Genomic DNA, 54,299 nt, shown 5'->3' with positions numbered 1-54,299 from the left:
AGGCTTCGGCTACGGCGAAGGATTTGCTTTGATTGTGGTTCTGTTTATTTTACTGATTATTGTAGGAGCAGCATGGATCTATTAATATAAAAGGATTGAATGCCGTGAGCGTCCGTTTTTTCGGGCGCTCATTGTACTGTAAAGCGCGGGCGGGTGGTCGCTTCAGCAAAAAGGGAAGTCGTTTTTCCTCTGATCAACACTTATGATACACTTTAACGGAACGGTAAAGGAGGATGTCAGATGTATCCCGAAGCATATATCGATTACTTGACCGAATTTCATGGGGCAAGGGATTATTTTGAGTGTCATGAAATTCTGGAGGAGCATTGGAAAAAGGATCCTCCGGGAGAACGGAAGCTGTACTGGGTCGGTTTGATTCAGCTGGCCGTGGCTCTCTATCATCAGCGGAGAAACAACTTCACCGGAGCAAAAAAATTAATGGCAAACAGCATCCGTATTCTGGAGGCTGAGAAAGACGCCATCGAATCACTTGGTTTGGATCACAGACGATTGGTCAGTCTGTTAAAACATACTTATCGAAAAATAGAGTCGCATTCTCCTTACGAAAGCATCATGCTTCCCATCGCAGATGAAGCGTTGATCCAAGCCTGCCGAAAACAGTGCAGACAAAAATCGTATCAATGGGGGCAGAACAACCCCGCTTCAGACGCCTTCCTCATCCATAAACACCGGCTGAGAGACCGGACTGAAGTGCTGGCTGAAAGAGAAAAGGAAATGGCGCGGCGAAAAAAAAGCAGAGGCTAATCACAGCCTCTGCTCATTTGTTATATGTGATGTCTTCATTTTCTTGATCCTGACAGCGCTCAAAGAATCCTTTAGTTAATTCATTCGGAACCAGCGGTTTAGGTTCAAACATTTGGGAAATGGCTGACACCATTTTTTTGCCGATTCCTTGATGACGGTGAGACGGGTTTACACTGATATGCTTGATTTCAACTTCTTCTTCCCTTTTTTCGACTCCTACACAGCCGACGATATCCTCGCCTTCTTTCCATAGGAACAGCTGTCTTTCAGTGTCCGTTTCATAGTCTTTAATTGTCTGCTGAAGCTGCTTGACGTCCTTCTCATTCGGCATGAACGAAAGGAGACCCATCGCAATCTTTTCGAATGACTTTTTATAACGAATTAACATAAATACCCCTCAATATATCAAAATGTGGATCTTAACGAAGGCTAGTCGCTTCACATCACATTATAAACATTTTTATACCCTTTTTAAACTCTTTTTCGGTAATTATTGAAGCGACCGGGTCAGGTTCGCCATTTCAATCGCTGCTAGAGCAGCTTCGGCGCCTTTATTTCCGGCTTTTGTTCCGGCGCGTTCAATCGCCTGCTCGATCGTTTCTGTCGTCACGACTCCAAAAATGACCGGAACACCGGTTGACATGCTGCTCCCTGCGATTCCCTTCGCCGCTTCATTGCATACATAGTCATAATGACTTGTCGCTCCTCTGATGACCGTACCCAATGTGATCACGGCATCATACTTTTTAGTCTCTGCCATTTTTTTCGCAATCAATGGAAGTTCAAATGCACCGGGAACCCAGGCGACATCAATGTCATCAGATTTGACCCCATGTCTTATGAGCGTATCTTCTGCACCGCTTAACAGTTTGCTTGTAATAAAATCGTTGAATCTTGAAACGACAATGCCGATTTTCAAATCTGTTCCAATTACATGGCCTTCTATTTTATTCATATGAATCCCGTCCTTTTTTGTGATTGTTTTCATATTAAAAATGAAGCATATGCCCCAATTTTGCTTTTTTTGTTTTTAAATAGTTTTCGTTGTCTTTGTTGAACTCCATCTGCAGCGGAATTCTATCGGCGATTGTCAGCCCGTAGCCCTCAAGCCCCGCGATTTTTCTTGGGTTGTTTGTCAAAAGCTTCATGTTTTTGACGCCGAGATCCCTTAAGATTTGTGCACCGATTCCGTAGTTGCGCAAGTCGGGAAGAAAACCGAGCTTTTCGTTGGCCTGCACCGTGTCATATCCTTCTTCCTGAAGTTTATAGGCCTTCAGTTTATTGATCAGGCCGATGCCTCTTCCTTCCTGTCTCAAATAGAGCAGCACACCTCTGCCCGCTTTTTCAATTTGCGCAAGGGCGGCGGCAAGCTGCGGACCGCAATCACAGCGGTGAGACCCGAAAACATCCCCTGTCAGGCACTCTGAATGAACCCTGACAAGAACAGGCTCATCTCCAAAAGGAATATCCCCTTTGACCAGTGCGATATGTTCTTTATCATCAATGTCATTTGTGTAGCCGAAAACTTTGAAAGCGCCGAAATCTGACGGAAGTGTAATGTTCACTTCGCGATTGACCAGCGTTCCCTTGCTATAGCGGTATTCGATCAAATCTTTAATCGTAATCATTTTCAGGCCGTGCTGATCAGCAATCCGCTTCAGTTCCGGAACCCTTGCCATCGTGCCGTCTTCATTCATGATTTCACAGATAACGCCGGCGGGTGCAGAGCCGCATGCCGCAGCAAGATCAACAGCCGCCTCCGTATGCCCAGCCCTTTTTAATACTCCGCCTTTTTTCGCGATCAGCGGGAAAATGTGCCCCGGTCTTTTAAAGTCGAGCGGGACGGCGTTTTCATCGATAAGCGATTTGACGGTCAATGACCGCTCCTGAGCGCTGATTCCTGTTTTTGTATCGCGATGGTCCACACTGACCGTAAAGGCGGTATGATGAGAATCCGTATTTTCCTCCACCATCGGATGAAGATCAAGCCTTGATGCGATCTCTTCACCGAGCGGCGCACAGATCAAGCCTCTTCCGTGGGACGCCATGAAGTTGATCACCTCAGGTGTGGCATATTCCGCCAGCGCGACGAAGTCTCCTTCATTTTCCCTGTCTTCATCATCCACTACGATGATGACTTTCCCCTGCTTCAGGTCGTGCAGCGCTTCATCAATTGTATGAAACATAAGACCTGCGCCTCCTTTCGTCTAAAACCCGTTTTCTTTTAAAAACGCTTCGGTGATTGTTTTTGCCTGCTTTTCTTCTTTTGATTGATGAAGAAAACGATAAATGTATTTGCCGATCATGTCGCACTCAATGTTGACGATGTCACCGGTCTTTTTGACCGGAAAAATCGTCTCATCCAGTGTGTGCGGAATAAGCGAGACCGTGACTTGATCATCTGTCAGTCCGAAAATCGTCAGGCTTACGCCGTCTGCGGCGATCGAGCCTTTCAGCACAAGCATTTGCGCCAGTGCAGGATCAAGCTTTAAATCATAGTATATGGCGTTTTCCGCTTTTTCTATCCGTACGATGGATGCAGTGCCGTCAACATGTCCTGACACCATGTGTCCGCCAAATCGGCCGTTTGCAGCCATCGCCCTTTCAAGGTTGACGAGGCTGCCTTTTTTTAAAGTGCCAAGCGATGTTGCTTTCATCGTTTCAAGCATGACATCCGCCGTAAACTGACCTTGTTTAAAATCATTGACGGTCAGACAGACTCCGTTGACTGCAATGCTGTCACCGAGCTTGACATCTTCCGTCACTTTGCTTGTTTGAATGACTAAAGACATGGCGTTTCCCGTCTTTTTCATGTCCAGAATCGTTCCGACTTCTTCAATAATGCCTGTGAACATGGGCCACCACCCTATTCTTTTATAGGTTTTGCCGCTAGTTTGAGATCGCGGCCGATTCTTGTAATGGTTGTGAATTGTAATAAGGGGACATCTTTCATCGATTGAAAGCCTTCACCGGAGATGATGCTGGGAGAATGCAGCCCTCCGATTAATTTTGGGGCAAGATAGAAGATCATTTGCTGATAAAGTCCTTCATTGACAAAACTCGCATGTACAGTGGACCCTCCTTCGACATAAACCGAGGTGATGCCGTTCTCAGCCAGGTGCTGCAGCACATCGCGCACCAAAATCGTCTCGGCATCGAGCACAGTTACCTGAACACCTTCGTTTTCCAGGTAGCGAACGGTTTCGGGATCCGCCTTGGAAGTCGTGTAAATCCAAGTGGGCGCTTCTTGATCATGAATCACTTTTGAATGAAGCGGAATCGTAAGCTTTGTATCCAGAACGACACGCACCGGCTGATTCACCTTTCCAGGCAGGCGGCATGTCAAACTTGGGTCATCTGCTTTTATTGTGCCAACACCGACTAAAATACTCTGGTGGTTTTTTCGATATTTGTGAGCATCCAGCCTTGCTTCATGAGAGGTAATCCATTTGCTGTCACCGGTATGGGTCGCCGTTTTGCCGTCAAGACTTGCAGCGGCTTTTAATGTGACATACGGCAGTCCCGTCCGCATAAAATGCATGAATTTTTCATTCAGCTCTTCCGCCTGCTCTTTCAAAACGCCTGTCGTCACCTCAATCCCCGCCCGTTTGATTATGCTGATGCCTCGTCCCGAGACAAGAGGATTCGGGTCTTCAGCTGCCACAACCACCCTTTTCAAACCGGAGCGGATGATCAGTTCTGCACAAGGCGGCGTTTTGCCGTAATGGCTGCAAGGTTCAAGCGTAACATAAATCACCGCACCTTCAGCATGGCGGCCGGCCATTTGAATGGCGTGCACTTCGGCATGCGCTTCACCGTATTTTAAATGGGCGCCCATTCCGACAACCTGTCCGTCTTTGACGACAACGGCTCCGACAAGCGGATTCGCGCCCGTCTGTCCCTCGCCCTGCTTTGCAAGCTCTAATGCGAGATTCATATAATGCTCGTCCGTCATATTCGTCCCTCCTTTCTTCTGCAGAATAAACGCAATAACCCCCGGAATGTTGTTCCGGGGGTTGGTTTTTTATGCATGAGAAATAAAACTATGCTAAAACGTTTTTTTCGACATAGTTTCTTCATCCTTCTCCCATCCAGACTTTCACTGTCGGCTTCAGCTTTTCACTGAATCCACCGCTTGCCAGAAGGCTCGCGGGTCACGGGCTCTAAAGCTCTTGCATGCTTTACTACCGCCGGTCGGGATTTTCACCCAGCCCCGAAGGATACAATCGATATTTTCTTGTCCTTATGCGTATTATAGCGGCCGGATATTGAAATTGCAATGAAAACCGCTTTGCATAGAAAAAACCCTCTGAAAACAGAGGGCCGCTAGTTTGTCACCTTGACGACTTTAATCAATCCGTCAATCCTGTTTGAATTGCTGAAATAAGCTTTTACTTTGTCTCCTTCTTTAATGTCGGACAGATCCTGGTCGAGTTTTTTCGCATCAAAAATGATTTTTGTTCCGTTGTCTGCCATTCCATGGTACTCTGTGCCGTCAATTTTGGTGATTTTATATTGATGAATCGTATAGTCCTTCTCCCCGGATGAAACCGTTTGGCTGAGCGCCGTCGAAGCATCCTGCATGTTTCCATTTTTTAAAAAGTAGTAGCCTCCTGCCAGCACGGCAGCCAAAACGAGTAAAACCGTGAGCTTGACTCTTATTTTCCCCATGATCAAAACCTCCAGAACACATTCTGAACTATTATATGTTTTTTCACTCTATTTGATGAAAGCAAACATCTTCGTTTCAGACGGAAAAATATGTGGTTTTTAAGTATAACGCATAATGAAGACAAATCGTTTCATATTCAAGCGAAATACTCCTTATAACCTACGAATGTACATTCTGTTTTAGGGGCGGATGAGAAAATAAGACTAAAAACAAGACCAAAGGACTATGATGCCGACTACATCACTTTACTCGAGTCGTTGCAAATTGCGGACAGAATGGCCTTCAGACGCTTCGGGAAGCTAAGAATGAGCTGCGGGGCTGAAACAAAACATCCGGATACGATAACACGGGCTGATGTTTCAACTTCCAGTATGGATCGCAAGGAAGCTTTCACTTTGTCATAAAACCGGCAGAACCTTCAATCCGATGTCCTCCTCTTTAATAGATCGATGGGCCATTTGATGCAGGTTTGACAACATATCTCAAAAGATGCGGCAATTTTCTTATATTCGCTAGAAAGCCTCTTTCAATCCCATCTCAAGGAATATACGCATGCTTGTGATTTGTGTAATAAACACATCTGATGCTCAATACTTTTTTGACAAAAATGATCCATGAAGAATATAACGTCATGATAGTAAGTGCTATCAGGAGGGTAATTATATCAAACGTCTTTAGCGTCATAATATGAAAATATGATCCGTACAAGATGATGACCATATAAATTAATAGAGCAATGAATGAGCACTTCATCCCTTTTTGCTTAATGAAGCTCGTTCTTTCGTCATTCTCTTTGAAGTGAGGAAAGATATAACCTCCGGCAAAGCAGATAAACGCGGCAGTTCCATACATCAAACATTCTATAAATGACAAGGTATTTGCTGCAATCCCGACAAACGTTCTGATCGCAAAAATCGTTAAAAACAAAACACCGATAAAATAAAAAGTTCTTCTTGAATTCATCATCATCCCCCTATTCTTCCAACTGAAAAATCTCTTCAACAATGGTATGAAACGTCTTGGCCATCTGCAATGCCAAGGGTAATGAAGGATTGTATTTGCCTTTTTCGATAGAAATAATCGTTTGTCTGCTTACATTCAGTATTTCTGCCAGTTTGTCTTGTGAATAGCCGTGCTTTTTTCTAAATTCCATCACCCTGTTTTTCAAAAGCATTCCTCCTTAGTCATTTATATTCTAAGGTAAAGGAAACTTTACGTAAAGCCTCCTTTACATATTTTGAAAAATAAATTGCGGTTTTCTGTTCATTGACGAAAAAATAAAAAAGATCCCTGCCTAAGGATCCTTTTTATGTGCCCCATCGTCCTAGTGGAATTCTACATCTATTCTCTTTTTCTGCCCCTGTCTCTCCTTCGGCATTCTCACTTCAAGCACACCGTTTTTATAGGATGCCTTGATTCCCTCGTGAGAGACTGCACCCGGAAGCATGACGGACCTGTGAAACCGGCCGACAAACCGCTCCTTCCTGTGCATGTTTTCCTCTTTCACTTCATTTGCCCTGTTGATAGACCCGCTGATATGCAGCATGTTATTTTCAACATCAATCTGAACATCTTCCTTGCTTTCAAGGCCGGGAATATCGCAGGACGCTACGATTTCATTTTCGGTCTCGTGAACATCCACGCGAATATCCCCAAAACCGTGCTCACCTCCGAAATTTGCCGGAAAATCTGCAAAAACCCTGTCAAACTCCCTTCTGATCGTATTCAAATGTTTAAATGGTTCATAAGGTACGAGCGGCATTTTCTTTCCTCCTGGATGTTTTGATAGCCTTATGGTTTTCACGGTCTTTTTAAATTATGCATTTCAGAAGCGAAAAACGGTTTTTTCTGTGCCGCTGATCAACTTGTTTTCATGTGAAATGCTTAGAGACATCTTGTTGTTATGATGAGGATTGATTTAAAGCACAAATGAAAAAGCAGTGCTTATTACAAAGCACTGCTTTTTGCCGAAATGTTCTCGGCGATTCATACATTATGTCACATTTCTTTCCGCTATTTGGATCGGTTGTTTGGATGGAATGGATGTCACGTTTCTTTCTGCTATGTGGATCGGTTTAGATGGAATGGATGTCACATTTCTTTCTGCTATGTTCATATCCACTGTATTAGCTGTTAATGCAAGACTTGTTAAAGATAACCCAATGACTGAAGCAGCGGCAGTTAACAAAAGTTTAGACTTCATACGACCAGTCCCCTTTTTTCATTTGTTTTCGAGCACTGAATACCATTTGATAAAAATAAACCGAGTCACTGCAGCGCCCAATTTCATTATAATATTCAGCTGCTTCAAAAGCCAAGTCCTCTATGTCTGGATACATCTTTTTGGCCTCAAGCAAATGAAAAGTTTCCAATAATGAATCCATACCAGCTTCATCGACATACAAAGCTTTTAAAAAACGAAATTTTGCTATATATATGATATCGCTTGATTGCTCTGCTATTTCAACACCTTTGTTAACCATTTGATTAGCCTGTTCATTCTGCTTTTGCTTAAAGTAAACAAGTGCAAGACTGAAAAATGCTTTTGATAGTATGTCTGATTTCTCTTCATTATAAATAACAATAGCCTTGTTAAAGTATTCAGCTGCTTGATCTGTATTCCCCATCTTGTAATAACAATTTCCCAAATTGTAAAATGTGTGTCCTTCTAAAATACGCTGATCTTCTTCCTGAGCAAGCTTCAGTGCATTTTCAAGATGAGGCAATGCTTTTTCATGCGACTCCAAATCATCGTAATTTCCAGCAATCACAAATTCGCATTGAATTCTTCGCACCGTATAAGTCTCTTGCGCTTGGTAAGTTTCAACTGCTTGAAGCGCATAGTTCATAGACACATGACTCTGTTTCATTTGATAAAATATTTCAGCCATTTTAAAATGAAATTCCGCTCTCTCTATTTCATCTTGCACATGCAGCAGCTTCTTTTCCGCACGTCTGTAAAATGAGATCGCTTTAATGCAATCATGGTTTTGATATTCATACATTCCTCTGAAAAAATTAAAATAGTATTCCAGCAAACCTGTCAGCTTGTCCTGCTTATCTTCAATATCTTTTAATATTTCTGAAAAGTCAAGCGATGCTTCCCCTTCTTCCAGAGGTCTTATATAATCAAGCATCATTCTATGTCGAAACTCCATTAACGCATAATACAGCAGCAAGTCCTGATCTTCTTCCATTTGAAAGATCTCGCGTTCAATTTCAGCCTTCAGCATTACCGCATCCGTTACATTGAACTTGCGGATTGCATTATACCACTCATTGATTTTAACCCCGACTGCAGCCGATGGGATTTTAACGCTCACCCCTTACGCCCCTTCCTTTACCGTTCTTTATCCAAGATTCCACTTGAATATATTTTACATAAAGGGTCATTTTTTTACAATTGTTTTTTGTTGATAATTGTTTTTATTTGGCTTTTAGGGAATGGTGCGGGGAGGATTTCAGCTAAGATCTTTAGCGCCGATTCGACTGCATCAAAAAAACAGCCCGCATATACGGGCCGTTTCACACATGCGCTGTTTACGCATCAAATACTTCGACTTTTTCCATTCCTTGTCCTTGCTCCATTGAAGTGACATCTTCAAGGCCTGATGTGACTTTGCCAAATACAGTGTGAACACCGTTCAGGTGCGGCTGCGGCTCATGCACGATAAAAAATTGGCTGCCGCCTGTATCTTTTCCGGCATGTGCCATTGAGAGAGAACCGGCTTCATGTGTATGGGGATTCCCCTCTGTTTCACATTTGATCGTATAGCCAGGACCGCCTGTCCCAGTGCCGTGCGGGCAGCCGCCTTGGCTGACGAAGCCCGGAATGACGCGGTGGAATTTCAGGCCGTCATAGAATCCTTCGTTTGCAAGTTTTTCAAAGTTGGCGACAGTGCCGGGTGCCGCGTCCGGATATAATTCAAACTCGATTTTTTTGCCGTTTGTTAATTGTATGTATCCTTTTTTAGCCATCTTGATTCTCTCCTTTCATTATAACAAGGCTCATTATATCACAGAAGGGAATCACAGAGCCAATAGCACTCTTTAAAAAAAGAGCATGGGTACTTTGCAAAACCAAAAGAATAATTCAACGAACAAAATTATAATCGACTAAAAAGTTAATCTTAAAAAACACCTATCATTCAAAACAAAAAACCTATTAAATCAATAATTACTACAGAAATATTGAAGCATTTTTCGAATTAAATGTAGTTACTAGGTGGCAAAAAGCTGCCGTATTTGATGACACTAAGATTCGTGTAAATGGTGATTGGAAAGCGGAAGGAGATATAGAAACAAGTTGGACAAGCTGATTTTTTTATAAAACCTTATCTTAGGAGGTGTAATTTGTTTGAGGTTCTATTAGTTCCTATGCTGGGAATCATTATTGTTGTTTTAGTGTTATATTATGCATTTCGTTCAGAAAGGGAAGTAAAGAAAATTGTTGACCAAAATGAAAAAATTTTAAATTCTCTGAATGAAATCAAAAAGGAATAAAAAATAGGTCTTAAAAGGAAGGGGAGGATAAAATCCTCCTTGTTTTGTGACTTTTCCTATATCATGATATTTTCTCAACAATTGTGTTTGTTAAAGTCGTAGAAGCAATGAAATCATACTCTCTAATTTTTATTTGAAACCTCCCCCGCTTTTGATCCGTCTATATTGTCGGAATGGCTAAATTTCGTTCCGGCAGGCTTCTTTACACATACAGCAATTTCTGCCTGAAGCCTGCATTTTTAAGGAGGGCATCGAGCTTGAAAAAAACGATACTTGGAATTTGCACAGCATTGTGTCTGCTCATCTTTCCGCAGGTCAGCTTTGCTGATGCCGCAGCGGGAGACGTGATTGTCACACTCGGCAAAGACCTATCAAGCCAAGACAGGCAAAAGGTTTTACAAGAAATGAATGCGCCTGAAAATGCAATGATCATTGAGGTGACAAATGATGAGGAGCACAAATATTTAGGAGATTATATACCGAAATCGCAAATCGGATCGAGAGCGATTTCTTCTTCTTCGATTACCATCGCGAAAAAAGGCACCGGGTTGGAGGTGCAAACGAATAACATCAGCACGATTACAGATGAAATGTATTTAAATGCACTGATGACGGCCGGTGTCAAGGATGCAAAAATTTATGTCACGGCGCCTTTTGAAGTATCCGGAACAGCCGCTTTAACCGGGCTGATGAAAGCCTATGAAACAACTTCCGGTGAAAAGATTTCCGAAGATGTCAAAAAGGTCGCCAATGAAGAGCTTGTCACCACTTCTAAACTCGGCGAGAAAATCGGCGGTGAAAACGCATCAGCATTGATGGCCAAAGTGAAAGAAGAAATCGCTAAAAACGGCGGTTCTCCATCAAAGGAAGAACTGGAAAAAACGATTGACCAGGCCGCTTCTGATTTAGGCGTTACATTGACGGAAGATCAGAAAAAATCGCTTCTTTCTTTGTTTGATAACATGAAAAATATCAATATTGACTGGAATCAGGTCGGAGACCAGCTTGACAAAGCCAAAGATAAAATCACAAAATTTCTCGATTCTGAAGAAGGGCAAAACTTCATTCAAAAACTGATTGATTTCTTTGTCTCTCTATGGAACGCCATCGTTTCCATATTTACCGGAGGCGGGACATCAGAATCCACTGGTTGATTTCAGCCGCAAAACACCTCCTTTAACCATATAAGGAGGTGTTTTGTTATGCCGGAGGAGAATCCTCCTCCGGCTTCATAGTTTTCCTGAAGGAAATCTGATAAAAGCTTTGTAAACCGATAAAATGTTTCGTTTTGCGTTGACGCTCTGTCCTTTAATGTGAATTGATCAAATAAAGACTTCCGAAAGCCGGTGCTCATTTCAAGCTGGATGCTCAGTCCGGAAATGGATTTGTTGGCAATATTATCGGGATGGGTTCCGGCATATTTGTCATCGTTCTTCAGCATTTCAGCAGGAAATCCCGATTGCTTCAATTCTTGGACCAATCTATTGATTTTCACGCGGTCTGTACCGCCCACTTTAATGTCGCGATCTTCCTCATAATAGCCGTGCAGCGACATGATATATTGATGGCTTGCGGCCATATCGAGCGCTATAGGTTCGTCAAAACGGATGCTTGTAATGTGCAGATCGGTATTTCCCGAAGGTTTCAGCCCCTCAAACAGGTACATGGAGTAGCTTTGGGACAGTTCATTTGCAATTTCACTTGTTCCCGGTTCAATACCGCCTCCATGGATCGCCATAATCAGCATTTGGCTGCCGGCCTGCTTTGTCGCAATTCGGTAATCTGAAGGATCTTCATTGTTTTTTAGTTCTTCAAAGCTTGTATATTTATCACCGGATTGAAAAGTAATGCCGTGAGCCATTGCGAAAGATGGGAATGAAATCACAGCTGAAATTAATAAAATATTCACAAATCTGTTTATTGCTGTAAAATGGTTTGCTGTGTTACAATCAACACGTTGCTTCAAGCCATGGAGCATACGGTGGAGTAGGGATACTTTGGCCGGTTTCATCTACTCCGCCTCTAAATCCAAAACAACAGCTGCTTTCTTCCTTCGCAGTGGGGTCATACAGTGAACCATCTCCTTTGTTAAATTTTTGTTAAATTCCCAATATTATATACAGATAACCCACATGCCGTTCTATGTATGACATGTTCTTTTTAATAAAAAAACACTTCCCGGCATACAGGAAGTGTACAAACAACGGGAGATACCTGATAGGCACCTCCCGTTGTTTTATGATTGCTTCACTTTCGATTTCAGCGGTAAATCCAGTTTGACAATATCTTCATAAGATTCTCTCTGGATGACAAGCTGCGCTTCTCCGTCTTCAACAAAGACGACGGCCGGGCGCGGGATGCGGTTGTAATTGTTGGCCATGCTGTAGCCGTATGCACCGGTGCAAAAAACAGCGAGAACATCGCCATCGCGAACTTCCGGCACCTCTAAATCCCAAATCAGCATATCTCCGCTTTCACAGCATTTTCCGGCAATGGACACGGTGTCATCACGTCCAGCGTTCATTCTGTTGGCGACTGACGCTTCATATTTAGCTTCATAAAGCGCCGGTCTGATATTGTCGCTCATCCCCCCGTCAATCGCTACGTACTTGCGAATGCCGGGGACTTGTTTTTGCGAGCCGATCGTATACAGGGTCGTTCCCGCATCTCCAACCAAGGACCTGCCGGGTTCGATCCAGATTTCTGGGATGTCAAAGCCGAAATGTTCAGCATTCGCTTTGACCGCTTCAATAATTTTACCGACATAAACATCAGCGGGCAGCGGCTCATCCTCTTTTGTATAGCGGATGCCAAAACCTCCGCCAAGGTTCAGCACTGAAGGTATAAATGAGTAGGTTTCCCTCCACTCTGCGAGCTTTTCAAAAATTTTATCTGCTGCCAGAACAAATCCCGCCGTATCAAAGATTTGCGAACCGATATGACAGTGCACGCCAAGCAGCTCGAAAGCCTGCGACTGAAGAACCTGTTCGATGGCTTGCTCTACTTGCCCATTATGCAGATCAAAGCCGAATTTGGAATCTTCCTGTCCTGTCGTAATGTAATCGTGTGTGTGCGCTTCAACTCCCGGCGTGATTCTGAGCAAAACGTCCACAGTTTGTCCCGCTCGTTTGCAAAGCTCTTCGGTTATTGCAATCTCGTGGAAATTATCGAGCACAATACAGCCGATTTTATGCTGAAGAGCCATTTCGAGCTCTTCCGGACTCTTATTATTTCCGTGAAAATGAATCCGTTCAGGCGGAAACCCTGCTTTGATCGCAGTAAAGAGCTCTCCGCCTGATACCACGTCCAAAGACAGCCCTTCTTCTTCGGCAAGCTGAATCATCGCTACCGATGAAAACGCCTTGCTCGCATACGCGACTTGCGCCTTCAAATCGGCTTCCTGAAAAGCTTTTTGGAATTTTCGGGCCCGTTCCCTTATCAAAGCGACATCGTATATATAAAGAGGAGTTCCATATCTTTCTGCCAATGATAGAACATCGATGCCGCCGATTTCGAGATGTCCTCTTTCATTTTGTCTGCTGGTACCATGTAAAAACAATTGTCATTCCCTCTTTCTCTATCTACAAAGGTGAAAGGGACAGTCCGGATCACTGCCCGATACATCTTCCGCTTTATGATAGTCAAATTTCTTATGTTGTATTATAACATTTCGCATAAAAATCTAAACCATCATTTGTCCAAATTTTCTTGATTTAAATTGAAAATGATTTCCATTCAGTATGGTCTCTATCATCTATAGAATAACAGAAAACAGCAATCGATAGAAATAGGCATTCAAACATCTATGGAATACCTGCAAAGTTTTGATAGAAAAAGGCGGGAGAAGCAGCCGGAAAAACTTTACACCTTGGGGATTTCGCCTATACAAATAGGCACTTACCTGAATATACACATAAACATAAAGCCAAGAAAAAATGAAAGAGGTTATCTTATGTACCCAAACTTTAACCCTTATCCTCCTGCTTCAAGTTATATACAAGAAGACATGCACGACCCTTACCGTCCGTACTATGAACAGAGAATTTATGAGCCTTATGAGGGCCAGATTATTACAGCTCCGGCGAATACGAGATTCTGGCGCAGAGGCACTGAGGTTTTCCTTCACTCATCAGCAATTGATCCTTCCGGCCGGGAAATGCTTTATATCGTCTATCCGATCAGACGGCAGAACAATGTCTGCAGCTTGCGGGCCGTAGCGATATCAGCCAATGAATACAGAGGCATGCAGAGACACGGATTTTAAAAAAGAGGCCTTTTCATTGATGATAAGCCTCTTTTAAACATGAATGGTTAAGAATTTTTTGGCTGCCTGATTCTGTTTTTCGGATGAACGATACTCGGCCTCACTTTCCCCCCCGGAACGGATGTGCGTACAAGAACATGCCAAAACGCTTTTCCGTTAAACGGGAGAAGCGGCCAAAGATACGGCGTTCTCAATGAACGGATGGAGGCCATCACAATGGTTAATATCGTTAGTCCGATGACAAACCCCTCCACCTTAAAGATGGCAACTAAGATGAGCATAAAGAGCTTTACCATTTTATTCGCCAAGCTCAGCTCATAGCTCGGGGTTGTATATGCACCGATTGCCGACAAGGAGACGTATAAAATGACTTCCGGGGAAAACAATCCGACATCGATGGCTATGTCACCGATCAACACGGCGGCAATCAAGCCCATGGCAGTGGAAAGCGCCGTCGGGGTATGAATAGCCGCCATTCTTAAAAATTCGACTCCGAGATCCGCCAAAAAGATTTGCATGATAATCGGTATATGGGTATCTTTGTTCAAGCCGATATATGAAAGATTTTTAGGCAGGAGCGACGGTTCAATGACAAACAGAAGCCAAAGCGGAAGCAAAAAGGTTGATGCAAAAATGCCGAAAAAGCGCACCCATCTTAAAAACGTGCCGACGGCCGGGGTCTGTCTGTATTCCTCGGCATGCTGAACGTGATGAAACAAAGTAGTCGGCGTGATAATAACGCTTGGCGATGTATCGACTATCACAATAACGTGACCTTCCAAAATGTGGCTCGCGGCAACATCGGCTCTTTCTGTAAACCTGACAAGCGGAAAAGGATTAAAGCCTTGGCCGACGAGAAATTCCTCAACTGATTTGTCAGACATCGGCAAACCGTCGATTTTCACGTTCTCAATTTCTTTTTTTAAGACCTCGACAAGACCCGAGTCTGCCACATCTTCCAAATAGCAAAGACAGATATCGGTTTTGGAGCGTTCTCCGATATGAAGCATTTTATAGCGCAGCCGTTCATCTCTGATACGCCTTCTGATAAGGGCAGTGTTGACAATAATGTTCTCTACAAACCCGTCTCTTGCCCCTCGTACGACTTTCTCGGTATCAGGCTCTTCCGGCGTTCTTCCAGGATAGCTTCTGACATCAACAATAAAAGCAAAATCCGATTCCTCTACGATGATGGCGACCAGTCCCGATAATACTTGATCAACCGCTTCATCAAGCGTTTTTGCTTTTGATACCTGCTGATTTAACAGCCTGTTTTCAACAATTTCTTCCGTGTCGCCCGTTTCTTTTTCTGCATCATTCAAGTGGACCAGTTCTCTTAAAAGGTGAATGATGTACTGTGTGTCACATAATCCGTTTACATAATAAAGCTGAACTTCACGGTCTAGGACAAAGACCTTGCGGACGCCTAGGTCAAAGCTTTCTCCCATGCCGACATACTTTTTGAAATACGCTTCATTCTTAGAAGGATCAAGGAATACTTTTGTCTTCTCTTTCTCGTTTGCCTGAGCACTCATGATACCCGCTCCTTTCTAAAATGAGCTCGACCGCTTTCATTGTGATCGGCGAACCTTTTTTCACATCGTCTTTTCTGCCCATTTTCCCGATGTCGCCGATGCCGACGACAATCGGGACATCCAGCTGATCAAGGCAATAGACTGTATCACCGCTCATGCGCTTGACATCAAATTCTTTGACACCGTGTTTATCGACTCCGTATTCTGTCAGCTCGCCTTCAGCATCAATCGAGACATCGACTTTGGTCCACTCTGCGTAATGCGTCTTTGAGGCGACGGCGATGACGCCAAGGACTTCGACATCGGGATGCTGCGCCACATATTTCATCGCCGCCTCTCCCGGCCCTTCGCCTTGCAGACCGGAATCGTCGAACATCACAAACACGGGATCATACGGCGTTTTTAAAATCATAGAGACTAGTTCTGAGCCGGTTTTGATGCTGGGATTCCCCTTTGATTGGGAAATGCAGCGGCCTCCTGTCTTTTTTGCTGCATATTCAATTGCTTTGGCAGCATATACATCGCCGTCAGTGACCAAAATGACCTTGCGTTTTGCTGTCATCGTTCTTTATCCTTTCGGTTTAAAAATCACGGCAACAAGAAAAGCGAATAAAATGGCGGAAGAAATACCGGCAGATGTCAATTCAAATATTCCCATTCCGATTCCGATAAAGCCGTGTTTGTCAGCCTGATGCATTGCTCCGTGCAAAAGGGAGTGTCCGAAGCTGACGATCGGCACCGTTGCACCAGCTCCGGCAAAATCGATAAATCTGTCGTAGATGCCGAAGCCGTCCAGGATCGCTCCTGAAACGACAAAGGTGGACATAACGTGGCCCGGCGTCAATTTAAATACATCAAGCAGCAGCTGGCCGATAACACAAATTAAGCCGCCCGCAATAAATGCAATGACATACTCCATATTACCCGTTCCCCCTTTCGGATCGTTCAAACACGACGCCGTGCGCGATACATGGAATCGATTCATTTTGCTGTATGATGGTTGGGCTCAGAAGTGCTCCGGTCGCTACGACAAGCACCCTGTTGAGCCTTCCCGCTTCCATTTCTTTAAAGATATGGGCAAATGTAACGACAGCCGAACAAGCGCAGCCGCTTCCTCCTGCAAATACCTGCTGATCAGGGGTATAGATCATCAGCCCGCAATCATTATGTTTTGTCCCGACGTTAATCCCTTCTTCTTTTAAAAGGTCCTTGACAATCGGGCTGCCGACGCCCGAGAGATCTCCAGTCAAAATTAAATCATAGTCATCAGGGGTGCGCCCCAGATCTTGCAAATGCTGTTTAATCGTATCCGCAGCGGCAGGCGCCATTGCCGATCCCATGTCCTGTGAATCTGTGATTCCGAGATCAATGACTCTCCCGACTGTTGCGCTTGTGATTTGAATTCCGCTTGGCTGCTGACTGAGCACAACCGCCCCGCTTCCGGTTACGGTCGAAGTCGCGGTGTCCGGTTTTTGCCCGCCGTATTCTGTCGGATAGCGAAATTGCCTTTCAGCCGTCGCATTATGGCTGCTTGTCGCCGCCAGCGCACGTTTTGCAAAGCCTCCGTCAATCAATGCCGAACTGATGGCGATCGATTCCATCGAAGTCGAGCATGCCCCAAACAAGCAAAGAAAAGGAATTTTTAAGTGCCTCGCCACATAATTGGCTGTGACATTTTGATTGAGCAGGTCGCCTGCTAAAAATATATCAATGTCTTCTTTTTTAAGATTTTGTTTGGACAATGCACTCTGAATCGCATCCTCCATCAATTTGCGCTCAGCCATCTCCCAGTTTTTCTGGTTGCAGTGCATTTCATCATATGTCTTATCAAATAAATGTCCTAAAGGACCTTGCTTTTCCTTGGGGCCGACCGCTGTTCCGCTCGAATTAACAAACAGCGGATTTTGGAACTCCCATGTTTGTTTTCCCTTAATTTTCATGATGTTTTCCTCCTAAAACAGCTTGTCAAAAGCATAGCGGATCATTCCTACAATATAAGCGGCCACGACACCGAAGACGATGACATTTCCGGCCAGCTTAAACATATTCGTTCCCACTCCGAGGACGTATCCTTCGCTTTTGTGCTCGAGCGCTGCACTCGTCATGCTATTGGCAAACCCTGTAACCGGTACGGCCGAACCCGCGCCTGCAAACTGTCCGATCCTGTCGTAGACGCCCAGCCCTGTCAAAAGAGCCGATAATAAGATAAGAGTGGCAACAGTAGGGTTTCCCGCCGTTTTTTCATCAAAATGAAATACGGCCATATAAAAATTTTGAAACGCCTGACCGATCGTGCAGATCAGCCCCCCGACAAGAAAAGCTTTTACACAATTGAGGAAGTAAGGCGGGGAAGGCTGGTACACCTTTACTTTTGACTGATAATTATCTTTTAAACCTGACATCATAATCCTCCTTTTATGACAGATGAACAAAAATAAGCCATTGAAACAGCGATCCGAGAATCTTTCCGAAAACGATGGCCATCAAAAGAATTAATATCCTGTCTCCCATGCCGATTCGCTTTGCCAAAATCGGCAATACGTTCAGCACCTCTGTAAGCGCCGCCGCAAGCATTCCGATAAAGACGCCCGCCAGAAGACCGATTGGAATCAGCACCCATTTCGATAAAAAAAACCGGCTTAAATTCAGCGATTCCCATCCTCCGAAAACTGCGCCCAAAATGACAGCCCATTCGTACGCCTGGATAAACGCCCCCGTTTTGGTGAGCTGAGTCAGCCTCGGGATAATGCCAAGCACCGTGAGGAAAGCGACAAATCCCGATCCTACTGCGACGCCTCCTGCAAGGCCGAGAAAGATGATAAACAGCGTGCTAATGATCATGAATATCTTTTATCGTTTCTTTATTTTCGTTCATGGCCACATATTGATCCAAATCGAGCTGATATTTGAACATCTCAACTTCAAGGGGGCTTGGTTCCTCGTTAAAGCGTTTTTTAAATAAGTGATTAAAAAACAAAATCATGCCCAGCCCCAGTCCAATGCTGTACGGAACTTGCAGAAGGTAAGGATAGCGGTTTACTTTTCCCGTCACCATTTCATAGAGCAGGATGTGCACTTCCCTCATGCTGACATCTTCATGAAAGTTCATCACGGCAAGACCTGCCCCGACAAACAAAAGCAGCCAGACAGAGATGAACAGAACAGGAGATAAGCCTCGTTTTGGATATTGGATCTCCACGATGGTTTCGGAACCGCCGACGGTCTGGACATCAAGGTCTGGAAACGATTTATGTATAGTTTCAATAACCTTCATTACATCCAATACGACCATGCTTTGATCCGATTTGCTTACCTGGTACACAGGCAGCTGTTCAAGCTTTTCTTTAAACCGGCGATCCCCCGCCACCTGTGCGAGATGTCCGAGTCTGATCAATTCATCTGGATCTGCCTCGAGCCGATGGCGGAGTCTGATAAAAACTTGACGTTCCATCTGGGTCACTTCCTATATGATGGTTATAGTTGTAGTATGAGGTTGATCTCATTTATCATTCAGCGAGCTGCGAAAGACCATAAATTACCACACACGAAAAAAGCCGGCTCGTCGAGCGAGTCCGGCTTCAATTAGTGGTATTTAGAAGCTGAGGCTGCCGTTTTTTTGGCAGCCTCAGTTTTCTGAATGGTCCATCTCGTTTTTGATCTGCTTTAAGATTTTTTTCTCAAGCCTTGAGACTTGGACTTGCGAGATACCGAGTCGATCGGCTACTTCAGATTGCGTCTTGTCCTTGTAGTATCGTAAATAAACGATCAGCTTTTCCCGTTCATCCAGGTCTTTAATGGCTTCCTTCAGAGCGATTTTATCGAACCATTTGTCCTCAGACTGATCGGCGATCTGGTCGAGAAGTGTAATCGGATCTCCGTCGTTTTCATAAACGGTTTCATGAATGGACGAAGGAGAGCGAACCGCTTCCTGGGCCATCACGACCTCTTCAGAACTGATGTCCAGATGGTCGGCGATTTCCTGTATGGTCGGAATCCGCCCGTTTGACTTTGAAAGCTCGTCTTTTGCCCTTCTGATTTTATTGCCGAGTTCCTTTAGCGATCGGCTGACTTTAACTGTCCCGTCATCCCTGATAAACCGCTGAATTTCTCCGATGATCATCGGAACGGCATAGGTGGAAAATCGCACATCATAGGACAGATCGAATTTGTCAACCGATTTCAAGAGCCCGATGCAGCCGATTTGGAAAAGATCATCAGGTTCATAGCCCCTGTTCAAAAAACGCTGAACGACAGACCAAACAAGACGCATGTTTTTTTCTATGAGGAGGTCCCTTGCTCTTTGATCGCCGTTCTGGCTGTTTTTTATGAGTTCTTTAACCTCATGGTCTTTAAGCTGAGTGTTCTGGTTTTCTTTTTTAACCTCCACATCCATAACAAATCTCCCTTAATTGCAAAGCGCTTTGCTTTTTGATAAGTGCTTTGTTAAGTGTATTGTGGTTCCCATCTCAGGTGAGGAATCTATCGTGATATCATCCATGAAATTTTCCATAATGGTAAAGCCCATTCCAGACCTTTCAAGTTCAGGCTTTGTCGTGAACAGCGGCTCGCGAGCCTCTTCCAAGTCCGTGATGCCGATTCCTTCATCACGAATCGTTAAAAAGACGATATGGTCTTCAAGGGTAACGGAAATATATACATTCCCTTCCCCGGAGTTTTCATAGCCGTGGATGATCGCGTTCGTCACCGCTTCTGACACAACCGTTTTAATTTCGGTCAATTCATCCATTGTCGGGTCTAGCTGTGCGATGAAAGCGGCAACTGTCACCCGGGCAAATGATTCATTTTGGCTGAGCGCTGAAAACTGAATGTTCATTTCATTTTTCATGACGCCACCCCCAGTGTTTCCAGAGCATGCTGCTCTGATTGTTCAAGACGGATGATTTTAAACAGACCCGACATATCAAATAGGCGTTTGACGGCAGGAGAAATCGCACAGACGATCATTTCTCCGCCCAGCTGCTTAATTTCCTTATATCTGCCCAGCACGACGCCAAGTCCTGAACTGTCCATAAACGAAAGGTCTTCAAGATTCAAGACAATGTGGCAAATGTCGTACTGTTCCAAATGATCACTGACTTGTTTTCTCAATGTTTCAGCTGTATGGTGATCAAGTTCACCTGTTAACCGAACGCAAAGCACGGATTCTTTGACGTTAAAATCGATTCCGAGGCTCATCCTCATTCCTCCTTGATTTAAATCGGATAATGAGTGTTTCGATTTAAACTTTATAAATTCCTTCACCATGACAAAACTAGTGATCGTTCGGCATTATTCACTCCACTTTGTCCAATTTGTCATCGTCCGTTTAAACAATGTCCACATCCCCGCTTTATCCATGTCTTTTTCTGCGACAAGAGGGCTTTCATGCAGCACCTTCCCATCCTTTTTCAATACGAGCGTCCCGAGCTCGGTGCCTTTTTTGACAGGAGCATGGATATCTTCTTTCTGTTTGATCTCTTTTTTGACAGATTCCATATTTTCGCCTTTTTTCGTCAAAAGAGAAATTGGTTCTGATGTCACGAGATTGATTTTCTGATGGCGGCCTTTATTGACCTTTAATTCTGAAATGACTTCATTACGCTTATACATCGGATGTGTTTCATATTGGCTGAACGCGTAATCAAGCATTTTGGTGATTTGCGTATTCCGTTCCTTCGGTGTGCTGGCGCCGAATACAACGGCGATCACGCGCATGTTTCCTTTTTTCGCCGAAGCAGTCAAACAGTACTTGGCTTCATTTGTAAATCCTGTTTTGACCCCGTCGACTCCCGGATAAAATTTGATCAGCCTGTTTGTATTGACAAGCCAGAATTTTTTATCGGTATTTTCTCTCAGATAGTCTTCATACGTTCCCGTAAACTTCGTGATTCTTTCATATTTTAAGAGCTCTTTCGCCATGAGGGACATGTCGTAGGCTGTGCTGTAATGTCCTTCTTCAGGGAGCCCCGTCGTGTTTTTAAAGGATGTATCTTTCAGACCAAGCTCAGCTGCTTTTTCATTCATCCTTTTGACAAACTCCTCTTCAGATCCGGCAATGTGCTCTGCCATCGCAACAGAAGCATCGTTTCCAGATCCGATGGCGATCCCTTTTAACATCTCTTCAACGGTCATTTCTTCGCCTGGTTCAAGAAAGATCTGTGAACCGCCCATTGATGCAGCGTACTCGCTTGTTCTGACTTTATCTTTCATTTGAATTTTGCCTTTATCAAGGGCTTCCATGATAAGCAGCATGGTCATCACCTTTGTCATGCTGGCCGGGGGAAGCTTCTCATGGCTGTTTTTGTCATACATTACCTTTCCGGTGTCCCGCTCGATCAGAACGGCAGACTTCGCTTCATGAGCAAGCTCAGAGGATTTCTTTTCACTTTCTTTCGCAAACGCGGATGGCGCTGTCATAAGGATTATCGTAAAAATCAGCAATTTGGATAAATGACGTTTCATCACCCAGACCTCCATTTCGTAATCCTTTCTATTTTTCCCAAATAAGATGGATTTATACGGATCAATTGGAAAAATTTCCTCGTAAACATAAAAGAAAAAGCCAATGTAAGCTCTGGCTTGAACTTACATTGGCTTATTTGGCGGTTTATCCGATTTAACCGATTTTCGCCACTGCTGATTTGACAAATCGCAAAAAGTCGGATTTCACTTTTTCGGTTACTTCCATGACTTCATCATGTGACAGCGGCTGATCCAAGATCCCGGCTGCCGCATTTGAAATGCAGGAGATGCCGAGCACCCGAAGCCCTGAATGCCTTGCGACAATCACTTCAGGAACGGTTGACATTCCGACGGCGTCAGTACCGATCGTTCTGAGAAAACGGACCTCTGCCGGTGTTTCATATGACGGACCGGAAACCGCTGTATACACGCCTTCTTGCACGCTGATGTTCAATTCTTCGGCCGTTTGTTTCGCCAGATGACGAAGTTCTTTATCATAAGCGGACGACATGTCTGGAAATCTGACGCCAAGCGCTGAATCATTCGGACCGATCAGCGGGTTTGTTCCCATATAGTTGATATGATCTGAGATGACCATCAAGTCGCCGGGACGGAAAGACTCATTCACGCCCCCTGCAGCATTCGTGACGATTAAAGTCGAGACGCCAAGCTCTTTCATCACCCTGACAGGGAATGTAACCTTATCGAGCGAATAGCCTTCATAAAAATGAAAACGGCCTTGCATCGCAATGACTTGAACATTTTCAAGTCTGCCGATGACAAGCTGCCCGGCATGGCCTTCGACAGTAGAGACCGGAAAGTCGGGGATATCTTCGTATTTAATGTGAACGGCTTCTTGAATTTCATCAGCGAGCACACCGAGGCCTGACCCCAAAATCAAGCCGACTGCCGGTTTGTGTTCTGTCTTGCTTTTGACATATTGAGCGGCATTTGCAATCATCTGTTTCACGTCGTTTCCTCCTATTTAAGCAGGGATAAAAAGCTTTTTCCGTAATTCGGCATTTTCGTTTTAAAATTGTCGGCGATCGTCGCTCCGATATCCGCAAATGTATCAGCGAGCGGAAGTTCTGCCGCGTTTTCATGTTTTTTGCTGTAAACGAGGAGCGGAACATATTCCCTTGTATGATCCGTTCCGTGGTGAATAGGATCATTTCCATGATCGGCGGTGATGATGAGCAAATCATCCTCCCGCATTTTTTCAAATACCTCCGGAAGCCTTGCATCGAATTCTTCAAGCGCTTTCCCGTACCCTTCAGGATCGCGGCGGTGTCCGAACAGCGCGTCAAAATCAACGAGGTTCACAAAGCTGATGCCTGTAAAGTCCTGGTCAAGCGTTTGAATCAGTTTGTCCATCCCATCCATGTTCGATGTTGTTCTGAGCGATTCGGTAATTCCTTCGCCGTCGTAGATATCGGAGATTTTTCCGATGGCTATGACATCTAAGCTGTCATCTTTCAGTTCATTCATCACGGTTCTGTCAAACGGTTTTAGCGCGTAGTCATGCCGGTTCGGCGTCCGTTTAAATTCGCCCGGCTTTCCGACAAACGGCCGTGCAATGACGCGTCCGACCATATATTTTTCATCAAGGGTGAGCTCGCGCGCGATTTCACAGATCTTGTAGAGTTCTTCAAGAGGCACCACTTCTTCATGTGCGGCAATCTGCAAAACGGAGTCGGCTGACGTGTAGACGATAAGCGCACCGGTTTCCATATGTTCTGCTCCAAGTTCATCCAATATCGCTGTACCTGAAGCAGGCTTGTTTCCAATCACTTTTCTTCCTGATCTCTTTTCAAGCTCATTGATCAATTCGTCTGGAAAACCTTCGGGGAATACCCGGAATGGTTTGTCTATGTAAAGCCCCATGATTTCCCAATGGCCGGTCATCGTATCTTTTCCATTTGAGGCTTCTTTCATTTTGCCGTAATAGGCAAGCGGCTGGTCTGTCTCTTGCACTCCTTTGATTTCACGGATGTTGCTGAGCCCGAGCTTCGCCATGTTCGGCAGGCTGATGCCCCCCATATGTTCGGCAATGTGGCCCAATGTATCCGCGCCTTTGTCATTAAACTTTTCAGCGTCGGGCGCTTCGCCGATACCGACAGAATCCATAACGATTAAAAACACGCGGTTGTAATGATATGCAGGCATTTGATGGCCTCCTTTTTTTCTTTCATATGATTGATCTTTAGGCTGTCACATTTGGCATAAAAAAACCAAAATACCGCTATTAGCCAAGTATAAACCGTTTACACAACGGTTGACAATACGAACGGAAATAGTGAGAAACTTCCCGCAATTTAAGCATGTCACATCTCTTTGCCGGCAAATGAAAAACCGCGCTTTGGCTTCGCGCGGCCTATGCCCGGGGATGATACTGCTTATAGACGTCTTTCAGCCTCGTTTTCGTCACATGTGTATAGATTTGCGTCGTCGAAATGTCGGCATGGCCGAGCATTTCCTGAACGGCCCGGAGATCGGCTCCGTTTTCCAAAAGATGCGTAGCAAATGAGTGCCTTAATGTATGGGGAGTCAGGTCTTTTTTGATCCCCGCTTCCAAGGCGATTTTCTTTAAGTTTTTCCAAAATCCCTGACGGCTGATCTGTCTGCCGTGGTGATTCAGAAACAGAGCGTCCTCTGTGTTTTTCTTAAGCAGCTTGGCCCTCGCCTTTGAGAGATATTCTCCGACCGCATGGGATGCCGCTTCGCCAAGCGGGACGATTCGCTCTTTTCTTCCCTTTCCGAAGCAGCGGATAAACCCCATGGACAAGTGGACGTCAGACAGCTTCAATTCGATCATCTCGCTGACGCGAATCCCCGTCGCATACAATAATTCCAGCATCGCTTTATCCCGGTAGCCGAACGGACTGGTCAGCTTCGGGGTGTCCAGAAGGGTTTCCACCTCCTGCAATGACAAAACTTTCGGAAGCGTCCGCTCCGTTTTTTGTGATTCAATATGGACGGACGGATCTTGAGCCGTCACTTTTTCTCTCAGCAGAAACTGGTGAAAGGCGCGGATGGAAGCAAGATGTCTGGCGATTGTTTTTCCGGATTTTCCGGCGTCTTTCAAATGCTTTAAAAACTGGATGATGTGCAGCCTCGTCACTTGATTGAGAGAATCCAGACCTTCTGTTTTCTCTAAATAGGCGGCATAGCTGTTCAAATCCCGTTCATAGCTCACAACCGTGTTATGGGAAAGCCCCCGTTCAACAACGGCATAGTGGATAAAATCTTTAATATGAACTTTCACGCTATCCTACTCCCCGTTCAAATAAAAAAAGATTAACCGGTCAAACCAGCTGCCCTGTTCGTCCCCTTCCATCGAGGCGACCTTAAGGGCGGCTCCTTCAGGTTTATCATACCGATGATAGTCTTCATACTCAGAATTTATCCATATCATAGCATAATAAAACAAGACGGTAAAACCGGTAAACAGCACAAACACCTTGATCATATCGCCAGCCGTTTTCAGCATTTTCATCACTGTTTTCACCGTCCCTTCTTTTGATTCAATTACTAAAACTTATGCCAACTGAGACAAGTTTTATACGTGTGAATCAAAAAAGAACCCGCTCAAGCAATGAAAGGGTTCTCTCTAATCCGGTCTATTCCGCTTCTTTTTCCTGGCAGTTATGGCAGATGCCATGAAAAGTCAGCCTGTGGTCTTTTATTTTAAATTTCCAATCCTTTTCAATGATATCTTCAACATCTTCAAGCAAGTCTTCTTCAATTTCAACGACTGATCCGCATTCCATGCACACTAAATGGTGATGAAAATGGGCAGCTCCTTCTTTGCGGAGGTCATATCTCGACACACCGTCGCCAAAGTTGATTTTATCCACTACTTTTAGTTCAGTTAACAATTCAAGAGTCCGATATACCGTTGCAAGACCAATCTCAGGAGATTTCTCTTTTACGAGGAGGTATACATCTTCTGCGCTTAAATGGTCTTCCTCATTCTCAAGCAGCACCCTTACAGTAGCCTCGCGCTGAGGGGTGAGTTTATAGCTGGAAGAATGCAATTGTTTTTTAATTCGATCAATACGGTTTTCCATTGGCTTTCCCTCCTACGCCGCATTACCTAGCTTATTATAACAAAACGAGCGCAGAGAGCCAACTATAATCATTATAAATTGATAAACAAAATGAATATCTTTTAATAATCATTTTAAATTAATGCTGTTTCGGTAATATATAATCTGTCAGTTTTTCCATAAACAGCGGTGAAAGATAAGCTTCTATGAAAGAGGATGCAAGAGCCATTGCGAGAATCAGGACGAGTACGAACGCATACCTTCCGAACCATTGTATCGGCGCTTCCGACAGGCTGCGTTTGACAAAGAGCTGGCGGATGAGCCTTAGTGAAAAAGCAATTGCACATGTGCCCATGATCAGGTAAGCCGGGATCAACAGGACATTCTGCGGGAGCACGGATACAAAAGACAGAAGAAAACCGTTGATTCCCATTTGATTGACTAAAAAACCGACTGTAAATCCGACGACGATCCCTTTTAAAAAGACCATGATAAAAATGACGGGCAGCCCGATGATCGAGATGCCGAGAATCCACATTAAACCTAAATATTTCATATTATGAAGAAAGCTCTGCCCAAACATTTCCTTTGAGCCTGCCGCTTTCCCCTCTGATAGCTGTCCAAAAAATCGGTTTAAATAATAAAATAAATCTTCTTTTTGGCTGATCGTCATACTGTTGACGATCACCGCGCCGAAAATCACACCCATTAAAAATAACACAGAAACAAATAAATAGATCGACAGATGGTCTTTCATATGCTGAAATATCAGTTCTTTCATTGTGGGCTTCCGCATGTACCTTCCTCCCAGGCGTGCTTTTGATTTTAATAGATTGTATGAGAGAAAAGAGAGCGGCATGACTTTTTTTAAAAAAAGGAAGGCGCCCGTAAAAAGCGCCTCCCTAACAGCTTCATGACTCTCTATTTTCCAAAGACTGTTCCTTTTCTATATTCGCCGTCTTATTGGCAGCCATCACAAACGGAAGATAGATCACCGTGGAAATGGCGAGACAGAGAAACCCGACAGCAAGCGCGATCCAGTTCCCTCCTGTGCCGAGAAACGGAATCAGCGGACCCGGAGTCGTCCACGGAACGGCATAGGCGATCGGCGGAATGATCTGAAATTTGATAAACAAATACCCGACGACCGTATTCACTGCCGGCACGATGATAAAGGGGATCATAAAGATGGGGTTCAACACGACCGGCAGCCCGAAAATGACGGGTTCATTAATATTAAATATGCCCGGACCGATCGAGAGCTTGCCGATGTCTTTATAATCGCGGCGCTTTGAAGCGATAAAGATCGCAATCAAGAGCCCAAGCGTCATACCTGAGCCCCCGTAATTCGCAAAAGCGTCATTGAGGGCCCACGTTTCCGGGAAAGGAGCATTCCAGGCAGACCCCGTCTTCGCCACAAAAGCGAGATTTTCAAGGTTGGCTTCAGCAAAAATCGTCTCTCTGATGGCGGCTATCGTATTAGGGCCATGAATGCCGAACAGCCATAAAAAATTGGCGACGATGCCGAGAAAGACAACCGTAAAAATATTCGTCCCCATATCTCTTAAAGGTGCTTGCAAAACGGTATAAACCAGTTCATGAAGTCCATTTTTCGTCAAGGACATCAGCGCAAAGCTCAAAATGGCAAAGCCGATGGTGATGAAGATAATCGGGAACAGAACTTTAAACGTCCGGGCAACCGCTGGCGGCACCTGCGGAGGCATATGAATCTGCAGACGCTTCGCGTTTGAGAGCCTGCTGAACACTTCACCGACAATGATGCCGATGATTAAAGCGACAAACAGCCCTTGGGCGCCGAGCCATTTCATCGCTAAAAAGCTCTCGTTTTCGATCAGGCGATACGGCGAATAAATAATGAAGTAACAGGAGACAGCCGTCAAACCTGCCAAAAGTTCGTCGGCTTTCATTGAGATGGCTAAATTGCGCGCAACAAGAAACACGACAAATATGGACATAATCTCAAGCGATCCCCGCAACACAGGAGTGAAGACCGCCTGATAATCGGCCAAATTCGGAAACAGTTTGTCAAGAAATAAGATGTTAGCGATAAACCCGTCCGGCGATAGGATGGCAAAGTTTAACAAGATGATGATAGATCCTGCCATAATAATCGGAAATGATAAAATAAAAGCATCTCTAATCGCACATATGTGCCGCTGTGAATTCAGCTTTGCCGCAACCGGAACTAAAAACCTCTCAACGGTTCGTTCAAATTTCTCCATGAATCCGCTCAAAACTGTCCTCCCCCTTTTATTTTATAAGCTGCAAAGCTGTCTCCAGCACGGCTTCGCCGTTCATTGTTCCGTAGCTGCGCATATCGATCACTTCAACCGGAATGTCTCCCGCGATTGATTCAACCTGGGATTTTTGATACCTGACTTGCGGACCTAACAGAATGACATCCGCTTCAGAGGCGACACTTCCCGCTTCAGAAACAGGCAATGCGATGATTTCGACATCTTCCTTCATCACCTCTGCATGTTTTTTCATTCTGCTGACAAGCAGACTCGTGGACATACCTGCGGCACAAACCAATACTATTTTTTTCAATTTTCAAGTCCCTCCTCATGTTTTTAGCTGCCGGCTACTTACTTCAGAAAACGCTTTCATTATATTTCAGGAAAGCGTCATCCCGGTCTTTTATCCTATGAAGGAAATAGACAACTGTTTCATAAAAAGCTAATATTTTTGTTTCGGCTTTTTCACTGACCCTTCTGTCTTAGCCAGCCTCCATAAACGCCGAAAAAAATTGTTTAGTTTGTCTGAAAGTTATCATTGCTGGGAGCTGACATGAAAGGAGAAAATATACTCAGCAACAAAGATTTAATACCTTTAGCGCCTAAGGAGCGCACCTGGCAAGCGAGCAATTTTGCATCGATTAGGACAGGTCACATCCATAATACCCCAGATTGTACAAAGGTAGGCGGGTTCATTTCGATCGGGCTCTCGCCATGGCAGGTATTAGGCATTATCGCCGCCGCTTCACTCGTGCTCTCCATTACCCTTGCGCTAAAATGGCGATGTTTAGGCGAAATACGGCGTTCTTTTTCCCGGATTGATCAGATCTTCTTTCGGTATTTACGGGGCTAATATCCCGGCGCTTCTTCACGGTTTTGCCGCTGTCATACAGTTTGGTTTGGCATTCAAGCTTTTGCGGGAAGTACGGCGGTTGACATCCTGCTTTTAAATGTGTGGAGCGGCTTGAAAGACATAGGCGGGGAATTGGGACCTGTTTGCCTTCATTTATCAGGCCTTTTATCATTTATTTTCTTTTGGGCACCTCCTCGTCCTTCACTCCGGCATTGAGCCGACTCGAAACCTTGAAGTCTGGGCGGGTCCCCTTGTTTATCTCGTCTTCGGCGGCATGGTCTGGCGGGCGCTCGATATCGCAGGAGGCATCGGCCCGATTGATTCACATCCGGGAATTTTATCAGATGGAAATGGACAGCGAATCGAATGTTGATCGCTGTTCGTTATTTTTTCTATATAGATGTATGATGCGGAAGTTAAAGTATATGATAGACTCCTATTGGTGCCGCTTTTTTTGAATGAATATCACTATGAATGGAGTATACCCTGATAATGAAAAAACGCTTTTATGTAAAAGGAATGAGCTACACTGTCAGACCCGCCCTTGAACAAGATGCAAAAGAATTGTCTGCTTTAAGATTGCAAATTGATGGCGAGACAGAACATTTAGATAGAGAAAAGGGAGAAGCTTTTATAGATGCAAAAGGTTTTGAAGAGCTGATTAAAAAAGACCGTGAACATCAAAGAAGCTTATTTTTAGCAGCGGCTGTTCACGACCGGATTGTCGGATTTTCAAGATGTGAAGGCAATGAGTTAAAACGCACCTCTCATAAAATAGAGTTTGGCGTATGCGTATTAAAAGATGTTTGGGGATACAGCATTGGAAGAAACCTTTTAAAAGAATCTATTTTTTGGGCTGATTCCACTGGAATAAAAAAATGACGCTGTGTGTTTTAGAAACAAATGAGAGAGCGATCAGACTGTATCAACAGCAAGGCTTTGAAATAGAAGGCATCTTAAAAAAAGACAAGCTCCTTTCTGACGGCAAATACTATAACACGATTGTGATGGGAAGATGTCATGAATGAAGTCATATGATGATAGCCAAAATACCCGGAGGGAATCCGTATGAATCCGATACTGTTCGATTTTCCGGACAGCTTTAAAACCGAGCGTCTTTTTCTCCGCGGGCAGACGACGGAGCGGCCGTGATAATGCCATTCGAACATCTTTGCCTGTGCTTAAATCCTGGATGCTATTTGCCAGAGAGCTTCCAACGGCGGAAGAAACTGAAATCAACGTCAGACAGGCGCAGGCTGATTTTATTTTGCGGTAAGACCTGAGGATGCGTATCTTCCATAAAGAAACAGAAGAATGGATCGGGTGCACCGCCCTTCACCGGGATGAAATGGGAAGCGAAACGGTTTCAAATCGGCTATTGGTGCCATTTCGAATTTGCGGGACAGGGATATATGACAGAAGCGCTGCAAGGGCTTATTGATTTCGCCAGACGACATCTCAATACAAAACGGCTTGAAATATGCTGTGACAGCCTGAATCTGAAAAGCAGAAAAATGGCTGAGCGCATCGGTTTTCAGCTCGAAGCGGTTTTACGGAATACAGGGATACTTGTATATACGCAGCCATTTTTTAGCCTGCCCGCACTTAACAGATGAAGGAGTGAATCTATTTTTTTATGGTTTTCGCCAATAGACTGAATAAGGGTCGATCGGAACAAGTACAGACTCATCAAGGTGATGTTCTTTAAGGAAATCAAGCACAGCCGCGCGGCATCCCTTTAGCGTGAAATCATCAATAATGACAAAACCGCCCTTTGATACTTTTTCATATAAGTTTGAGAGGCTATCCATTGTTGATTCATACATATCGCCGTCAAGCCGTAAAATGGCGAGTTGATCAATAGGAGCGTCAGGCAGCGTGTCCTTAAACCAACCCTTCAAAAATTGAACGTTCTCATCAAGCAAATCGTACTTTTTAAAGTTATTTTGCACTTCCTCAAGCGACACTTTCAGAAAATCAACCTTATAGTGGCGGTCACCTATGTCCTGAGGATATTTTTCGATGTTTGGCGCCGGCAGACCGTCGAATGAATCGGCCGCCCATACTGTGCGGTCATCGACTTCATGTACTTTCAAGAAGCCTTTCATAAAGATACAGGCACCGCCCCGCCATACACCTGTTTCAATAAAGTCTCCGGCGATGTTTTCTTTTAAAACCGTTTCCATACACATTTGCAAATTGTCCATGCGCACACGACCGATCATACTGTGTGCAATTGGCGGCTTATCTATTCCCGCTCTGCGGGACTCGGGATCAGGAATCACATAGCGGACGATTCTTAAATTGTTTAATCCGATTTGTTTTTGCAGTGACTCCGGGACCGGCGCAGAAATTGGGAAATATCTTTCATGCTCCTGCCAAATTTCAAACAGGATCGCTTTCTTTAATAACTCCAAATACATTTGCTTAGCCTGTTTCATATCCATTAAAAGCCTCCTGTGCTCAACATTTTCTTTAGCATCTTATGAGTGATACGAATGACAGGTTCTGGTTATTTGATCCAAAAACCCCCTTTTATTCAAAGGGGGTTTCTTATTTCAGTTTTCCGTCAAAGGAGTCTTGACCATGTCAACATGTGGAATGCCGTCTTCCAAATAGACTTCTGATACTTCCTTAAATCCGAATAAACCGTAAAAAGAGCGCAGATAGTCCTGGGCGCTGATCTTGACCGCTGTCTCTCCCCATTCGCTTTCCAAAAAGCCGAGCGCTTTTTCAAGAAGCGTCTTTGCCCAGCCCTTGCCTCTGTCCTGTTTGCGGACGATCACCCGGCCGATTGACGCCTCCTTATCAACCACACCGCTTGAAAACAGCCTGCAATACGCCGAGATTTCTCCTTCTTGATCTAAAAATAAATGATGCGCCTTTTCATCCATATCATCAAGCTCGTGATATGGACAGTTTTGTTCGACGATAAAGACGTCTATTCTCAGCTTTATGATCCGATACAGCTCTTCTTTAGATAATTCCTCATACGATTTCAGTTTCCACTCCATCCCTTTTCTTCAGCCCCTTTTACTTCTGTACTTTTCCGTAGGTCCCGCCTCCTCCGGCTTTTAATTGCATGTCTCCTTTTCTCGCCTTGATAAGGAGCTCTGCCGTTTGCGGCCGAAGCATGCCAAGAAGGTCGTCTTCCTTCACATGATGAAGAATGTTCATCTCAGTTCCAAATGCCTGCTTCAGCTTCTGAATCGTTTTCGGTCCGATGCCCGGTATCAGCTGAAGCGGCACCTGGTGGACGTATGGCGGCCGTTGGACAGGGCTTATGTCTTGATCGTAAAGCTCTTTTAAACGGGTGCTGACCCCTTTTGTAAATTTTGAGCTGCCGCACGTTTTGCATGTCGTGTCCTCATTTTCTTTCAGACGGCCGCATTTTTCACAAGCGGTCTGATAATACTTGCCCAGCAGCGGATTCATCCCATAATTGGCGGCAATGCCGCGGCCAGCTTCGCCTTTTAAAGCGAGCGAGAATTCTTTAAAGCTCGCATGCTTGAGCAGCAGTTGATTATATTCCCTGCCGATTTTCCCAAGAGAATGGGCGTCCGAATTGGTCAGAAAAGCGTAAGGATTCAGTTCTGCCACATGTGACGCCATATCCGTGTCACTGCTCAGCCCAAGTTCGACCGCGTCAATCATCCGCTCGTCAAACACCTCTTTCAAGGAAAACTTGACGCCTTTTCCATACAGGCTTTTATGCGGGGTGAAAATGTGGGCGGGAATAAATAGCCCTCCGAGTTCTTTGACTTTCTGCTGAAGCCGGATCCCCGTCTCATAGATGCGCTGTGAGCTGAGATGTATGTTTGTCACTCTTTCGGAAAGCCATGCAGAGAATCGCTTCATTTTTTCGATCGTCGGCATAAATGCCAAGACGTGAATCGGCCCCCGGCACCTGTCATCATAAATTTCCAATTCGGCCCCGCACAGCAGAACGGTTTCTTTATATTTGATTCCGCCGTCCTCAAGCTCTGTATAACGGCCTGTTGAGATCCCTTTTTCAATTTCGGCCAGCACTTCGGGCGAATGGCAGTCAATAATGCCGATCAGCCCCATCCCTTTGTGTTCGCTTGCTTCAATTAAAATCTCATCAAGCATCAATGTTTTCGCCGCCGTTATTTTAACAGGCCTTCCTGATTCGGTTTGCCCGATATGGATGTGCATGTCTGCGAATATTTCTTTCATTTCTTTGCTTGCATAGCTCTCTGCAGCTCCAGATACTGAATGGCATAAGCCGTCTTCGCATCATATATATCCTGGCTTTCCATCAGCTTCAGTGCATCGGCAAGCGGCACCTCCATTACTTCTACAAATTCGTCCTCATCAAGTTCGCGCTTTTCATCAAGAGGGGTCAGCTGCTCCGCCAAATACAGATGCACCAATTCGTCAGCAAACCCCGGAGATGTATAAAAAGCGGTGATTTTTTTAAGCTCAGCCGCCGTATATCCAGTTTCTTCTTCAAGCTCCCGCAATGCGGTATATTCAGGCTTCTCCCCTTTTTCAAGCTTGCCTGCCGGAATTTCAACAATTGTCCGCTCAAGCGCCTTTCTATACTGTTTGACCAAGATGATGTTTTCGTCATCAGTCAGCGCCAGCACCGCCACAGCGCCGGGATGTTTCACAATTTCCCGCTTGCTTGTTTTACCGTTCGGGAGTTCGACATCTTCAAGGTAAAGATCAATTACCTTTCCTGAAAACAGCTTTTCTTTTGATATGGTTTTCTCCTCTAAATTCTTCAGTTTGATCATCTCCTAAGTTCTGTTGCTGCTGTTTATCCCATACATTTTATCATACACCATGAGAGGGGGATGTCGCCATGAAGGTCTACCGTTTGCGAGACAGAATCGTGATATCGGGAAAAGCTTGGGAAATCCGCGCTAAGCTGAAGGAATACGGCCGAACATATCAATATGTGAAAGATTGGATTTCATATGAATGAAAATAAGAGCCTGCTCTGCAAACATCCTCTCGCTTTTTCCTCAACTGTAGAAATAGCTTTGCGTTGACAAAAAATCACACCATACGGAATAATACTCATGAGTAACATTACTGTCGAGTATTATTTTTCAGGGGGCGATTCACTTTGGGCCGCAAAGGAAAGGAAAGCCGAAAGCGATTGTTTGAAGCTGCCGCAAACGAGTTTGCGATTCGAGGATTTCACGACACCAAGGTCAGTACAATTGTGAAAAGAGCAGGGCTGACACAGCCGTCCTTTTATCTTTATTTTTCAAGCAAGGATGCCATCTTCGAGGAATTGATAGCTGATTTTCACACTCATTTAAGAGAGCTGATCACATCATTCCGCTTAGAAAATGGCGTCAAACGAAAAGATGTTTCAAAACGGGTATTGGCTGCTGTGGAAACCGTCTTTCAGTTTCTGGCTGCGAATCCGGATTTAACCCGCATCGGTTTTTTTCTCAATCCAGAAGCTAAACAAATGAAAAGAGATGTTACGCTGGCGTTGAAGGAGAACTTAGAAGCAGAGCAGCGGTTGGGCTATTTTCGTTCCGAACTGGAAATGGAAACCGTTGCTGAATGTCTGATCGGCATGATCATACACCTTACAGATCTATACTTATTGCCCGGAATAAAAGATCCGGCCAATCTCTCAGCAGAAGTCGTTGACCTGTTGATCCATGGAATGCTGCCGAATCAGAGTATTCCCGGACAAGCCTCAGAAACGGAGTGAGATCAGATGATATCTATTTTCATGAAAGTGAGTTTGGCAGCTTTTATGTTGGCAGGAGGCGTTATAAAGGTTTTACACGTTCCATTTCAAGTAGAACACTGGCGTCATTATGACTATCCATTGTGGTTTCTTTCTGTTACAGGATGTCTCGAAATCGTTGGGGCGCTTGGCATGACAGCGGGAATTTGGAACCGGTATTTCGCTGTTGGATCAGGGGTATTGTTCTGTATTCTCATGATAGGAGCGATTCATGCCCACATGTTTCGAGCCCGCCAATCGCTTTTTATGGCCGTCCCTGCTGCTTTCTGTTTCATATGCTCTATCGCCATCACGATGTGGGAGTTGAAAATAAACTTCTAACGTATAAAGTAACAATCTTTTGGCCGGTCTTTGTTTCACAGCAAATGTCAAAGTGCCGATGAGTTGAAAACTTCGCTTCTTTGTATTACGTTCAATATACATAGAAGGAGGAGTGAGGATATGAATAAACGGACGCTTGGACAATCGGATTTAAAAGTGAGCGAAGTCGGCCTCGGCTGTATGTCTCTCGGCACGGAAAAACAGCACGCATTATCGATTGTGGATGAAGCGCTGGAGCTTGGCATCAATTATTTGGATACTGCCGACCTGTACGATTTTGGAACGAATGAAGAAATTGTCGGGGAAGCGATCAAATCGAGGCGCCATGAGATCATCCTCGCCACAAAAGCGGGCAACCGCTGGGAGGAAGGAAAGCCGGGCTGGTTTTGGGACCCTTCAAAAGCGTACATAAAGGAAGCTGTCAAGCGCAGCTTAAAGCGCCTGCAGACGGACTATATCGATCTTTACCAGCTTCACGGCGGAACGATCGAAGACAATATCGATGAAACGGTTGAAGCTTTTGAAGAATTAAAACAAGAAGGTGTCATCCGCTATTACGGAATTTCTTCGATTCGCCCGAATGTCATTAAAGAATATGCCAAAAAATCAAACATCATCACGGTGATGATGCAATACAGTCTCTTGGACCGCCGTCCCGAGGAATGGCTTTCCTCCCTTGAAGAGCGCGGGATCAGCGTGATTGCAAGGGGACCGCTCGCAAAAGGCCTTCTCACGGAAAGACCCGTCTCACAGGCGAACGCCAATATAAAGAAAAACGGCTATTTATCTTATTCTTATGACGAGCTCGTCAAGACAAAAGCGGATATCGAGAAAACGGCGCCTGATCTGACAGCAACCGAAACCGCGATGAAATACATCCTTTCCCAGCCGGCTGTCGGTGCAGTCATCCCTGGGGCGAGCAAAGTCTCTCAGCTTCGGGAAAATATCAAGTCAGTCAGCGGCCGCCGGCTGACAGAACAGGAAATCAAAGCGCTGCGTTTTTATACGAAACGCGATGTGTACACCGCCCATCGCGGCTAGGACAAAGGAAAGCACCGTCTCATTGAAACGGTGCTTTGTCATTTATATTGTCGCCAGTCGAGCCCGCTTTCATTAAGCAGTTCTTCAAAGCTTTTGTTTTTTTCCTTTTCTTTTCTCTGTTTGATGAAGCGCTCTTTCTCTCGCTCTTTTCTTTTTTCGTCTTCTTCCTTTAAGTCGCTTTTCATTTGCTGAAGCTTATGTTTCAAATCTTCGGCGAGCGCATCTTTCAACAGCTGTTTGTCCTCGTTTTTTGATTTTTTCCTTCCCACGGCACGGCCTCCGTTCTCCCTGTTTGTGATGATAGTTTATCAGGAATCGCCGGGTTCAGGCAAACCGAAGGCATGAAAGCTTTTTACGTGTTTTAAACTTTTTATGTGCTAAGATAGACTACAGAAGCTTTAGAGAAAGGAAGAAAACGAAGGATGTTCATTTGGCTTAGTGTGCTTGGAGCGGTATTGCTATTTCTCTTTGTACTCGGAATCTTTTTTACGAATCAAATCATGTATATTAAACAGCGGACAAACCAATTCATTATTGAACGGGAAACGGCGGAAGGCCATTATGCGCAAGAGGCGTTTGAGGCTCTTCCAAAAGAAGAGATCTGCCTGCATTCTCCTTACGGATACGATATTAAAGGGTATTATGTTCACCCGCATCAGACGAAAAATACCATCATCATCTGCCACGGGGTCACAATGAATTTGCTGAATTCGATCAAATATATGAATCTATTTCTGGAGCTGGGCTGGAATGCCGTCATCTATGACCACCGAAGACACGGGATGAGCGGCGGAAAAACGACAAGCTATGGCTATTATGAAAAACATGACCTGAAAACCGTTGCGGACTGGCTTAGAGAAAAAAACGGAAAAGATGCGCTCATCGGCATTCACGGCGAATCAATGGGTGCCGTGACAACACTCCTCTATGCGGGCATGCCGGGCGAAGACGCAGATTTTTATGTAGCTGACTGTCCGTTCGCCACATTTGAAGAACAGCTGATTTACCGCCTGAAAGAGGATTTCCGTCTTCCCGGAACATTGATTCTGCCGCTTGCTAATCTCTTTTTGAAATGGCGGGACGGCTACCGGATTCGCGATGTCTCTCCTCTGTCTGTCATCACCCGGATCAAGAAACCGGTGCTGTTCATCCACAGCAAATATGACGACTATATTCCGGCGGAGTCCAGTGAATTGCTCTACGAGAAAAAGACCGGAAAGAAAAAACTGTATATCGCTGAAAAAGGAGCGCACGCAATGAGCTATACGCATAACCGGGAAGGGTACAAAAAAACGGTGCGGGACTTTCTTCAGGATATCACAGACCAGCATAAAGAAAGCGAACGGGGATAAGCCTCGTTCGCCTTTTTGATTACAGAACATCCGTAATATCGCTCATATTCTCGCCGATCCAGGCAATCGCCTTCTCAATCGTATCAAATTCCTTTGTTTCAAAGGTCATTTCATCCTGAAGAAGCCAAACATCCTTTTTGACGGATTCTGTTCCTCCGATAGACCAATGGAGAAGGCTGTATGGATGATTTTGATTTAAAAACGATACCCATGTTTTGTTTTGAGCGGTTTGTTTTAAAGATTTCACCTTTTGATTCAAAAAGAACGCCACCCTATTTTACTAAAATACTCATTCTGGGAGAAAGCATCTGGGCCGGACTTTTCAGCATCAGCGCACCCGCTTTCTCATGATAGTCAATGGTCATCACTTCATCAAAAAAGACTTTTTGCGATGACTGGATATACATTGGAATCCCGTTTGTCTTAAGCGGTTCGCAATTCCCCGACAATTCGTCGGTCAGCCAAATGACAGGAACGCCGCTGACCGCGCACCCGCAACCCTCGGAATCATAGCGAAGCTGGATTTTTTTATCAGGATAAGCCTCTTTCGCTTGTTCAATGGTTTGTCTCGCTTGTTCGGTTATTTCAAGCTGCATGATATCATATCCTTCTTTTGTTTAGTTTACGGACATTGTATCACAGGATCAGCCGAAAGCGCATTGTTTCCCGCTTTTATACATACATATATAGAGATTCGGGGGTGGGATGATGTCTAAAAAAGTGCAGATTAAAGTGATGGACAATGGCGGATTCCGAGTCACAGGAGAAGTTGAACTGATGGATATGGAGGGAAATCCATTTCCTAAAAAAGCGGCTTTTTCGTTGTGCAGATGCGGACAATCGCTGAAAATGCCCTATTGTGACGGAAACCATAAAGGAACGTTTGACTCTTGTGTCAGGGCCTAAGAGGCGCGAGCCGGGGATATCATCTATCCTCCCCGGCTTCGCCCCATTCCTCAGCCAGCCGTTCAGCCTCTTTTATTCAGTATCGACATAGCCCTTTATGATGAAGGGAAACATCTTCGCCAGCTTCATCTTCAGCTTTGCATATTCTTCCGCCCGTTTGGGATGGACATTAAATAGTCTTGAAACAGCAGATGCCGCCTGATATCACGCAATATGGTGTGTGCGCTTTTTGCCCCCTCTTTGAAAAAAACTTCTTCCCGGACTGCCGTTTTCCATAGCCGAACTTTTTCATACCGGCCGGCTGAACCGAGATCTTTCACTTTCAGCAAAATATCAATGATAGGTTTGGCGCTCATGCCCGGAATGGACGTGCTTCCCGATATGACGGACTTGAATGACTTCAGCTTAGTAAAGGATTTCAAGTTGTTTTTTCTTTGAAAAACTCGTCCCTCCACTCCGGCCGATAGGAGAAGACTTCAACCTATCTTGGTTCATGCAGCATAAACCTTGAGAGAACAACCCCTTTTTCAGGCTCGTATGTCTCAATCTCAGAAAACCCCAATTTTTGATACAGCGCTTTTGCCGGTTCATTGTGCGTTCCGGTCGTCACTTCAATCGATTCCGCTTCCGCTTCCATTAATATATAGTGAAGCAGGGCCATAGCAATCCCTTTTCGAAAATGAGCGGGATGAACGGCCAGCCTGCAGATTGTCAGTTTTTCGGCCGAATGTGTGAAAGAAGCGATTCCGGCTATTTCTTCCCCCTCAAACCAGCCAATAAACGTTTCGCGGGAATCCATTACATCAAAAACCGTTTCATTCAGCTGCGGGATACCCTTAAATTGAATGATTTCCGCTTCTCTTTTATAAGCCGGCTTTTGAACTTTTAAAATGCGGCGGGCCATGTGCAAATCTTTTTGATTTAATAAGTGAATCACGGCGCTTCCTCTTCGTTGACGCCATCAGACGTGATATGGCCGGTCCGCTCCGAAATCCGGGCGGCTTCTACCTTTGCAACGCGCACGGCAAAGTCAGAATACCATTCTTTTCGGCCTTTTTCCTTCGCCTGCCGGTGTTCGCTGTGAAACTTCCATTTTTCAATCGCTTCAAGGCTTTCCCAATAGGAAACCGTTATTCCGTTTCCGTTCTGGTCCCTCACGCTTTCGGCTCCTAAAAAACCGGGCTGTTCTGCGGCGAGCTTTAGCATTTTTTCAGCCGCCTTTTTATAGCCATTATCTCCGTATGTTCTGACAGATGTAAAAATCGCCGCATAATACGGCGGCTCCGGCGTTTTGGAAATCATTTTCATTCCCCTTTCCTTCACAGCTCTTTGACAAACAGCACACGATCTTGATTCAGCCCGTCATAATTCGAAAATACCGGAACGCCTTCAACAACTTTATCTCCCTTTTCAATTGAAAATCCCATTTTCCGATGGTAAGCGATCGATACTTTGTTGACAGGCGAGGTAATGCAGCGGACCGTCTTGCCCCCCGCCTTCTTCGCTTCGCGGTAAAAGGCTTCATAAAGCTTCTTGCCGACTTGGACTTTTCTGTAATCGGGATGGACGCCGACAAAATGAATATACGATTCAGCCGGATTGGTCTGCGATAAAAAGCCGGTGAGAAAACCGATCAAATTCTCGTCTGCCTCAGCTATAAAACTCGTATTTTGAAAATGTTCAAAAAACAGCCTCGTCAGCTTATCTTTCATTTGTCTTCCGCCCCACCAATCGTTAATAACCGGTGCAACTTTTTCATAATCTGAAGGTTCGGCATGACGAATGTTCATCCTTTGCAAACTCCCCTTTATCAGTGAATTTTCTCCGCGAGCCAAAAAACGTTTTGACAAACGCATAACATGTTTCCTTCTACTTATACCTCGCTTTAAAGGTTTCAATGACTTCCTTTGCTGCCTGTGCAATCAGCTTATCATTAGAATCGGCGTCTTTTTGGTCGCGGCTGGTAAGTATGGCAAGTACAATCGGGTCTCCTTTCGGCGGCCAAATAACAGCAATGTCATTTCGGGCTCCATATGAGCCTGATCCAGTTTTATCTGCTACTTCCCACCCTTTCGGCACTCCTGCACGAATTAATGTATCTCCGGTGGTGTTTCTCTTCAGCCAATCTATTAACATGCTGCGTTTCTCCTTTGGGAGTGCGTCTCCGATTGTGTAGGTCTGGAGGCTTTCGGCAAGCGCTCTCGGGGTGCTGGTATCATGGGTTTCTCCCGGTTTCACTTCATTCAGCTCCGGCTCAAACCGCTCTGGATTGGTCACATTGTCACCAATCTCCCTGAGTGATTTTTTTAAGCCGGCAGGTCCGCCAAGCTGCTTAAGGATCAGATTCTCCGCAGTATTGTCGCTGTACCTTAGAGAAGCATCGCAAAGCTCTTTAAGAGTCATTCCTGTATCAACGTGCTTCTCCGTAATCGGATTATAGTTTACAAGGTCTTCACGCGTATAGGTGATTCTTTTGTCTAAGTCTGCTATTGACTTCTTCTGCAGAAGGGCTCCGACAGCTAACGCTTTATGAGTAGACGCATAGGCAAAGCGTTCATCTGCTCGATAAGCAATAGTTTCGCTTGTGCCGGTATCCCATGCAAAGACGCCGAGTCTGGCATCAAATTGATCTTCAAGTTTGGCAAAATCACCCGTGTTTACAGTTTCTTGATTGTTTTGTGCAGCCGAATCGGAATGATCGTCTGAACAGCCGGCAAGCGCGGCAAATAAGAGCAGCATGACAATGGCAATGGTTTTACTAAAAATCTTGTTCAATGACGGCATGAATCTTCCTCCTCCTTTGTTTTTCTGATAAATGGTCCAAGAGGCTCTAATCGGGACGGATGACAGTCAATCAATATGCGAATCTTTCTGAGTGATCAATCTGAAATCTCACCCATTTTATTATTATACTTTTTTTGTTTTTCATCCACTATTTCACCACGGCAGTGAAGTAATAGGATAAAGTACATAGTTCTTATTCAATCAATCAAGTATTTTGCGATTTCGGAAAAAAGCTAAAGCGCCCTTGTTTGATAGGGGTTCGTTCGTATGCAAGGAAAAATCGCTGTTTCATATACTGCTCTCTTTTCGGGCAGAAAAATAGATAAATTTGCACTTCGTTTTCATATTTTCCTTTTATAGAATTATCGTTGTGAATTTATGATATGTAGGAGGTAGGAGGAGAGTTAATGCGTCATCATCAATTTTTATCGATTTTATTGATTGGCATGCTGTCTGTTGTTTCTGTGTTTGCCTTCCAGACTTCAACAGCTGCCGCTTCCCGAAACCCTGTTGTCATGGTGCATGGCATAGGTGGAGCCGATTACAATTTCATCGGAATTAAAACCTATTTGCAATCTAAAGGATGGTCAGGCAATGAGCTTTATACCATCAATTTTTTGGATAAAACCGGAAACAACAGAAACAACGGTCCTAAATTATCTGAATACGTCAAACAAGTATTAAAAGAAACGGGGGCAGAGAAAGTGGATATTGTCGCCCACAGTATGGGCGGCGCCAATACCCTCTATTATATTAAACATCTGGACGGCGGAGATAAGGTGGGAAATGTGGTGACGATCGGAGGGGCGAATCGTTTGGTTACAAACACCGCACTGCCGGGAACCGATCCGCATCAAAAGATTTTGTACACTTCCATCTACAGCACAAGTGATTTCATCGTCTTAAACAGCCTGTCCAAATTGGACGGCGCTAAAAATGTGCAAATTTCAGGTGTGAGCCATGTCGGCCTTCTGTTTAGCAGCAAAGTGGATACCCTGATCAAAGAGGGTCTTACCGGCGGCGGCCAAAATGCCAATTAAAGTGAAAAACCTTGGAGAGACAAGCCTCTTCAAGGTTTCACTTCCTTTTAGAGAGATGTTTTTTTGCACAGAGCCTGTCTCCCTGTTCATTGGCGCCATGTAAATAAAAAGGACTCTAAATAAACGCCTTTTGATCGTTCATTCAGTGTCCGTAGCCCCCCGGTATTTTATTATTCCACGATAATTTCGAATACGCGTTGTTCTAGGTTGTATTTCGCATCTTGAAAGGTAAATTTATAGTCATCTGTTTCGGCATCAGGTGAAAGCCAAGCTCCGTATTTTCTGATCGTCTGGACGATACTTTCAATTTCAGCGGGAGTGAAGTCACCTATGTCTGTGCCTTCGGTTTCAGCAGTATGGCGTATTTTTACTGTGATCATCATCACTTATGGCTCCTTTCACTTGCTGTTTCAACATCTTATTAACAGCATATTTTTTGTCTGAGTAAATCGTGCCATTAACTCCTTTGTTTCAAATTATTCGGGCTCTCTTTTTTACAGACCTATTTTATTTGGAAAAGCTTCAAGTGGCAGCTTTCCGGCTTCATGTTATTCAAAATATTTGTTATAACCTTCAGATCTTCATAACCTGTATCACCTTCAGCAATGAGCGTCACTTCATCGAATGGTTTGACCCCGTCCTTCATGATAAGACCCTTTCCTTGCATGCCAAGCTTTTCGATCCTGCCTTAATCAAACCCTCTCCCGGAACGCCGAAGGGTTCGATTAAGGCATTGACAAAAAGGCTTTTGCGCCTGCCTACGCCATTAGAGCTCCTGATTTAAATCCTTTAAAACCGGATTGCGGCTGATATTCAGAACCTTTGACATTTTTGAAGCCGTCTCCTGTAATAAAGAAAAAACAGCGTCCTTTTGATGCGAAGATTCTCTTCTTGAGCTGCCGGAGGCGTTTTTCGGCCTGAAGGCGCTTCCTGTCCGAACATGTAAGCCAGATGCCCCGGTTTGGCTGGGAGACAGCTCGGTTTTTTGTTTCAGCCAGTCTCTTACACCATTTCGATGGTTCTGGTGCTCGCTTTGAATTCGTCTGACAAATCCTTGATCAGAATGGTATTTTGCTGATCGAGCATTTTGTCGTTAACAAAGGCCTTACCACTCTTCTATGAACTGATTGTGCTATCATCTGAATTTTCAGTTATAGGACATTGACTATAAATCGTGCAATCAGCTTAAAAACGCATTCACAAAACCTTCTATTTATAGCAAGAGTTTTCCCCGCTCCAAAATTTCTGTTTACAAAGGAGGAAATATCTCATATGATAGTGAGGGCAAATCGTAACTATTACTTTTTGGAGGTGTCATATATGACTTACATAGCAAAACGCTTGATCATGCCGATTGTTTTCCTTTTATTTCTTGCTTCCTGCTCTTCCGGGAGCGGTGAATCCGCTGCTGAAAACCGGGGAGGTGATGATAAAAAACTCACCTTTCTTTTTAATATCCCAAGTCAGACGCTTGACCCTCATTTGGATGTCAACTACACGTCCGTCCGGGCGGGCATCAGTGAAACACTCGTAAAGATCAGCCCAGACCTCAAGATTGAGCCTTGGCTGGCAAAGGATTGGAAAAGTGAAGACGGACAAACCTGGGTATTCACAATAAAAGACAACATAACCTTTCAAAATGGCAAAAAAGCAGACGCCAAAGCCGTAAAGGCTTCTTTGGAAAGGACGATCCGCGACAGCGCGGCCATGAAGAACGCTTTAAAGATTAAAAACATCAAAGCGGATGGACAAACATTATCGATCACGACAAATGAGCCTTTTCCCGAATTTCCTTCTGAACTGGTTCATCCCAATACATCGATCATTGACGTCAATGAAACGAATTTCTCTCAAAAACCGATCGGAACGGGACCTTTTCAAGTGTCTACATTTGAATCGGGAAATAAAATTGAACTGAAACGATATGAAGATTATTGGGATGGTAAGCCGAAGCTCGAGCGCGTCACTTTTTCATTTAACGAAGATGCAAACGCACGCGTCATGGCTTTACAGTCAAAAGATGCCGACATTATTTACAGGCCGAGTGTTGAGAATATTGACCATATTCAAAAAGATCCGTCAATCATTGTCGATTCGGTTCCAAGCCTGCGCGTTCACCAGCTGCTTTACAATACAGAAAAAGACAGTTTGGCCGATGTCCATCTTCGTCATGCGCTGGATGCTTTGCTGGATCGAAAAGAAATAGCGAAAAGCATCCTTGGCGGACATGCGCAAGCAGCTGACGGCCCGTTTTTAGCCGGCTTCCCGTTTGCTTCCGGCAAGGTCCAGAAACCGAGCGGACTAGAAGCGGCCAAAGCCGAGCTGAAAAAAGCAGGCTATCAAATGCAAGATGGGAAAGCCGTGAAAAATGGAAAAGCTTTATCTTTTACTCTGTTAACTTATCAGTCACGTCCGGAATTGCCTTTAATCGCCCAAGTCCTGGAATCGAATGCGAAAGAATTGGGGATATCCATCAAGATTCAGCAAGTGGAAAATATCGATGAGTATCTGTCTGAAAACGAGGATTGGGATTTGGCGACATACAGCGCAATGACCGCCCCTAGAGGAGATGCCGGCTATTTTCTGAATACCGCCTATATGCCGAATGGCGCTTTAAACTATAGCGGGATCCAACATCGAACATTGATCAAATGGATTGAGGAATTCAACCGCACCATTGATGAAGAAAAGCGAAACCGCCTCGCCAAAAAAGCGGCTGAGCTGATCGAGAAGGATGCATTGAACTCTTTCATTGTCACTCCGCAAAACATAACAGCTTACAGAGATCATGTTTTAAATTGGGAAACAAGCAAAAGCGAGTATTATATGCTGACAAAAGATTTGGATGTGAAAACAAAATGAAACAGATCAGTAAGCGGCTGTTTGAACTGATCTTGTTCCTATTCCTGCTTTCTTTCATCAGCTTTGTCTTTATGAAAGCGGCGCCCGGCGACCCGGTGAAACAAATGCTGCGGGTTGATGATGTCGCAGTGACGGACGAACAAATTGAGGAGTTTAGAGAAGAACTCGGGTTTAACAAGCCGATTTACATTCAATATTGGAACTGGTTCAAACGATTTTTCCAGTTTGATTTCGGACATTCCTATACAACCGGCGAACCCGTCATTGATGAACTCAGCCGAAAATTCCCGGCGACATTGCTGCTCACCGGCACATCGCTTCTCGTCATGCTTCTGATTTCGGTGCCGATCGGAACGCTTTCGGCTTTATATCAGGATCGGTGGATCGACCATATCGGCCGCTTGCTCGCTTTAATCGGAGCTGCACTTCCCAGCTTTTGGCTCGGTTTTATTCTGATTGATCTGTTTTCCGTCAGGCTGAAATGGCTGCCGTCAATGGGGGCGGGTACATTTAAGCATTTGATCCTCCCCTCTCTCACGCTTGGCATCGCCATGTCAGGCGTTTATGTACGCCTTGTGAGGTCGAGCCTGATTGAAAGCTTGGGACAGGATTTTGTCAGATCAGCCAGAGCCCGGGGCATCAGCGAAACGAGAATTTTTTTGTTTCATGCGTTTCGCCACTGCCTTGTCCCTGTCATCACGATTTTCGGAGTCAGTTTGGGAAGCTTGCTTGGGGGAACGGTGATTATTGAAGTTCTTTTTGCATACCCCGGCGTCGGCAAGCTCGTCATTGATGCGATTATTCAGCGGGATTACCCGATCATTCAGGGCTACATTTTATTCATGGGGGTCACCGTTGTGCTGATCAATCTTTTAGTTGACCTTTCCTATCAATACCTAAACCCGGAAATTCGCTTAAAGGAGGCTGGACGCCGTTGAAAAAAGCTGTCAAACAAGTGTTTCAGAACAAGGCCAGGCTGATCGGACTTGTGCTGGCGCTGTTTTTTTTGGCGCTGTTCGCAGCTCCTTTATTCGTGCCCTTTGATCCGCTTCGCACAGATATGGCAAACCGGCTGCAGCCGATAAGCCCCGATCATTTGCTTGGGACTGATCATTTGGGCAGAGATATCTTTTCCCGGATGATGGCGGGGGCGAAAGCGACAGTCGGCACAGCCTTGGCTGCGATTGCGATCTCCCTTTGTATAGGTGTTCCCATCGGACTGATCTCAGGCTTTTTCGGCGGACGGCTGGACCGGATCATGATGAGAATCGTTGATGCCGTTATGGCTTTTCCTGATTATATTGTCGCAATCGTTTTAAGCGGGCTGCTTGGCCCGGGGCTTATGAATTTAATCTTGGCGGTCGTCGCCGTCAAATGGGTCGGTTATGCACGGCTTGTCAGAAGCACTGTGTTTTCAGAAAAACAAAAAGATTATATTGCCTTGGCCGAGCTGACCGGCCTGCATCCTGCGGCCATTCTTAAAAAGCATCTTCTCCCCCACGTGCTTGGGAATGTATCTGTGCTTGCGACACTTGATATCGGAAAAACGGTTTTAATGATCGCAGCTCTTTCTTATATCGGGCTGGGCGCTCAGCCGCCACATCCTGAATGGGGCGCCATGCTGAACGACGGCAAAAATTATTTCTTACACGCTCCCTGGCTGATGGTGATTCCCGGCTTGGCGATCATGTTTGTTGTCTTATTATCAAACCTTTACGGCGATTCCTTAAGAGACCGGTTTGATGTCAAAAACAAGAAAGGAGTTTCTTAAAATGCCGATTTTGTCCATCGAAAGCTTAACGATCAGCCGACGGCAGCACGCGATTGTCAAAAACGTCTCTCTTTCGATCCATGAAGGAGAATGGTTTGCTCTATTAGGAGAAAGCGGGAGCGGAAAAAGCCTGACCGCTTCTGCTATCGCAGGGCTGCTTCCCGGCGGATTAGCGATTTCCGCCGGAAATGTACGATTTGGGGAGCATAGCATGCTCGAGGCAAGCCGCAAACAGCTCCGGGATATTCGCGGCAAAGACATTGCCTGCATTTTTCAAGACTGCCACGGCGCATTTACGCCGTTCATTCGCATCGGCAGACAAATCGATGAGATGGTCAAAGCGCACACCGACTGGCCTAGGAAAAAACGAAAAGAAGAGATTCTCCGCTCTTTTCAAGAGGTTTGCCTGCCGGAAAACAGAGTATATGACAGCTATCCGTTTCAATTGAGCGGCGGACAATTGCAAAGAGCAGCCATCGCTCAAGCCATGGTGCTCAAGCCGAAGCTCTTAATCGCCGACGAGCCTACAACGGCCTTAGACAGCATCACGGCAGCCGACGTTTTACAGCAGCTGGCCATGCTCCGCGATAAAACAAACTGCGCTGTCCTTTTTATCACGCATGATTTGCGGCTTGTCAAGAGATATGCCGATCAGGCAGCTGTTATGCAGAACGGAGCAATTGTTGAAAGCGGAGGAACCGCGAGCTTAATGAAGCATCCGCAACACGAGTATACAAAACGTTTATTTGCCGCGGTTCCCCCGCTGAAAAACCCACCTTTGCGGCTGATGGCCGCGTCAGAAAAGGACACGGCGCTCACAGGAACAGGAGGAGCTTCATGACCCGAAAAGAAGAGACAGTCCTTGCGGTCAGCAACCTGACAAAACATTATTCTTGCGGACACAAGGCCGTTGACAATGTATCCTTTTCCATTCGGAAAGGCGAGTGCCTCGGCCTGACCGGCGAGAGCGGCAGCGGGAAAAGTACGCTTGCCCGCTGCCTTTTGCTGCTGGAAAACATCGATCAGGGAGAGATTTGGCTTCATCAACACCCGCTTAGCAGCATAAACAAAAAAGACGCCCGCCTTTACCGCAGAAAGCTTCAGGCTGTTTTTCAAAATCCGGCCGCTTCATTAAATCCAAAGCTAAAAATGATTGATTCTGTAATGGAGCCTTTGGATGTCTCTAAAAAAGACGCCCCTTTATTTTTGCGGGGAATTTTAGCGAATCGCCGCCTTGCCGCTGAACATTTGTTTGCCATGGTCGGCCTCCCGCCGCACCTTCTTGACCGCTATCCGCATGAATTAAGCGGCGGACAGCGGCAGCGGGTTTTGATCGCCAGAGCCATCAGCATCGAGCCGTCTTTAATCATTTTTGACGAGCCGACCGCAAGCCTCGATGTCACCAGCCAGGCGAAAATTTTGGATCTCCTGAAGGATCTGCAGGACGAAATGGGCCTTTCTTACTTGTTTATCTCACATGATCTCGCCGCTGTTCATTTTATGAGCCATCACATCATGATCATGAAAGACGGGCAGATTGCAGATCAATTTGCAAAAGAAGAGCTGTTTTCCGAAAAAAGACACCCCTATGCAAAAAAGCTGCTTCAGGTGTTTGAATCATAAGGGGGGTAAAACATGAACCACAGACATTATCTTGCGGTCGCCATTCCGCTGATCATTTCAACGATTACCACCCCGCTGCTCGGAGCGGTTGATACAGCGGTGGCCGGACAGCTTTCTTCCCCTGCTTACATTGGCGGTGTTGCAGTTGGAACGATCATTTTCAACACGATGTATTGGCTGTTTGGATTTTTGCGGGTGAGCACTTCAGGCTTCGCCGCTCAGTCGCTCGGCGCTCAAAACAGCTCAGAGAGCGTTTTGGCGCTCACACGGCCCGTTTGTATCGCGCTGTTTGCCGGATTGATCTTCATCATCTTGCAAAAACCGCTTGAATATTCAGCGCTGATGCTGATTCAGCCGGATGTGCATACGGCTGAATTTGCATCCCAGTATTTTTCATTGCGGATTTGGGGAGCCCCTTTCGCTTTAGTCAGCTACTGTATTCTCGGCTGGCTGATGGGAATGTCACTCATCAAAGTAACATTGTTTTTGCAAATTTCGATGAATGTCTTGAATATCGTCCTTGATGTCGTCTTTGTTTATGTCTTTCATATGGAAGTATACGGCATCGCCGCGGCTACCGTGATTTCTGAAATAACGGGCTGTCTGATCGGCTGCTGGCTTGTGAAAACAAATGCTGCCATACCGTTTAAATTGCCGCCTGTCAAACTTTTGCTCGATCCGAAGCCGTTAAAAAAAATGATGGCGGTCAACCGGGATTTATTGATCAGAACATTGTGCCTTCTGGCGGTTTTCAATTTGTTTACAGCTAAAGGCGCCGGTTTTGGTTCTGAAATTTTGGCCGCCAATGCCATCTTGATTCAAATTCATTATATGATGGCGTACTTTTTTGACGGATTTGCCAATGCATCAAGTATTTTTACCGGAAAAGCCGTAGGAAATTTGGATCGCGGCCTCTATTCCCGGACGCTTTCTCTTTCATTCCAGTGGTCGCTTATTTCGTCAGCGGTTCTTGCCGCCGGCTATTTTCTCTTGAAAGATGCGATCATTCCTTTATTTACACCGCTTGAAAGCGTCCTGGAAGCTGCCAAAACATACGATGTTTGGATCATGCTGTATCCTGTAACCGCAGGTTTTGGATTGATTTTCTACGGAATTTTTACGGGCGCCACTGAAATAGGCCCTGTCAGAAATTCGATGCTTTTGGCCGCCCTTGGTTTTTTGGCCGCCTTTTTCACCGCTGTACCCGCTTTCGGAAACCATGGGCTGTGGCTCGCTTTTACTTTATTCAGCCTCGGCCGCTCTGTGTTCTTATGTATGGCCGTGCCAGGGCTGGCCGCCCGGATTTTCGGGGAGCAGTACAGTGGAAGGCTTAAGGCCGAATCATAAAGAACCCGGCTGAGCTCAGCCGGGTTTTTTTGATCAATATTTCGTTAATTGCACGACAAAATCGTTCAGATGATCTAATGTCATCATATTTTGGTTGCATTTTTCACTGTCATAGCAAATGTAATTGCCTCTGTCCGTATAGGTTTCTTTACCGCTTTTCACCCGGGCCATGAATAGTCCGATCGCTTCGGCCCTGTTGCATATCGAGCAGATTCCTTTTTTATGGCTGGGTTTGATCGTGCCGTGTATGCCTATCAGTCTTCCTCCGATATCCACAATCATGTATTTCCTGCCTGATCCCGCATCATTCCATCCCAAGTAGGAATATCCGCGGAAATCCATCTGCTCAAATTCCGGAGTCTTTAACTTTTTCACTTTAGAAAACAGTTTTTTAGCGACCTTTACTGTTACATGCTGAAATGGTATCACATCATGCTTTAACTCAGCTAAAAAGCGGATGGCTTCGCTGCTGTCTTCCGCTTCAACCATGTGGCACAGCAAATTCTTTTGCTGATTGCTGAGATCAGGAAACAGGTTTAATACTTGATCCAACGCATTGGATTTCAAAGCGTCAAGCACGTTTCCGTCCTTGATGTTCGCATGTCCTTGGACAAGACTGTCCGTTTGAAACTTAATAAAATTATATTGATCATTTCTGATAAAAGGGTTCATATTCACTGTATTTACATTCTTCATTTCTGCCAGCTCCTTATTTATATATATGTGAAATAAGGTGCAAAGCCGTATGATCAGAAATGATACCTTGCTCTTCAGGCGATTTGTTTAAAGCTCCCCCTCATGCAAAGTATCGCCTTTTTAAGATAACAGGCTTTGCATGAGACGCTGCAGCTGGCAAATGAATGTCATTTACCATTTTATACACCTCCGAATACTTACTTCATTATACACGACAATCATATTCAATCTCAATCATGTCATCCATCTTTAACATGCATATTTCATCCGCAGGGGTTACAATGCGCAGCTCCCGTTTCAGAGCGTCAACATAATGGATGCGGCCGACAAGCGTTTTGACCTCCCCCTGCCGGTAATAGGCAAATTGCAAAAGTCTGTTTTCCGCCATCGCTTCACAAATGATGTCATTGAATTCTTCATATTTTTGTTCATCCAAAATCGGTTTCTCGTGTTTTTGAAGGCTTTCATGATATTCCCTGAGCAATTCCACGTGCTCCGGCAGCATCATGGAAACCCATTTGATGTTGCCTCTGTCTTTTAACATCCGCAGATTCTCCTTTCTATGCCTGATGTCCGCCGACAAGCTTTGACCGCAGACGGGCGGTTCCGGCGTTTGTATAGGAAACGGCGCGCAAAAGCGCTGTTGAGCCGTGCCGTTCTCTGATGCCGTCCATCACATAGCCAAGCATCCGCTTTTTTTCCTGATCCGGACGAAAAAGGTCGAGCTGCATATGGGTGTCATCCTCAATGTTGGAAAGAGAAATGGAAACTTTCCGAACCGTTTTCCCCTCATAAAAGCGCTCGAACAATGCGAGGCATGTATGGTAAAGATCAAGTGTGACATTTGAAGGGCTTTCCATCGTGTTCGAACGATAAAATCCTCCGCCAAACTCATCGCGGCTGTATTCAATTCCGAGGCTGACGGTCCGCCCCGCCTGCTGATGGTCACGCGCCCTTTTGGCAACCTCTTCGCACATTTCAAGAATGACATGCTTGACTTCATCCGGGTTCGGATAATCGCGAAGCAGGATCTGGCTCTTTCCGTAGCTGACCTGCCCCGCCATGATCGGCGCTCCGATGGCTGAAAGATCAATGCCCCAAGCGTGATAGTAAAGCTGGTTTCCCATCAAACCGAATGTTTTCTCAAGCCGTTTGAGATCATAGTGTGCCAGCTGGCCGACTGTAAAAATCCCCATGCGGTTCAGCGTCTTTTCCAGCCTGGAGCCGATCCCCCACATCCGCCGCAGCGGGAACAAAGGCCAGAGTTTTGTTTCTACATCTTCATAATCCCAAACGGCCACCCCGTCTGCCGTTTTTTTCGCTTCAAGATCAAGGCAGAGCTTTGCCATCAACATATTCGGCCCGATGCCGACGGTGCAGGGCAGCCCAAACTCCCTTGCCATGTCATCTTGAATTTTCGCGGCAATCGTCCGTGCATCTCCCCACATGTTCTTCACACCGTCCACCTGGATAAAACTTTCATCGACGCTGTATGTATGAACGGCATCATGCGGCACATAGCGGCAGAACAGCCGGGTGAGCTCTGTTGAAACACGGACGAATAGCCCCATCTTCGGATTGACCAGCCGAATGCGCGGGTCGTCTGGCAGCTGATACAGCCTTGTCCCCGTTTGAACGCCAAACTCTCTTTTGAGAGCCGGTGAGGCAGCCAGAACGATGCTGCCCTGCCGCTCAGTGTTTCCGACAACCGCTAAGAAGCAAGTCATCGGATCAAGCCCGAGCAAAACGGCGGCACAGCTGGCATAAAAACTCCGCATATCAACGCACAAAATCGAGCGCGCCGGATATTGACTATAGTCCATCATCTAACCCCCCAAAAAGGAACTGACGTTCGCATCATTAGTGTATGAATACTATACTGCGAATATGCGTTCGATTTCCAGGCGTAAATTTATCCAAAGAAAATATTCCCTTTGACGTTCTGCCGTTTTCAACATGCCAATCGTTTCTTGCTGCTGGGAAGCAAAAGAGGTTTTTGGCCGCCCCTCGTCTGCGGTATGGGCTCGATTTTTGAGCAATCAGAAAAGCACCCCATTTTCGGGATGCTTTTTTCTATTCTGTCAATTTTTCAATCTGGCCCATCACATCACTGATCTGCTGAGCGCTTTGCACCAATTCTGACTGCTGCATCTTCTCGACTGTTAATTTTCCTTCCTCAACACTTTTCAAAACATCCTCAGCGCTTTTTTGCAGTGTTTCATTATGCTTCTCGATTGTGTCATGAATCTGGGCTGCAGCATCGGGCGGGGTTAATTCATTAAAATCGGCCGCAGCCTGCTGAATAGACTCAAGCTGTGTTTCCAGCTGTTCTTTTGCATCCGCATCGTTTACAGCCTGTTCAGCCAAGGAAGGCGCCTCCTCCGCAAATGTTTTCACTTTTTGGATATAGCCGGCCGCTTCATTTGTATAGTTCAATCCGTCATTCACCTGATCAAGCATTCCGCATCCGCTCGCTCCGAAAAGGCCGATTCCGGCCAGAACTGTGAGAATTCTTTTCATTGTTTGCCTCCTTATCGTTTTTTCCGCCCATGGCAGACCTTTCTTCGCCAATTCATGTCTGGACATCATCAGCTCCCCTCTCCCTTTTTGATAAAAATGAAAAAACTCCACCGATTTGGTGAAGTTGATAAACAAAAAGACCTTCACCAAATCAGATTTGGCAAAGGTCTCGCTAACAATTAGATTGCCAGCAAAGCCGAGGATTTAAGATATCCCGTAATGACGACTTTACTGTGACAGCTACTCCCCTTTGGAGTATTCATTTTTATTACTTTTATTTTAAAGCATCAGGCTTATCCGGTCAAATTCCTGCTGACGGTTAAAGAACTGGCACGGGCCGCAAAAAACACCTTCTTCAAAGATGGCGAGATGGTATAATACCCCATCTGCGAAAGGGGGTGGTGCGGATGACTGCATATGAAACAATCTCTTGTTGCATTGCCGTGTTGTCAAAAAAGGCAAACAGACCATCCCTTGAGCCCTGACAAGTTCGGGGAATGGTCTATTTTAACGAGACTCATAAAAAGCCGGAATGCTGCCTCATTCCGATTCTTTTTTATTTTAGCAGTTTTATTTAATCATGATATGTGCAAGACCATTCACAGCGATGAGCGTCCCTCGCGTTTTCTCATCAAAAAACTTTCACATCCGGAGTCCCGAAACCTGTTGAGAACATCGGTTTTTCCTAGTAAGATAAAAGAAAAATCGCTCCTAAAGGAGAAGGCAAATGGATGAAAAACTGATTGAAAAAATGCTCGGACAGGCACTCAGGCAATACGGCCGCAACATCGCAATCGACCCCCTCAGCCCCCATGAAAAACAAATCCTGAAGCTGGCTTTACAAGAAAGGCGGACGGAGGAGCCGGACGAGGGGCTGCATGCTCATATTGAGGATGTCGTCTATGATTATGTCACAAATCAAGGCTTGTTTTCAT

At 45.1% G+C, this 54,299-nt stretch carries 70 protein-coding genes, 2 pseudogenes and 1 riboswitch (2 of these 73 cut by a window edge); of the genes and pseudogenes, 22 read left to right on the top strand and 50 right to left on the bottom strand.

Going from position 1 to position 54,299, the window contains the following annotated elements:
* Both BTA30_RS02275 and BTA30_RS02270 read left to right on the top strand, forming a co-directional pair.
* On the top strand, positions 1 to 85 hold the 3' portion of the coding sequence (locus tag BTA30_RS02275; protein WP_076758722.1) for a YjcZ family sporulation protein. It extends 11 nt beyond the left edge of the window; the window shows 85 of its 96 coding nt (coding positions 12–96); its start codon lies off the left edge, out of view; it ends in the stop codon at positions 83 to 85.
* A 155-nt stretch (positions 86 to 240) separates the two neighbouring features.
* Positions 241 to 765 (top strand): DUF309 domain-containing protein, encoded by a 525-nt coding sequence (locus BTA30_RS02270; protein ID WP_076758718.1) that lies wholly within the window; start codon positions 241 to 243, stop codon positions 763 to 765.
* 13 nt (positions 766 to 778) lie between these two features.
* Here the strand turns inward: BTA30_RS02270 and BTA30_RS02265 are convergent, their stop codons facing one another.
* The 12 genes from BTA30_RS02265 to BTA30_RS02210 form a co-directional block, all read right to left on the bottom strand.
* A complete protein-coding gene (locus BTA30_RS02265) occupies positions 779 to 1,153 on the bottom strand; it encodes a GNAT family N-acetyltransferase (RefSeq protein ID WP_076758714.1) in 375 nt (124 codons plus the stop codon).
* 102 nt (positions 1,154 to 1,255) lie between these two features.
* Entirely contained in the window at positions 1,256 to 1,720 is a 465-nt protein-coding gene (gene ribH / locus BTA30_RS02260; RefSeq protein ID WP_076758988.1) for a 6,7-dimethyl-8-ribityllumazine synthase, read from the bottom strand.
* A 34-nt stretch (positions 1,721 to 1,754) separates the two neighbouring features.
* Positions 1,755 to 2,951, bottom strand: coding sequence for a bifunctional 3,4-dihydroxy-2-butanone-4-phosphate synthase/GTP cyclohydrolase II (locus tag BTA30_RS02255; RefSeq protein ID WP_076758710.1), 1,197 nt, complete (start codon positions 2,949 to 2,951; stop codon positions 1,755 to 1,757).
* A gap of 21 nt (positions 2,952 to 2,972) precedes the next feature.
* Positions 2,973 to 3,620, bottom strand: a complete 648-nt coding sequence (gene ribE / locus BTA30_RS02250; RefSeq protein ID WP_076758707.1) for a riboflavin synthase — start codon at positions 3,618 to 3,620, stop codon at positions 2,973 to 2,975.
* A gap of 11 nt (positions 3,621 to 3,631) precedes the next feature.
* Positions 3,632 to 4,720 (bottom strand): bifunctional diaminohydroxyphosphoribosylaminopyrimidine deaminase/5-amino-6-(5-phosphoribosylamino)uracil reductase RibD, encoded by a 1,089-nt coding sequence (gene ribD, locus BTA30_RS02245; RefSeq protein WP_076758704.1) that lies wholly within the window; start codon positions 4,718 to 4,720, stop codon positions 3,632 to 3,634.
* Positions 4,721 to 4,840: 120 nt separating this feature from the next.
* Positions 4,841 to 4,990: riboswitch (FMN riboswitch) on the bottom strand.
* Positions 4,991 to 5,091: 101 nt separating this feature from the next.
* A complete protein-coding gene (locus BTA30_RS02240) occupies positions 5,092 to 5,436 on the bottom strand; it encodes a hypothetical protein (RefSeq protein ID WP_076758701.1) in 345 nt (114 codons plus the stop codon).
* A 538-nt stretch (positions 5,437 to 5,974) separates the two neighbouring features.
* Positions 5,975 to 6,400, bottom strand: a complete 426-nt coding sequence (locus tag BTA30_RS02235; RefSeq protein WP_076758698.1) for a hypothetical protein — start codon at positions 6,398 to 6,400, stop codon at positions 5,975 to 5,977.
* A gap of 10 nt (positions 6,401 to 6,410) precedes the next feature.
* Positions 6,411 to 6,605 (bottom strand): helix-turn-helix transcriptional regulator, encoded by a 195-nt coding sequence (locus tag BTA30_RS02230; protein ID WP_076758695.1) that lies wholly within the window; start codon positions 6,603 to 6,605, stop codon positions 6,411 to 6,413.
* Between the two features lie 156 nt (positions 6,606 to 6,761).
* Entirely contained in the window at positions 6,762 to 7,199 is a 438-nt protein-coding gene (locus BTA30_RS02225) for an Hsp20/alpha crystallin family protein (RefSeq protein ID WP_076758692.1), read from the bottom strand.
* A 231-nt stretch (positions 7,200 to 7,430) separates the two neighbouring features.
* Positions 7,431 to 7,640, bottom strand: a complete 210-nt coding sequence (locus BTA30_RS02220) for a hypothetical protein (RefSeq protein ID WP_076758689.1) — start codon at positions 7,638 to 7,640, stop codon at positions 7,431 to 7,433.
* Positions 7,630 to 8,760, bottom strand: coding sequence for a Rap family tetratricopeptide repeat protein (locus BTA30_RS02215; RefSeq protein WP_076758687.1), 1,131 nt, complete (start codon positions 8,758 to 8,760; stop codon positions 7,630 to 7,632). Before BTA30_RS02215 ends, BTA30_RS02220 begins: the two co-directional genes overlap by 11 nt.
* Positions 8,761 to 8,977: 217 nt before the next feature.
* Positions 8,978 to 9,415, bottom strand: coding sequence for a peptidylprolyl isomerase (locus BTA30_RS02210; protein WP_076758685.1), 438 nt, complete (start codon positions 9,413 to 9,415; stop codon positions 8,978 to 8,980).
* Between the two features lie 375 nt (positions 9,416 to 9,790).
* On the opposite strand from BTA30_RS02210, the gene BTA30_RS23150 reads away from it, so the two are divergent.
* Both BTA30_RS23150 and BTA30_RS02205 read left to right on the top strand, forming a co-directional pair.
* Positions 9,791 to 9,940 (top strand): hypothetical protein, encoded by a 150-nt coding sequence (locus BTA30_RS23150; RefSeq protein ID WP_158027598.1) that lies wholly within the window; start codon positions 9,791 to 9,793, stop codon positions 9,938 to 9,940.
* A 257-nt stretch (positions 9,941 to 10,197) separates the two neighbouring features.
* Entirely contained in the window at positions 10,198 to 11,094 is an 897-nt protein-coding gene (locus BTA30_RS02205; protein WP_076758682.1) for a DUF1002 domain-containing protein, read from the top strand.
* 2 nt (positions 11,095 to 11,096) lie between these two features.
* Here BTA30_RS02205 and BTA30_RS02200 read toward each other — a convergent pair whose 3' ends face one another.
* Both BTA30_RS02200 and lysA read right to left on the bottom strand, forming a co-directional pair.
* The gene (locus BTA30_RS02200) at positions 11,097 to 11,951 is read right to left on the bottom strand and encodes a poly-gamma-glutamate hydrolase family protein (protein ID WP_076758680.1); all 855 of its coding nucleotides are present in this window, start codon (positions 11,949 to 11,951) and stop codon (positions 11,097 to 11,099) included.
* 225 nt (positions 11,952 to 12,176) lie between these two features.
* Complete coding sequence (gene lysA / locus BTA30_RS02195; protein WP_076758677.1) at positions 12,177 to 13,499, bottom strand: diaminopimelate decarboxylase; 1,323 nt, start codon at positions 13,497 to 13,499, stop codon at positions 12,177 to 12,179.
* Between the two features lie 393 nt (positions 13,500 to 13,892).
* Here lysA and BTA30_RS02190 point away from each other — a divergent pair, with 393 nt between their 5' ends.
* Complete coding sequence (locus BTA30_RS02190) at positions 13,893 to 14,204, top strand: hypothetical protein (RefSeq protein ID WP_076758674.1); 312 nt, start codon at positions 13,893 to 13,895, stop codon at positions 14,202 to 14,204.
* A 47-nt stretch (positions 14,205 to 14,251) separates the two neighbouring features.
* Here BTA30_RS02190 and BTA30_RS02185 read toward each other — a convergent pair whose 3' ends face one another.
* The 19 genes from BTA30_RS02185 to BTA30_RS02095 form a co-directional block, all read right to left on the bottom strand.
* Positions 14,252 to 15,739, bottom strand: coding sequence for a spore germination protein (locus tag BTA30_RS02185; RefSeq protein ID WP_076758672.1), 1,488 nt, complete (start codon positions 15,737 to 15,739; stop codon positions 14,252 to 14,254).
* Positions 15,693 to 16,301: a stage V sporulation protein SpoVABEA gene (spoVAEA, locus tag BTA30_RS02180; protein WP_076758668.1), complete on the bottom strand. Its 609-nt coding sequence runs from the start codon at positions 16,299 to 16,301 to the stop codon at positions 15,693 to 15,695. Before spoVAEA ends, BTA30_RS02185 begins: the two co-directional genes overlap by 47 nt.
* 6 nt (positions 16,302 to 16,307) lie before the next feature.
* Positions 16,308 to 16,658, bottom strand: coding sequence for a stage V sporulation protein AE (gene spoVAE, locus BTA30_RS02175; protein WP_076758666.1), 351 nt, complete (start codon positions 16,656 to 16,658; stop codon positions 16,308 to 16,310).
* 1 nt (position 16,659) lies between these two features.
* On the bottom strand, positions 16,660 to 17,679 hold the full coding sequence (gene spoVAD / locus BTA30_RS02170) for a stage V sporulation protein AD (protein WP_076758663.1): 1,020 nt from the start codon (positions 17,677 to 17,679) through the stop codon (positions 16,660 to 16,662).
* Between the two features lie 12 nt (positions 17,680 to 17,691).
* Positions 17,692 to 18,141 (bottom strand): stage V sporulation protein AC, encoded by a 450-nt coding sequence (spoVAC, locus tag BTA30_RS02165; protein ID WP_076758660.1) that lies wholly within the window; start codon positions 18,139 to 18,141, stop codon positions 17,692 to 17,694.
* A gap of 13 nt (positions 18,142 to 18,154) precedes the next feature.
* Positions 18,155 to 18,580 carry a stage V sporulation protein AB gene (locus BTA30_RS02160; protein ID WP_076758657.1) on the bottom strand — a complete coding sequence of 142 codons (426 nt, stop codon included), beginning with the start codon at positions 18,578 to 18,580 and terminating at the stop codon, positions 18,155 to 18,157.
* Complete coding sequence (locus BTA30_RS02155; RefSeq protein ID WP_076758654.1) at positions 18,570 to 19,190, bottom strand: stage V sporulation protein AA; 621 nt, start codon at positions 19,188 to 19,190, stop codon at positions 18,570 to 18,572. Before BTA30_RS02155 ends, BTA30_RS02160 begins: the two co-directional genes overlap by 11 nt.
* Before the next feature lie 174 nt (positions 19,191 to 19,364).
* Positions 19,365 to 20,132, bottom strand: a complete 768-nt coding sequence (gene sigF / locus BTA30_RS02150; RefSeq protein ID WP_076758652.1) for an RNA polymerase sporulation sigma factor SigF — start codon at positions 20,130 to 20,132, stop codon at positions 19,365 to 19,367.
* 12 nt (positions 20,133 to 20,144) lie between these two features.
* Entirely contained in the window at positions 20,145 to 20,585 is a 441-nt protein-coding gene (gene spoIIAB, locus BTA30_RS02145; RefSeq protein WP_076758650.1) for an anti-sigma F factor, read from the bottom strand.
* The gene (gene spoIIAA / locus BTA30_RS02140; protein ID WP_076758647.1) at positions 20,582 to 20,935 is read right to left on the bottom strand and encodes an anti-sigma F factor antagonist; all 354 of its coding nucleotides are present in this window, start codon (positions 20,933 to 20,935) and stop codon (positions 20,582 to 20,584) included. Before spoIIAA ends, spoIIAB begins: the two co-directional genes overlap by 4 nt.
* 93 nt (positions 20,936 to 21,028) lie before the next feature.
* Complete coding sequence (locus BTA30_RS02135; protein ID WP_076758644.1) at positions 21,029 to 22,201, bottom strand: D-alanyl-D-alanine carboxypeptidase family protein; 1,173 nt, start codon at positions 22,199 to 22,201, stop codon at positions 21,029 to 21,031.
* A 154-nt stretch (positions 22,202 to 22,355) separates the two neighbouring features.
* Positions 22,356 to 23,162: a purine-nucleoside phosphorylase gene (locus BTA30_RS02130; protein ID WP_094777276.1), complete on the bottom strand. Its 807-nt coding sequence runs from the start codon at positions 23,160 to 23,162 to the stop codon at positions 22,356 to 22,358.
* Between the two features lie 20 nt (positions 23,163 to 23,182).
* A complete protein-coding gene (gene deoB / locus BTA30_RS02125; RefSeq protein WP_076758640.1) occupies positions 23,183 to 24,367 on the bottom strand; it encodes a phosphopentomutase in 1,185 nt (394 codons plus the stop codon).
* 208 nt (positions 24,368 to 24,575) lie between these two features.
* The gene (gene xerD / locus BTA30_RS02120; RefSeq protein WP_076758638.1) at positions 24,576 to 25,466 is read right to left on the bottom strand and encodes a site-specific tyrosine recombinase XerD; all 891 of its coding nucleotides are present in this window, start codon (positions 25,464 to 25,466) and stop codon (positions 24,576 to 24,578) included.
* A gap of 6 nt (positions 25,467 to 25,472) precedes the next feature.
* Positions 25,473 to 25,700, bottom strand: coding sequence for a YqzK family protein (locus BTA30_RS02115; RefSeq protein WP_223831562.1), 228 nt, complete (start codon positions 25,698 to 25,700; stop codon positions 25,473 to 25,475).
* A 121-nt stretch (positions 25,701 to 25,821) separates the two neighbouring features.
* Entirely contained in the window at positions 25,822 to 26,271 is a 450-nt protein-coding gene (gene fur, locus BTA30_RS02110; protein WP_076758635.1) for a ferric iron uptake transcriptional regulator, read from the bottom strand.
* Between the two features lie 118 nt (positions 26,272 to 26,389).
* On the bottom strand, positions 26,390 to 27,046 hold the full coding sequence (gene spoIIM, locus BTA30_RS02105; RefSeq protein WP_076758631.1) for a stage II sporulation protein M: 657 nt from the start codon (positions 27,044 to 27,046) through the stop codon (positions 26,390 to 26,392).
* A gap of 115 nt (positions 27,047 to 27,161) precedes the next feature.
* Positions 27,162 to 28,493 carry a PTS sugar transporter subunit IIC gene (locus BTA30_RS02100; RefSeq protein WP_076758984.1) on the bottom strand — a complete coding sequence of 444 codons (1,332 nt, stop codon included), beginning with the start codon at positions 28,491 to 28,493 and terminating at the stop codon, positions 27,162 to 27,164.
* A 28-nt stretch (positions 28,494 to 28,521) separates the two neighbouring features.
* Positions 28,522 to 28,821, bottom strand: coding sequence for a PTS sugar transporter subunit IIB (locus tag BTA30_RS02095; RefSeq protein ID WP_076758628.1), 300 nt, complete (start codon positions 28,819 to 28,821; stop codon positions 28,522 to 28,524).
* 240 nt (positions 28,822 to 29,061) lie between these two features.
* On the opposite strand from BTA30_RS02095, the pseudogene BTA30_RS22470 reads away from it, so the two are divergent.
* From BTA30_RS22470 to BTA30_RS23630, 3 genes and pseudogenes are all read left to right on the top strand, one after another.
* Positions 29,062 to 29,695 (top strand): annotated as a pseudogene (locus BTA30_RS22470) (cytosine permease); the annotation flags it as partial.
* A gap of 140 nt (positions 29,696 to 29,835) precedes the next feature.
* Positions 29,836 to 30,389: pseudogene (locus BTA30_RS02075) on the top strand (GNAT family N-acetyltransferase).
* 315 nt (positions 30,390 to 30,704) lie between these two features.
* Positions 30,705 to 30,977: a GNAT family N-acetyltransferase gene (locus BTA30_RS23630; RefSeq protein ID WP_239693656.1), complete on the top strand. Its 273-nt coding sequence runs from the start codon at positions 30,705 to 30,707 to the stop codon at positions 30,975 to 30,977.
* Between the two features lie 18 nt (positions 30,978 to 30,995).
* Here the strand turns inward: BTA30_RS23630 and BTA30_RS02065 are convergent, their stop codons facing one another.
* The 4 genes from BTA30_RS02065 to BTA30_RS02050 all read right to left on the bottom strand — a co-directional run bounded on the left by BTA30_RS02065 (position 30,996) and on the right by BTA30_RS02050 (position 34,112).
* Entirely contained in the window at positions 30,996 to 31,808 is an 813-nt protein-coding gene (locus tag BTA30_RS02065; protein ID WP_076758623.1) for a TylF/MycF family methyltransferase, read from the bottom strand.
* Between the two features lie 111 nt (positions 31,809 to 31,919).
* Positions 31,920 to 32,375 (bottom strand): GNAT family N-acetyltransferase, encoded by a 456-nt coding sequence (locus BTA30_RS02060; RefSeq protein ID WP_076758620.1) that lies wholly within the window; start codon positions 32,373 to 32,375, stop codon positions 31,920 to 31,922.
* A gap of 19 nt (positions 32,376 to 32,394) precedes the next feature.
* A complete protein-coding gene (locus tag BTA30_RS02055; RefSeq protein WP_076758617.1) occupies positions 32,395 to 33,558 on the bottom strand; it encodes a TIGR00375 family protein in 1,164 nt (387 codons plus the stop codon).
* Positions 33,555 to 34,112, bottom strand: a complete 558-nt coding sequence (locus BTA30_RS02050; RefSeq protein ID WP_094777274.1) for an NUDIX domain-containing protein — start codon at positions 34,110 to 34,112, stop codon at positions 33,555 to 33,557. Before BTA30_RS02050 ends, BTA30_RS02055 begins: the two co-directional genes overlap by 4 nt.
* 77 nt (positions 34,113 to 34,189) lie before the next feature.
* On the opposite strand from BTA30_RS02050, the gene mciZ reads away from it, so the two are divergent.
* The 4 genes from mciZ (at position 34,190) to BTA30_RS02030 (ending at position 36,463) form a co-directional block, all read left to right on the top strand.
* Complete coding sequence (mciZ, locus tag BTA30_RS02045) at positions 34,190 to 34,312, top strand: Z-ring formation inhibitor MciZ (RefSeq protein WP_076758611.1); 123 nt, start codon at positions 34,190 to 34,192, stop codon at positions 34,310 to 34,312.
* A gap of 144 nt (positions 34,313 to 34,456) precedes the next feature.
* Positions 34,457 to 35,062 carry a TetR/AcrR family transcriptional regulator gene (locus BTA30_RS02040; RefSeq protein WP_076758609.1) on the top strand — a complete coding sequence of 202 codons (606 nt, stop codon included), beginning with the start codon at positions 34,457 to 34,459 and terminating at the stop codon, positions 35,060 to 35,062.
* Between the two features lie 6 nt (positions 35,063 to 35,068).
* A complete protein-coding gene (locus BTA30_RS02035; RefSeq protein ID WP_076758606.1) occupies positions 35,069 to 35,422 on the top strand; it encodes a DoxX family protein in 354 nt (117 codons plus the stop codon).
* 120 nt (positions 35,423 to 35,542) lie between these two features.
* Positions 35,543 to 36,463, top strand: a complete 921-nt coding sequence (locus BTA30_RS02030; protein WP_076758603.1) for an aldo/keto reductase — start codon at positions 35,543 to 35,545, stop codon at positions 36,461 to 36,463.
* 38 nt (positions 36,464 to 36,501) lie between these two features.
* Here the strand turns inward: BTA30_RS02030 and BTA30_RS02025 are convergent, their stop codons facing one another.
* Positions 36,502 to 36,732: a YqkE family protein gene (locus tag BTA30_RS02025; protein ID WP_076758600.1), complete on the bottom strand. Its 231-nt coding sequence runs from the start codon at positions 36,730 to 36,732 to the stop codon at positions 36,502 to 36,504.
* 153 nt (positions 36,733 to 36,885) lie between these two features.
* Between BTA30_RS02025 and BTA30_RS02020 the strand changes: the two genes are divergently transcribed.
* Positions 36,886 to 37,815 (top strand): alpha/beta hydrolase, encoded by a 930-nt coding sequence (locus BTA30_RS02020; protein ID WP_076758598.1) that lies wholly within the window; start codon positions 36,886 to 36,888, stop codon positions 37,813 to 37,815.
* Positions 37,816 to 37,834: 19 nt separating this feature from the next.
* Here BTA30_RS02020 and BTA30_RS02015 read toward each other — a convergent pair whose 3' ends face one another.
* Positions 37,835 to 38,074: a YqkC family protein gene (locus BTA30_RS02015; RefSeq protein ID WP_076758596.1), complete on the bottom strand. Its 240-nt coding sequence runs from the start codon at positions 38,072 to 38,074 to the stop codon at positions 37,835 to 37,837.
* Between the two features lie 13 nt (positions 38,075 to 38,087).
* Positions 38,088 to 38,411, bottom strand: a complete 324-nt coding sequence (locus tag BTA30_RS02010; protein WP_076758592.1) for an iron-sulfur cluster biosynthesis family protein — start codon at positions 38,409 to 38,411, stop codon at positions 38,088 to 38,090.
* Between the two features lie 112 nt (positions 38,412 to 38,523).
* On the opposite strand from BTA30_RS02010, the gene BTA30_RS02005 reads away from it, so the two are divergent.
* On the top strand, positions 38,524 to 38,721 hold the full coding sequence (locus BTA30_RS02005) for a CDGSH iron-sulfur domain-containing protein (protein WP_076758589.1): 198 nt from the start codon (positions 38,524 to 38,526) through the stop codon (positions 38,719 to 38,721).
* A 131-nt stretch (positions 38,722 to 38,852) separates the two neighbouring features.
* Here the strand turns inward: BTA30_RS02005 and BTA30_RS23625 are convergent, their stop codons facing one another.
* The 5 genes from BTA30_RS23625 to bla form a co-directional block, all read right to left on the bottom strand.
* Entirely contained in the window at positions 38,853 to 39,143 is a 291-nt protein-coding gene (locus tag BTA30_RS23625) for a GrpB family protein (RefSeq protein WP_239693657.1), read from the bottom strand.
* 59 nt (positions 39,144 to 39,202) lie between these two features.
* Complete coding sequence (locus BTA30_RS23620) at positions 39,203 to 39,658, bottom strand: GNAT family N-acetyltransferase (protein ID WP_239693658.1); 456 nt, start codon at positions 39,656 to 39,658, stop codon at positions 39,203 to 39,205.
* Entirely contained in the window at positions 39,655 to 40,029 is a 375-nt protein-coding gene (locus BTA30_RS01995) for an antibiotic biosynthesis monooxygenase family protein (RefSeq protein ID WP_239693659.1), read from the bottom strand. Before BTA30_RS01995 ends, BTA30_RS23620 begins: the two co-directional genes overlap by 4 nt.
* Before the next feature lie 11 nt (positions 40,030 to 40,040).
* Positions 40,041 to 40,511, bottom strand: coding sequence for a GNAT family N-acetyltransferase (locus BTA30_RS01990; protein WP_076758982.1), 471 nt, complete (start codon positions 40,509 to 40,511; stop codon positions 40,041 to 40,043).
* 79 nt (positions 40,512 to 40,590) lie between these two features.
* Positions 40,591 to 41,505: a class A beta-lactamase gene (gene bla / locus BTA30_RS01985; protein ID WP_076758584.1), complete on the bottom strand. Its 915-nt coding sequence runs from the start codon at positions 41,503 to 41,505 to the stop codon at positions 40,591 to 40,593.
* A gap of 407 nt (positions 41,506 to 41,912) precedes the next feature.
* On the opposite strand from bla, the gene BTA30_RS01980 reads away from it, so the two are divergent.
* Positions 41,913 to 42,545 carry an esterase/lipase family protein gene (locus tag BTA30_RS01980; RefSeq protein ID WP_076758581.1) on the top strand — a complete coding sequence of 211 codons (633 nt, stop codon included), beginning with the start codon at positions 41,913 to 41,915 and terminating at the stop codon, positions 42,543 to 42,545.
* 170 nt (positions 42,546 to 42,715) lie between these two features.
* Here BTA30_RS01980 and BTA30_RS01975 read toward each other — a convergent pair whose 3' ends face one another.
* Positions 42,716 to 42,928 carry a hypothetical protein gene (locus BTA30_RS01975; RefSeq protein ID WP_076758579.1) on the bottom strand — a complete coding sequence of 71 codons (213 nt, stop codon included), beginning with the start codon at positions 42,926 to 42,928 and terminating at the stop codon, positions 42,716 to 42,718.
* Between the two features lie 937 nt (positions 42,929 to 43,865).
* Here BTA30_RS01975 and nikA point away from each other — a divergent pair.
* Genes nikA through BTA30_RS01945 form a run of 6 tightly spaced genes read left to right on the top strand, consistent with a single transcriptional unit; the run spans position 43,866 to position 50,148 of the window.
* Positions 43,866 to 45,407 (top strand): nickel ABC transporter substrate-binding protein, encoded by a 1,542-nt coding sequence (gene nikA / locus BTA30_RS01970; RefSeq protein WP_076758577.1) that lies wholly within the window; start codon positions 43,866 to 43,868, stop codon positions 45,405 to 45,407.
* Entirely contained in the window at positions 45,404 to 46,345 is a 942-nt protein-coding gene (gene nikB, locus BTA30_RS01965; RefSeq protein ID WP_076758575.1) for a nickel ABC transporter permease, read from the top strand. Before nikA ends, nikB begins: the two co-directional genes overlap by 4 nt.
* Complete coding sequence (nikC, locus tag BTA30_RS01960; RefSeq protein ID WP_076758573.1) at positions 46,342 to 47,178, top strand: nickel transporter permease; 837 nt, start codon at positions 46,342 to 46,344, stop codon at positions 47,176 to 47,178. The genes nikB and nikC overlap by 4 nt, the downstream gene beginning before the upstream one ends.
* A 1-nt stretch (position 47,179) precedes the next feature.
* A complete protein-coding gene (locus tag BTA30_RS01955; RefSeq protein ID WP_076758569.1) occupies positions 47,180 to 48,019 on the top strand; it encodes an ATP-binding cassette domain-containing protein in 840 nt (279 codons plus the stop codon).
* Entirely contained in the window at positions 48,016 to 48,801 is a 786-nt protein-coding gene (locus BTA30_RS01950; protein WP_076758567.1) for an ABC transporter ATP-binding protein, read from the top strand. Before BTA30_RS01955 ends, BTA30_RS01950 begins: the two co-directional genes overlap by 4 nt.
* A 12-nt stretch (positions 48,802 to 48,813) precedes the next feature.
* On the top strand, positions 48,814 to 50,148 hold the full coding sequence (locus BTA30_RS01945; RefSeq protein WP_076758565.1) for an MATE family efflux transporter: 1,335 nt from the start codon (positions 48,814 to 48,816) through the stop codon (positions 50,146 to 50,148).
* Positions 50,149 to 50,181: 33 nt separating this feature from the next.
* Here BTA30_RS01945 and BTA30_RS01940 read toward each other — a convergent pair whose 3' ends face one another.
* From BTA30_RS01940 to BTA30_RS01925, 4 genes are all read right to left on the bottom strand, one after another.
* Entirely contained in the window at positions 50,182 to 50,844 is a 663-nt protein-coding gene (locus BTA30_RS01940) for a FusB/FusC family EF-G-binding protein (RefSeq protein ID WP_239693660.1), read from the bottom strand.
* A 205-nt stretch (positions 50,845 to 51,049) separates the two neighbouring features.
* Entirely contained in the window at positions 51,050 to 51,388 is a 339-nt protein-coding gene (locus tag BTA30_RS01935; protein ID WP_076758563.1) for a YolD-like family protein, read from the bottom strand.
* Positions 51,389 to 51,404: 16 nt separating this feature from the next.
* Positions 51,405 to 52,667 carry a Y-family DNA polymerase gene (locus BTA30_RS01930; RefSeq protein WP_083696931.1) on the bottom strand — a complete coding sequence of 421 codons (1,263 nt, stop codon included), beginning with the start codon at positions 52,665 to 52,667 and terminating at the stop codon, positions 51,405 to 51,407.
* 250 nt (positions 52,668 to 52,917) lie between these two features.
* Positions 52,918 to 53,364 (bottom strand): DUF6376 family protein, encoded by a 447-nt coding sequence (locus BTA30_RS01925; protein ID WP_076758978.1) that lies wholly within the window; start codon positions 53,362 to 53,364, stop codon positions 52,918 to 52,920.
* 727 nt (positions 53,365 to 54,091) lie between these two features.
* Between BTA30_RS01925 and BTA30_RS01915 the strand changes: the two genes are divergently transcribed.
* Positions 54,092 to 54,299, top strand: partial view of a YqzH family protein gene (locus tag BTA30_RS01915; protein WP_076758555.1) — the 5' portion only. It continues 2 nt past the right edge of the window; the window shows 208 of its 210 coding nt (coding positions 1–208); its start codon is at positions 54,092 to 54,094; only part of the stop codon is in view: it crosses the right edge, with 1 base visible at position 54,299.

Source organism: Bacillus swezeyi (assembly GCF_001969815.1).
GTDB classification, from domain to species: Bacteria; Bacillota; Bacilli; order Bacillales; family Bacillaceae; genus Bacillus; species Bacillus swezeyi.
This window is presented reverse-complemented; position numbering and strand designations above follow the sequence as displayed.

What these genes read in the sequence shown, in the direction of transcription:
- BTA30_RS02270 (WP_076758718.1), top strand. Translation starts at nt 241, where the DNA reads ATGTATCCCGAAGCATATATCGATTACTTGACCGAATTTCATGGGGCA.
- BTA30_RS02265 (WP_076758714.1), bottom strand. Translation starts at nt 1,153, where the DNA reads ATGTTAATTCGTTATAAAAAGTCATTCGAAAAGATTGCGATGGGTCTC.
- ribH (WP_076758988.1), bottom strand. Translation starts at nt 1,720, where the DNA reads ATGAATAAAATAGAAGGCCATGTAATTGGAACAGATTTGAAAATCGGC.
- BTA30_RS02255 (WP_076758710.1), bottom strand. Translation starts at nt 2,951, where the DNA reads ATGTTTCATACAATTGATGAAGCGCTGCACGACCTGAAGCAGGGGAAA.
- ribE (WP_076758707.1), bottom strand. Translation starts at nt 3,620, where the DNA reads ATGTTCACAGGCATTATTGAAGAAGTCGGAACGATTCTGGACATGAAA.
- ribD (WP_076758704.1), bottom strand. Translation starts at nt 4,720, where the DNA reads ATGACGGACGAGCATTATATGAATCTCGCATTAGAGCTTGCAAAGCAG.
- BTA30_RS02240 (WP_076758701.1), bottom strand. Translation starts at nt 5,436, where the DNA reads ATGGGGAAAATAAGAGTCAAGCTCACGGTTTTACTCGTTTTGGCTGCC.
- BTA30_RS02235 (WP_076758698.1), bottom strand. Translation starts at nt 6,400, where the DNA reads ATGAATTCAAGAAGAACTTTTTATTTTATCGGTGTTTTGTTTTTAACG.
- BTA30_RS02225 (WP_076758692.1), bottom strand. Translation starts at nt 7,199, where the DNA reads ATGCCGCTCGTACCTTATGAACCATTTAAACATTTGAATACGATCAGA.
- BTA30_RS02220 (WP_076758689.1), bottom strand. Translation starts at nt 7,640, where the DNA reads ATGAAGTCTAAACTTTTGTTAACTGCCGCTGCTTCAGTCATTGGGTTA.
- BTA30_RS02210 (WP_076758685.1), bottom strand. Translation starts at nt 9,415, where the DNA reads ATGGCTAAAAAAGGATACATACAATTAACAAACGGCAAAAAAATCGAG.
- BTA30_RS02200 (WP_076758680.1), bottom strand. Translation starts at nt 11,951, where the DNA reads ATGAAACCGGCCAAAGTATCCCTACTCCACCGTATGCTCCATGGCTTG.
- BTA30_RS02190 (WP_076758674.1), top strand. Translation starts at nt 13,893, where the DNA reads ATGTACCCAAACTTTAACCCTTATCCTCCTGCTTCAAGTTATATACAA.
- BTA30_RS02185 (WP_076758672.1), bottom strand. Translation starts at nt 15,739, where the DNA reads ATGAGTGCTCAGGCAAACGAGAAAGAGAAGACAAAAGTATTCCTTGAT.
- spoVAEA (WP_076758668.1), bottom strand. Translation starts at nt 16,301, where the DNA reads ATGACAGCAAAACGCAAGGTCATTTTGGTCACTGACGGCGATGTATAT.
- spoVAE (WP_076758666.1), bottom strand. Translation starts at nt 16,658, where the DNA reads ATGGAGTATGTCATTGCATTTATTGCGGGCGGCTTAATTTGTGTTATC.
- spoVAD (WP_076758663.1), bottom strand. Translation starts at nt 17,679, where the DNA reads ATGAAAATTAAGGGAAAACAAACATGGGAGTTCCAAAATCCGCTGTTT.
- spoVAC (WP_076758660.1), bottom strand. Translation starts at nt 18,141, where the DNA reads ATGTCAGGTTTAAAAGATAATTATCAGTCAAAAGTAAAGGTGTACCAG.
- BTA30_RS02160 (WP_076758657.1), bottom strand. Translation starts at nt 18,580, where the DNA reads ATGATCATTAGCACGCTGTTTATCATCTTTCTCGGCCTTGCAGGAGGC.
- BTA30_RS02155 (WP_076758654.1), bottom strand. Translation starts at nt 19,190, where the DNA reads ATGGAACGTCAAGTTTTTATCAGACTCCGCCATCGGCTCGAGGCAGAT.
- sigF (WP_076758652.1), bottom strand. Translation starts at nt 20,132, where the DNA reads ATGGATGTGGAGGTTAAAAAAGAAAACCAGAACACTCAGCTTAAAGAC.
- spoIIAB (WP_076758650.1), bottom strand. Translation starts at nt 20,585, where the DNA reads ATGAAAAATGAAATGAACATTCAGTTTTCAGCGCTCAGCCAAAATGAA.
- spoIIAA (WP_076758647.1), bottom strand. Translation starts at nt 20,935, where the DNA reads ATGAGCCTCGGAATCGATTTTAACGTCAAAGAATCCGTGCTTTGCGTT.
- BTA30_RS02135 (WP_076758644.1), bottom strand. Translation starts at nt 22,201, where the DNA reads ATGAAACGTCATTTATCCAAATTGCTGATTTTTACGATAATCCTTATG.
- BTA30_RS02130 (WP_094777276.1), bottom strand. Translation starts at nt 23,162, where the DNA reads ATGATTGCAAATGCCGCTCAATATGTCAAAAGCAAGACAGAACACAAA.
- deoB (WP_076758640.1), bottom strand. Translation starts at nt 24,367, where the DNA reads ATGCCTGCATATCATTACAACCGCGTGTTTTTAATCGTTATGGATTCT.
- fur (WP_076758635.1), bottom strand. Translation starts at nt 26,271, where the DNA reads ATGGAAAACCGTATTGATCGAATTAAAAAACAATTGCATTCTTCCAGC.
- spoIIM (WP_076758631.1), bottom strand. Translation starts at nt 27,046, where the DNA reads ATGCGGAAGCCCACAATGAAAGAACTGATATTTCAGCATATGAAAGAC.
- BTA30_RS02100 (WP_076758984.1), bottom strand. Translation starts at nt 28,493, where the DNA reads ATGGAGAAATTTGAACGAACCGTTGAGAGGTTTTTAGTTCCGGTTGCG.
- BTA30_RS23630 (WP_239693656.1), top strand. Translation starts at nt 30,705, where the DNA reads ATGAAATGGGAAGCGAAACGGTTTCAAATCGGCTATTGGTGCCATTTC.
- BTA30_RS02065 (WP_076758623.1), bottom strand. Translation starts at nt 31,808, where the DNA reads ATGGATATGAAACAGGCTAAGCAAATGTATTTGGAGTTATTAAAGAAA.
- BTA30_RS02060 (WP_076758620.1), bottom strand. Translation starts at nt 32,375, where the DNA reads ATGGAGTGGAAACTGAAATCGTATGAGGAATTATCTAAAGAAGAGCTG.
- BTA30_RS02055 (WP_076758617.1), bottom strand. Translation starts at nt 33,558, where the DNA reads ATGAAAGAAATATTCGCAGACATGCACATCCATATCGGGCAAACCGAA.
- mciZ (WP_076758611.1), top strand. Translation starts at nt 34,190, where the DNA reads ATGAAGGTCTACCGTTTGCGAGACAGAATCGTGATATCGGGAAAAGCT.
- BTA30_RS02035 (WP_076758606.1), top strand. Translation starts at nt 35,069, where the DNA reads ATGATATCTATTTTCATGAAAGTGAGTTTGGCAGCTTTTATGTTGGCA.
- BTA30_RS02030 (WP_076758603.1), top strand. Translation starts at nt 35,543, where the DNA reads ATGAATAAACGGACGCTTGGACAATCGGATTTAAAAGTGAGCGAAGTC.
- BTA30_RS02020 (WP_076758598.1), top strand. Translation starts at nt 36,886, where the DNA reads ATGTTCATTTGGCTTAGTGTGCTTGGAGCGGTATTGCTATTTCTCTTT.
- BTA30_RS02010 (WP_076758592.1), bottom strand. Translation starts at nt 38,411, where the DNA reads ATGCAGCTTGAAATAACCGAACAAGCGAGACAAACCATTGAACAAGCG.
- BTA30_RS02005 (WP_076758589.1), top strand. Translation starts at nt 38,524, where the DNA reads ATGTCTAAAAAAGTGCAGATTAAAGTGATGGACAATGGCGGATTCCGA.
- BTA30_RS01995 (WP_239693659.1), bottom strand. Translation starts at nt 40,029, where the DNA reads ATGAAAATGATTTCCAAAACGCCGGAGCCGCCGTATTATGCGGCGATT.
- BTA30_RS01990 (WP_076758982.1), bottom strand. Translation starts at nt 40,511, where the DNA reads ATGAACATTCGTCATGCCGAACCTTCAGATTATGAAAAAGTTGCACCG.
- bla (WP_076758584.1), bottom strand. Translation starts at nt 41,505, where the DNA reads ATGCCGTCATTGAACAAGATTTTTAGTAAAACCATTGCCATTGTCATG.
- BTA30_RS01980 (WP_076758581.1), top strand. Translation starts at nt 41,913, where the DNA reads ATGCGTCATCATCAATTTTTATCGATTTTATTGATTGGCATGCTGTCT.
- BTA30_RS01975 (WP_076758579.1), bottom strand. Translation starts at nt 42,928, where the DNA reads ATGATGATCACAGTAAAAATACGCCATACTGCTGAAACCGAAGGCACA.
- nikA (WP_076758577.1), top strand. Translation starts at nt 43,866, where the DNA reads ATGACTTACATAGCAAAACGCTTGATCATGCCGATTGTTTTCCTTTTA.
- nikB (WP_076758575.1), top strand. Translation starts at nt 45,404, where the DNA reads ATGAAACAGATCAGTAAGCGGCTGTTTGAACTGATCTTGTTCCTATTC.
- BTA30_RS01955 (WP_076758569.1), top strand. Translation starts at nt 47,180, where the DNA reads ATGCCGATTTTGTCCATCGAAAGCTTAACGATCAGCCGACGGCAGCAC.
- BTA30_RS01950 (WP_076758567.1), top strand. Translation starts at nt 48,016, where the DNA reads ATGACCCGAAAAGAAGAGACAGTCCTTGCGGTCAGCAACCTGACAAAA.
- BTA30_RS01945 (WP_076758565.1), top strand. Translation starts at nt 48,814, where the DNA reads ATGAACCACAGACATTATCTTGCGGTCGCCATTCCGCTGATCATTTCA.
- BTA30_RS01940 (WP_239693660.1), bottom strand. Translation starts at nt 50,844, where the DNA reads ATGAAGAATGTAAATACAGTGAATATGAACCCTTTTATCAGAAATGAT.
- BTA30_RS01935 (WP_076758563.1), bottom strand. Translation starts at nt 51,388, where the DNA reads ATGTTAAAAGACAGAGGCAACATCAAATGGGTTTCCATGATGCTGCCG.
- BTA30_RS01930 (WP_083696931.1), bottom strand. Translation starts at nt 52,667, where the DNA reads ATGGACTATAGTCAATATCCGGCGCGCTCGATTTTGTGCGTTGATATG.
- BTA30_RS01925 (WP_076758978.1), bottom strand. Translation starts at nt 53,364, where the DNA reads ATGAAAAGAATTCTCACAGTTCTGGCCGGAATCGGCCTTTTCGGAGCG.